This window comes from Bacillus sp. AY18-3 (genome assembly GCF_008042305.1).
GTDB classification, from domain to species: Bacteria; Bacillota; Bacilli; order Bacillales; family Bacillaceae_G; genus Bacillus_A; species Bacillus_A wiedmannii.
This window is the reverse complement of sequence record NZ_QKQR01000018.1, coordinates 57,672-100,524: the sequence shown is the minus strand read 5'-3', so window position 1 is coordinate 100,524 and position 42,853 is coordinate 57,672. Positions and strand designations below refer to the sequence as shown.

The 42,853-nt window shown below is 35.3% G+C and carries 36 protein-coding genes and 1 pseudogene (1 of these 37 running past the window's edge); 12 read left to right on the top strand and 25 right to left on the bottom strand.

Annotated features, from left to right (window positions below; translation table 11 throughout):
* A pseudogene (locus DM800_RS18145) lies at nucleotides 1-158 on the bottom strand (cobalt transporter); the annotation flags it as partial.
* A gap of 389 nt (nucleotides 159-547) precedes the next feature.
* On the opposite strand from DM800_RS18145, the gene DM800_RS18140 reads away from it, so the two are divergent.
* From DM800_RS18140 to DM800_RS18130, 3 genes are all read left to right on the top strand, one after another.
* Complete coding sequence (locus DM800_RS18140) at nucleotides 548-2,077, top strand: cardiolipin synthase (protein ID WP_087983378.1); 1,530 nt, start codon at nucleotides 548-550, stop codon at nucleotides 2,075-2,077.
* A gap of 127 nt (nucleotides 2,078-2,204) precedes the next feature.
* The gene (locus DM800_RS18135) at nucleotides 2,205-3,098 is read left to right on the top strand and encodes an ATP-binding protein (protein ID WP_147787307.1); all 894 of its coding nucleotides are present in this window, start codon (nucleotides 2,205-2,207) and stop codon (nucleotides 3,096-3,098) included.
* Between the two features lie 3 nt (nucleotides 3,099-3,101).
* A complete protein-coding gene (locus DM800_RS18130; RefSeq protein ID WP_147787306.1) occupies nucleotides 3,102-4,985 on the top strand; it encodes a vWA domain-containing protein in 1,884 nt (627 codons plus the stop codon).
* A 38-nt stretch (nucleotides 4,986-5,023) separates the two neighbouring features.
* Here DM800_RS18130 and DM800_RS18125 read toward each other — a convergent pair whose 3' ends face one another.
* From DM800_RS18125 to DM800_RS18110, 4 genes are all read right to left on the bottom strand, one after another.
* The gene (locus DM800_RS18125) at nucleotides 5,024-5,446 is read right to left on the bottom strand and encodes an NUDIX hydrolase (protein ID WP_060487015.1); all 423 of its coding nucleotides are present in this window, start codon (nucleotides 5,444-5,446) and stop codon (nucleotides 5,024-5,026) included.
* Nucleotides 5,433-5,975: an orotate phosphoribosyltransferase gene (gene pyrE / locus DM800_RS18120; RefSeq protein WP_141547135.1), complete on the bottom strand. Its 543-nt coding sequence runs from the start codon at nucleotides 5,973-5,975 to the stop codon at nucleotides 5,433-5,435. The genes DM800_RS18125 and pyrE overlap by 14 nt, the downstream gene beginning before the upstream one ends.
* Before the next feature lie 111 nt (nucleotides 5,976-6,086).
* The gene (locus DM800_RS18115; RefSeq protein WP_147787305.1) at nucleotides 6,087-7,052 is read right to left on the bottom strand and encodes an L-threonine 3-dehydrogenase; all 966 of its coding nucleotides are present in this window, start codon (nucleotides 7,050-7,052) and stop codon (nucleotides 6,087-6,089) included.
* 44 nt (nucleotides 7,053-7,096) lie between these two features.
* Nucleotides 7,097-8,287 (bottom strand): glycine C-acetyltransferase, encoded by a 1,191-nt coding sequence (locus tag DM800_RS18110; protein WP_000095914.1) that lies wholly within the window; start codon nucleotides 8,285-8,287, stop codon nucleotides 7,097-7,099.
* A gap of 213 nt (nucleotides 8,288-8,500) precedes the next feature.
* Between DM800_RS18110 and DM800_RS18105 the strand changes: the two genes are divergently transcribed.
* The gene (locus DM800_RS18105; RefSeq protein ID WP_147787304.1) at nucleotides 8,501-9,232 is read left to right on the top strand and encodes a class I SAM-dependent methyltransferase; all 732 of its coding nucleotides are present in this window, start codon (nucleotides 8,501-8,503) and stop codon (nucleotides 9,230-9,232) included.
* Nucleotides 9,233-9,263: 31 nt separating this feature from the next.
* On the opposite strand, the gene DM800_RS18100 is transcribed toward DM800_RS18105, so the two are convergent.
* The 3 genes from DM800_RS18100 to DM800_RS18090 are packed head-to-tail and all read right to left on the bottom strand — an operon-like array spanning nucleotide 9,264 to nucleotide 12,157.
* Nucleotides 9,264-10,085: an ABC transporter ATP-binding protein gene (locus DM800_RS18100; RefSeq protein WP_088061831.1), complete on the bottom strand. Its 822-nt coding sequence runs from the start codon at nucleotides 10,083-10,085 to the stop codon at nucleotides 9,264-9,266.
* 12 nt (nucleotides 10,086-10,097) lie between these two features.
* Nucleotides 10,098-11,156: a FecCD family ABC transporter permease gene (locus DM800_RS18095; RefSeq protein WP_087983390.1), complete on the bottom strand. Its 1,059-nt coding sequence runs from the start codon at nucleotides 11,154-11,156 to the stop codon at nucleotides 10,098-10,100.
* Nucleotides 11,153-12,157: a FecCD family ABC transporter permease gene (locus DM800_RS18090; RefSeq protein WP_087983392.1), complete on the bottom strand. Its 1,005-nt coding sequence runs from the start codon at nucleotides 12,155-12,157 to the stop codon at nucleotides 11,153-11,155. Before DM800_RS18090 ends, DM800_RS18095 begins: the two co-directional genes overlap by 4 nt.
* A 172-nt stretch (nucleotides 12,158-12,329) precedes the next feature.
* On the opposite strand from DM800_RS18090, the gene DM800_RS18085 reads away from it, so the two are divergent.
* Complete coding sequence (locus DM800_RS18085) at nucleotides 12,330-13,295, top strand: ABC transporter substrate-binding protein (protein WP_087983394.1); 966 nt, start codon at nucleotides 12,330-12,332, stop codon at nucleotides 13,293-13,295.
* Nucleotides 13,296-13,675: 380 nt separating this feature from the next.
* Nucleotides 13,676-15,025, top strand: a complete 1,350-nt coding sequence (locus DM800_RS18080; protein ID WP_147787303.1) for a peptide MFS transporter — start codon at nucleotides 13,676-13,678, stop codon at nucleotides 15,023-15,025.
* A 43-nt stretch (nucleotides 15,026-15,068) separates the two neighbouring features.
* Here the strand turns inward: DM800_RS18080 and DM800_RS18075 are convergent, their stop codons facing one another.
* Entirely contained in the window at nucleotides 15,069-15,248 is a 180-nt protein-coding gene (locus tag DM800_RS18075) for an acid-soluble spore protein H (protein ID WP_000382688.1), read from the bottom strand.
* Nucleotides 15,249-15,439: 191 nt separating this feature from the next.
* Entirely contained in the window at nucleotides 15,440-15,727 is a 288-nt protein-coding gene (locus DM800_RS18070) for an ArsR/SmtB family transcription factor (protein WP_000081429.1), read from the bottom strand.
* An 815-nt stretch (nucleotides 15,728-16,542) separates the two neighbouring features.
* Between DM800_RS18070 and DM800_RS18065 the strand changes: the two genes are divergently transcribed.
* Entirely contained in the window at nucleotides 16,543-18,162 is a 1,620-nt protein-coding gene (locus DM800_RS18065; protein WP_147787302.1) for an L-lactate permease, read from the top strand.
* A 38-nt stretch (nucleotides 18,163-18,200) separates the two neighbouring features.
* Here DM800_RS18065 and aspA read toward each other — a convergent pair whose 3' ends face one another.
* The 3 genes from aspA to gloA2 all read right to left on the bottom strand — a co-directional run bounded on the left by aspA (nucleotide 18,201) and on the right by gloA2 (nucleotide 21,702).
* Nucleotides 18,201-19,634, bottom strand: coding sequence for an aspartate ammonia-lyase (gene aspA / locus DM800_RS18060; protein ID WP_088061819.1), 1,434 nt, complete (start codon nucleotides 19,632-19,634; stop codon nucleotides 18,201-18,203).
* A 275-nt stretch (nucleotides 19,635-19,909) separates the two neighbouring features.
* Complete coding sequence (locus DM800_RS18055) at nucleotides 19,910-21,208, bottom strand: hemolysin family protein (protein ID WP_137011174.1); 1,299 nt, start codon at nucleotides 21,206-21,208, stop codon at nucleotides 19,910-19,912.
* 107 nt (nucleotides 21,209-21,315) lie between these two features.
* The gene (gene gloA2, locus DM800_RS18050) at nucleotides 21,316-21,702 is read right to left on the bottom strand and encodes an SMU1112c/YaeR family gloxylase I-like metalloprotein (RefSeq protein ID WP_147787301.1); all 387 of its coding nucleotides are present in this window, start codon (nucleotides 21,700-21,702) and stop codon (nucleotides 21,316-21,318) included.
* A 91-nt stretch (nucleotides 21,703-21,793) separates the two neighbouring features.
* On the opposite strand from gloA2, the gene DM800_RS18045 reads away from it, so the two are divergent.
* The 3 genes from DM800_RS18045 to DM800_RS18035 all read left to right on the top strand — a co-directional run bounded on the left by DM800_RS18045 (nucleotide 21,794) and on the right by DM800_RS18035 (nucleotide 25,671).
* Nucleotides 21,794-22,972: a NupC/NupG family nucleoside CNT transporter gene (locus DM800_RS18045; RefSeq protein ID WP_088121265.1), complete on the top strand. Its 1,179-nt coding sequence runs from the start codon at nucleotides 21,794-21,796 to the stop codon at nucleotides 22,970-22,972.
* A gap of 185 nt (nucleotides 22,973-23,157) precedes the next feature.
* Complete coding sequence (locus DM800_RS18040) at nucleotides 23,158-24,174, top strand: LCP family protein (RefSeq protein WP_304488576.1); 1,017 nt, start codon at nucleotides 23,158-23,160, stop codon at nucleotides 24,172-24,174.
* A 234-nt stretch (nucleotides 24,175-24,408) separates the two neighbouring features.
* On the top strand, nucleotides 24,409-25,671 hold the full coding sequence (locus DM800_RS18035) for a VanW family protein (RefSeq protein ID WP_088121263.1): 1,263 nt from the start codon (nucleotides 24,409-24,411) through the stop codon (nucleotides 25,669-25,671).
* Between the two features lie 38 nt (nucleotides 25,672-25,709).
* Here the strand turns inward: DM800_RS18035 and DM800_RS18030 are convergent, their stop codons facing one another.
* Nucleotides 25,710-25,982: a hypothetical protein gene (locus DM800_RS18030; protein WP_087983406.1), complete on the bottom strand. Its 273-nt coding sequence runs from the start codon at nucleotides 25,980-25,982 to the stop codon at nucleotides 25,710-25,712.
* Nucleotides 25,983-25,997: 15 nt separating this feature from the next.
* Nucleotides 25,998-26,516 carry an RNase A-like domain-containing lipoprotein gene (locus tag DM800_RS18025; protein WP_064477118.1) on the bottom strand — a complete coding sequence of 173 codons (519 nt, stop codon included), beginning with the start codon at nucleotides 26,514-26,516 and terminating at the stop codon, nucleotides 25,998-26,000.
* Between the two features lie 396 nt (nucleotides 26,517-26,912).
* Between DM800_RS18025 and DM800_RS18020 the strand changes: the two genes are divergently transcribed.
* Nucleotides 26,913-27,461: a TVP38/TMEM64 family protein gene (locus DM800_RS18020; protein WP_046953834.1), complete on the top strand. Its 549-nt coding sequence runs from the start codon at nucleotides 26,913-26,915 to the stop codon at nucleotides 27,459-27,461.
* Nucleotides 27,462-27,524: 63 nt separating this feature from the next.
* Here the strand turns inward: DM800_RS18020 and DM800_RS18015 are convergent, their stop codons facing one another.
* From DM800_RS18015 to DM800_RS18005, 3 genes are all read right to left on the bottom strand, one after another.
* Nucleotides 27,525-29,225 (bottom strand): M4 family metallopeptidase, encoded by a 1,701-nt coding sequence (locus DM800_RS18015; RefSeq protein WP_088061807.1) that lies wholly within the window; start codon nucleotides 29,223-29,225, stop codon nucleotides 27,525-27,527.
* Between the two features lie 171 nt (nucleotides 29,226-29,396).
* Complete coding sequence (locus DM800_RS18010) at nucleotides 29,397-29,525, bottom strand: NprX family peptide pheromone (RefSeq protein WP_087983415.1); 129 nt, start codon at nucleotides 29,523-29,525, stop codon at nucleotides 29,397-29,399.
* Nucleotides 29,522-30,799, bottom strand: coding sequence for a helix-turn-helix domain-containing protein (locus DM800_RS18005; RefSeq protein WP_046957358.1), 1,278 nt, complete (start codon nucleotides 30,797-30,799; stop codon nucleotides 29,522-29,524). The genes DM800_RS18010 and DM800_RS18005 overlap by 4 nt, the downstream gene beginning before the upstream one ends.
* Nucleotides 30,800-30,998: 199 nt before the next feature.
* On the opposite strand from DM800_RS18005, the gene DM800_RS18000 reads away from it, so the two are divergent.
* Nucleotides 30,999-32,462, top strand: a complete 1,464-nt coding sequence (locus tag DM800_RS18000) for a nicotinate phosphoribosyltransferase (RefSeq protein ID WP_147787299.1) — start codon at nucleotides 30,999-31,001, stop codon at nucleotides 32,460-32,462.
* Between the two features lie 202 nt (nucleotides 32,463-32,664).
* On the opposite strand, the gene DM800_RS17995 is transcribed toward DM800_RS18000, so the two are convergent.
* From DM800_RS17995 to fdhF, 7 genes are all read right to left on the bottom strand, one after another.
* Nucleotides 32,665-35,031: a heavy metal translocating P-type ATPase gene (locus DM800_RS17995; protein ID WP_147787298.1), complete on the bottom strand. Its 2,367-nt coding sequence runs from the start codon at nucleotides 35,029-35,031 to the stop codon at nucleotides 32,665-32,667.
* A gap of 23 nt (nucleotides 35,032-35,054) precedes the next feature.
* Nucleotides 35,055-35,432, bottom strand: coding sequence for an ArsR/SmtB family transcription factor (locus DM800_RS17990; RefSeq protein WP_000918377.1), 378 nt, complete (start codon nucleotides 35,430-35,432; stop codon nucleotides 35,055-35,057).
* A 255-nt stretch (nucleotides 35,433-35,687) separates the two neighbouring features.
* Nucleotides 35,688-37,103: an amino acid permease gene (locus tag DM800_RS17985; RefSeq protein WP_048541647.1), complete on the bottom strand. Its 1,416-nt coding sequence runs from the start codon at nucleotides 37,101-37,103 to the stop codon at nucleotides 35,688-35,690.
* 103 nt (nucleotides 37,104-37,206) lie between these two features.
* Nucleotides 37,207-38,340, bottom strand: a complete 1,134-nt coding sequence (ald, locus tag DM800_RS17980; protein WP_147787297.1) for an alanine dehydrogenase — start codon at nucleotides 38,338-38,340, stop codon at nucleotides 37,207-37,209.
* A 369-nt stretch (nucleotides 38,341-38,709) separates the two neighbouring features.
* Nucleotides 38,710-40,581: a glycerophosphoryl diester phosphodiesterase membrane domain-containing protein gene (locus DM800_RS17975; protein ID WP_088061797.1), complete on the bottom strand. Its 1,872-nt coding sequence runs from the start codon at nucleotides 40,579-40,581 to the stop codon at nucleotides 38,710-38,712.
* A 155-nt stretch (nucleotides 40,582-40,736) separates the two neighbouring features.
* Entirely contained in the window at nucleotides 40,737-41,219 is a 483-nt protein-coding gene (locus DM800_RS17970; protein ID WP_048541641.1) for a helical membrane plugin domain-containing protein, read from the bottom strand.
* Nucleotides 41,220-41,231: 12 nt separating this feature from the next.
* A protein-coding gene (gene fdhF, locus DM800_RS17965) for a formate dehydrogenase subunit alpha (RefSeq protein WP_088608955.1) crosses the window boundary here: on the bottom strand, nucleotides 41,232-42,853 show its 3' portion. The gene runs 1,315 nt beyond the window's last position; 1,622 of the gene's 2,937 nt are visible here — the last part of the coding sequence; the start codon falls outside the window, past its right edge; its stop codon occupies nucleotides 41,232-41,234.

Here is a 42,853-nt window from a genome sequence, read left to right as displayed (position 1 = left end):
CCCCATGAGCCGCCCCCCCAGCCCCATCCGCCTCCGTGATGGTGGTGATGATCATAGTGATTGTGCCCTCCATGATGGTGATGTCCGCCGTTATGGTTGTGCCCTCCATGAGGATGATGATTACGATAATACAATCCGTTATTTTCTATATAATTCATGTTTCCCCTCTCCTTTTCCATTTTCTCATCTTAATAGGTATTGTATGGATAGTACGGACCTTGTTAGTAACCTATATAATTAAGAAGAATCCGCGTAATAAAGATAACTATATCCTGGTCTTCATCATGCACCTGCTACAAATCCATGATATGGTTATCCCCTTTCCTATATAAAGGGCAAGGTTTTTGTCCCTCCTACACTGTTTATTAACCAGCAAATAGCTGGATAATAACGTCACAATATAATGTATGTAGGACAAATGCGGAAAGCATGGGGAAAATGTCTATATTTTGTAAAAAAAACAAAACACTTTATAATAAGAATGTCGGATTATACCTTTTTATATAAGAAGTCTATACTTAAGAAAGATTAGAGGAATTTTATAGAAATGAAGAAGCCTATCGTTCAATTACTATCAATATTTGTAATTATATCTATCGTTCTTTTCCTATTAAATACATCATTTATTTCGTTATATACATTTGTCGGCGCTCTCTGGTCCATCACAATCATAGGAATTTCATTCGTTATTTTCATCGAAAATAGGTCTCCTCAAAGCACCTTAGCGTGGTTTTTAGTATTAGCACTTCTTCCCGTTATAGGGGTGCTTTTATACTCTATTTTCGGTCGTAGCCGTTGGAGAAGAAAAAAACATCTCCATCGTTCAGAAGAACAAAGAAAATTATTCCGTGAAATATTAGAAGGAAGACGACTAGAATTAGCACTCACAGTCCCCTTACATGAACGTTCTGTACATTTAACAGAAGTCGTACAAAAATTTGGAGGCGGGCCTGCCGCAGATAGAACGACGACAAAACTTTTAACAAATGGAGATCAAACATTCTCAGAAATTTTACAAGCTATCGAGCAAGCAAAACATCACATACATATTCAATACTATATTTATAAATCTGATGAGATTGGTACGAAAGTTCGAGATGCTTTAATAAAAAAAGCAAAATCTGGTGTTATTGTACGCTTTCTTTATGATGGACTCGGAAGTAACACTTTAAGAAGACGCTTTTTAAAACCTATGAAAGAAGCTGGGATCGAAATTGTAGAATTTGACCCTATTTTTTCAGCTTGGTTACTTGAAACAGTCAATTATCGTAACCACCGTAAAATCGTTATTGTAGATGGAGAAATCGGTTTTACTGGTGGACTCAACGTCGGTGATGAATATCTTGGTCGTTCAAAAAAATTCCCCATTTGGCGTGATAGCCATTTAAAAATAGAAGGGAAAGCGTTATATAAATTACAAGCAATCTTTCTAGAGGATTGGCTCTATGCATCTAGTGGGTTGAATACTTATTCTTGGGATCAATTTATGAATAGACAATACTTCCCAGGTAAAGAAATTTCACATGCAGAAGGTGCTGTGCAAATTGTAGCGAGCGGACCAAGCTCAGATGATAAAAGCATTCGCAATACATTATTAGCTGTTATGGGATCTGCAAAAAAATCGATTTGGATCGCTACACCTTACTTTATTCCAGATCAAGAAACTTTAACATTATTACGTTTAAGTGCAATATCTGGCATAGATGTACGCATTTTATATCCTGGTAAAAGTGATAGTATTATTAGTGATCAAGCATCTCAGTCCTACTTCACTCCGCTTTTAAAAGCTGGTGCTTCCATTTATAGTTATAAAGATGGTTTTATGCATGCAAAAATTGTACTCGTTGATGATAAGATCGCGACAATTGGAACGGCAAATATGGACGTACGCAGCTTTGAATTAAATTATGAACTTATTAGCGTACTATATGAATCAGAAACCGTTCATGATATTAAACATGATTTTGAAGACGACTTTAAGCATTCCACTGAAATTAAATGGAACGCATTCCAAAAAAGAAGTATCAAAAAACGAATATTAGAGTCTTTCATGCGACTCATTTCGCCTTTACTGTAAGCAATCAATGTAACATTGATTGCTTTTTCTTTTCCATTTCCCCTCTCTCCTTTTCTTTGCATACCATATTAAAACAAGTTATCATAAGATGTATTACTTTATGAAAATAATGTTAGGTGGGAAATACATGTTAGAACAATTTCATATACATGCTGATTTAAAACAACAGCTCTCAACCATTCACGAAAAAAATAAACAAGAAGCTAGTGAAAATGCACATTTAATTGGAAAGAAAATATATAAAGCATCTGATAACAGCATTATTGAAGATGCTATTACAGCGCTTCTTCTTGGCAAAAACATTCTATTAAAAGGGCCGACTGGTAGTGGTAAAACAGTACTAGCTGAAACTCTTTCTTCTTTATTCCAAAAACCAATGCATAGCATTAACTGTTCTGTTGACCTAGATGTAGAAGGTATTTTAGGATACAACACACTACAAACGAAAGATGGCGCATCTGAAGTTACATTCGTTAACGGCCCTCTTATGAAAGCAATGAAGAACGGTCATTTCCTATATATTGATGAAATCAATATGGCAAAACCTGAAACGTTACCACTTCTTCACGGTGCATTAGATTACCGTAAAATGATTACAAATCCATTTACACAAGAGGTTGTATATGGCGATGACGAGTATCGTGTAATTGCAGCAATTAATGAAGGTTACGTTGGAACAAGTGAACTAAACGAAGCATTAAAAAACCGTTTCGTTATTATTGAAGTTCCATACATTCAAGGTGACACATTAAAAGAACTATTACTATCTGAATCAAAATTAAATGATGTTGCAACAATTGAAAAGTTCGTTGCATTTGCAAGCGACCTTATGCCTTTAGCTCGTGATGGACGTGTAAGTGAAGAAGCAGCAAGTATTCGTGGCATTATCGACGCATGTGATTTAGGTGTATATATTCCTGTTATGCGTGCAATTGAACGTAGTATTATCGCAAAATTAAACGATGAAACAGAACAAATGACTGTCCGTGAATTAGCAGAAAGTTATTTCTTTGAGGGATAATTCATGAGACAAATTTTTAGTGACAAAAAAATTGATGCGTCGCTGTTTCTACAAATGGAAAACTTAATGTATGCTCTTCTAAAAGAAGACGATGCCTACCTTGAGTATGGCTATAAAGCATACTACGACGAAATTGAAAAAAAGGTTGTCATTAGTCACTTTTGGGATGATCGAAAAGAAGAGGATACAGTAATCGGATTAAAAAGCGAAGTGTTTTTAAAAGCACTTGGTAATAAACATTACTCGGACATGACTTTAATTCGTTCTTATGCGATTGAATTACAAGAATCACCCTTAAAAAAGTTTTTAACACAATTATTTGTTCTATTAGAAGATTTACGTGTTGAGGAAATCGTAAAAAACTTACGCCCTGGCACAAAGCATGTTTTTAAAAGAAGAAAAGAAATGTATCGCAATTACTTTGGTTCACAAAATGAAATCAATCGTGTTCGTAACTATCACGGTGATCGTCTATTTTGTCTCTGCTATCTTTCATTAACGAGCGATAAATATGAAATGTTTAATAATGAATATTTCGAGCAAATTGAAGCAATTTTGCATGAAACATTCCAAGCTCGTAATACAGAAGACATTATGTATATCGTTGAAAAAATTCGCTATCGTTTAGAAGGACTTCTTGAAAATGATATGCTTAATAATTATTTCGGACATGCTCCGCTTTATTTATCTGTGATTGCAGATGAGAAAGACAGTCGCGCTGAAAAATTAGCAAATGATGATACGCAGCTCCTAGATGACGATGATAACAAAAACAAAATGGATGAAAGCTTCTCGACATGGCACCGTGAAAATAAAAACAATGAAAACGAGAACTTTTTACGCTTTGATTTAGAAAGCGGAACAAAAACAAATATGATGGGCGATACTGCTCGTGAATCAGAAGATGGCGACCAAGCACTTGGTTCTGTACAAGGTACTTCTCAAAAGAGTACACAATCCAACTTTGATGGCGCTGATACAGAAGAAGCAAGAGCTTCACACGCTTCTAGCCAAAACGAGGGTGCATACGGTAAGTATAACGTTGGTGCTTCTCATATATTTAAAGAAGCTCGCAAATCAAATCCTGATGAAAAAAAGGATTACCAAGCTATCAAATCAGTCGTTAATAAAGATGTAAAAGAATTAAAGAAAATTATCGAAAAAACGATTGAAAATAAAACGAATGCAAATAGTGATAAATATTACGGAAGACTTCGTAAGAAATTCCTTCGTATTTATACTGAAAAGCAGCCGCGCATGTTTTATAAAAAAGGACAAGAATCACAAGAACTTGACGTTGCATTCCAACTACTAGTGGACTGCTCTGGTTCTATGTATAACAAAATGGAAGAAACGAAAAAGAGTGTGGTCCTATTCCATGAAGCATTGAAATCTTTAAAAATCCCGCACGCCATTAGTGGATTTTGGGAAGATGCTTCTAGTGCTAAGCCTGAGGATAAGCCAAACGTTATCCATGAAGTTGTAACGTATAAAAACTCAACGTTACCAAACGTCGGTCCAGAAATTATGCAGCTTCGCGAAGAAGAAGATAACCGCGACGGATATATTATTCGTATCGTTTCTGAAAAGCTTGCAAAAAGACCAGAAAAACATAAATTCTTACTTGTCTTTACAGACGGTGAGCCTTCTGCGCTAGACTATCAACAAGACGGTATTTTAGATACGCATGAAGCTGTCAAACTTGCTCGTAAAAGTGGTATGGAAGTAATCGGAATCTTCATCGAAGAAGGCGAAGCGAAAGAAGCCACTTATCAATTAATGAAGAACATTTATAACCATCACTTCTTAGTTGCAAATCATGCTGAAGATTTACGTCTGAAGATTAAACCACTATTGAAAAAGTTACTACTGAAGACGATTGAATAGAAAAACAGGAGCGTTGTCGCTCCTGTTTTTTCTTTCAATCACTTTGTTTCTGATTGAAACTTATATGGAATGGCTACTTCTAATAATGCCTCGAATCCGCCATCGTAGAATGGGAATCGTTCATTTGCGATCGTTCGATTCACCCACTCTATTGCAGAAATTTCTTCTTCATCTCCCGCAATCAGTTCACCTTTTACTACATTTGCTCGGAATGTAAAAAGTATCGCATGATTCCCTGATTCTTCAAAGAATTTTTCATTGATCGCAACAAGTCCACCTGCCACGGCAGTTAAACCTGTCTCTTCTTTCACTTCTCTTATTAGTGCTTCCTCTAATATTTCACCTTTTTCAACAGCCCCACCCGGCAGTGACCAAACGTTTTGTTCTATATTATGTACCATTAATATTTTATCTGTTTCTTCATCATGTATTAGTGCATATACAACGTCAACTCTTTGCATGTTGCTTTTCTCCTTCAATTAACTCATCCATTGTAAATAAAGAATGTAGTTGTAAGCCATCTTCTAATAAGTTGTCTTTTCCCTCTTTCGTTCGTTCAATTACACCTAGAACATGATGTACTTTCGCACCTAGTTCTCTTAAATCTTTCGTGCTTAATAATATTTGACCACCTGTCGTAATAACATCCTCAACAACACAAACATTTTTCCCAGCAATATTAACGCCTTCTGCTAACTTACATGTACCGTACTTCTTCGCTTCTTTTCTTACAAATACAACTGGTATACCTGTTTGTAAAGATAATGCTGTTGCTACTGGAATTCCTCCCATTTCTAAACCTGCGAGTACTTCTGTATCAGGGGGAATGAGCTCTTTCAACTGTTTAGCAATTTCTAATAACAGTACTGGATTAGATTCAAATAAGTACTTATCAAAGTATTGATTTGATACTTGTCCTGATCGAAGTTTAAATGTTCCTGTTAAACGTGACGTATTATAAATTCCCTTTGCTAACTCCCATTTCTCCATTGTTTCTCTCCCCTTTATGCACAAATTAACTTATTCTATCACACTTGTAATTATTTGTATATTCCTAAAATACAAATAAAAGGGTCGATTCCTAAGAATCGACCCTTCCTATTAATTCATCACTAACTCAGCTGTGAGCTTTTTTTTAAACTTAGCCAACATGTCAGTTGTCATTTTGTCTAAATCGTATTCTGCTTTAAAGCCCCACTCTTTCATTGCTGCCGTTGCATCAATAGAGTTTGGCCAGCTATCAGCGATTGTTTGACGAGCAGGATCTACAGCGTAATCCATTGTAAACGTCGGGATGTGTTTACGAATTGATGCTGCGATTTGCTCTGGCTCAAAGCTCATTGCTGTAATATTGAACGCGTTTCTATGCACAAGTTTACTTGGATCAGCTTCCATTAATGAAATGATCGCTTGTAAAGCATCTGGCATATACATCATATCCATGTATGTCCCTTCTGCAATGTATGAGGTGTATGTGCCTTTTTTAATCGCCTCATAATAAATTTCAACCGCATAATCAGTTGTTCCGCCTCCTGGAGGAGCTACGTAAGAAATTAAACCAGGGAAACGTACACCGCGCGTATCAACGCCAAACTTTTGATGATAATAATCACATAGTAATTCTCCTGCTACTTTGTTTACCCCATACATCGTAGTAGGACGCTGAATTGTATCTTGTGGCGTATTATCTTTCGGTGTTGATGGACCGAATGCACCGATAGAACTTGGCGTGAAAAACTTACAGTTTAATTCACGAGCTGCTTCTAATGCATTTACAAGTCCACCCATATTTAAATTCCAAGCAAATAACGGATTTTTTTCTGCTGTTGCTGAAAGTAAAGCTGCTAAATGAATAATTGTATCTACTTCATTACGCTTTGCGATATCATGTAGTTTTTGTCCATCTGTTACATCTAACGTTTCAAATGGACCAGACGTTACTACTTCACTATCTGTTTCACGAATATCTGTTGCAATAACATTTGATGCACCGTATACATCACGAAGTTTCATTACTAATTCAGAACCAATTTGCCCTAAAGAACCGGTTACTAGAATTTTTTTCATTTTCCCCACTCCTCATTTGCAAGCTATTCAAAAGATGTCGTTACTTAAATGATGCCCATTTCTTTTCCTACTTTTTCATACTTACGAATTGCTTCATCTAACATTTCTTTCGTATGAGCTGCTGTAGGCATATTACGAACGCGTCCTGTTCCTTTAGCTACAGTTGGGAACACGATAGATTTTGCATATACGCCTTCTTCATTTAGACGTTTACTAAATTCTTGTGTTAATACTTCGTCACCAATAATACAAGGTGTAATTGGCGTTTCACTTTCTCCAATGTTAAAGCCAAGTTCTTTTAACCCTTGTTTTAAATAGCGGCCATTTTCCCAGAGACGATCATGTAACTCTGTGCTTTCCATTAAAATTTCAATTGATCGCATACATGCAGCTGCATCAGCTGGTGTTAATGCTGTGGAGAATAAGAATGGACGTGAGCGAACTTTTAACCAGTCAATTAAGTTTTGTTTCCCTGCTACATATCCACCAATTACCCCAATTGCTTTTGATAATGTACCAATTTGGAAATCAACTTTATCAGATAGACCGAAATGCTTTACAGTTCCTGCACCTTTTCCAAGTACACCTGAACCGTGTGCATCGTCTACATATGTCATTAAATCTAATTCTTCTGCAATCTCAACAATCTCTGGTAATTTTGCAACATCTCCATCCATTGAGAAGACACCGTCTGTAATTACCATTAATTTATTGTAAAGACCTGATTCTTTCGCTGCGATTGCTTTTTGGCGTAAATCTTCCATATCAGAATGTTTATAAACGATGATTTTCGCTCTTGATAAACGACTACCATCAATAATAGAAGCATGGTTTAATTCGTCTGAAAGAATCGCATCATTTTTATCCATAACGGCTGAAATCGCTGCCATATTACAGTTAAATCCTGATTGGTAAGCAATTGCTGCTTCTGTATGTTTAAACTTTGCAATTGTCTCTTCTAATTTAATATGCAAATCTAAAGTACCGTTAATTGTACGAACAGCTCCTGCTCCAACGCCGTACTTATGAATTGCACCAATTGCTGCTTCTTGCAAACGGCTATCTGTTGCTAATCCAAGATAGTTGTTTGAAGATAAGTTAATATATTCTTTTCCGCCAATTGTAATGATCGGTCCATTTGAACTCTCAAGCGGATCAATTACGTTATAAAGCCCCTTTGATTTTAAATCCTCTAAATTTTCTTCTAAAAATTTCGCAAGTGTTTTACTAGACATTGTGAAGCCTCCCATCGTTCATGTAAGCGGATTATTGTCTTAATAGTTCTAATAATCCCTCTACTAGCTTAACACGTTTTTAGAATTTATTATAGAAAAATAGTTTAAAGTAACCGCTTACAATTCTAGATTATATATGATTCATTACAAGAAATCTATCATTTACTTTTCATATTTGGTAGAATAAAAAAAATATTTAAGGGGGCTTCAATCATGGCATTTACTGAATCTGATGTATATAATAACGAAGCATTTTTTGAACAATATATGAAACGAAGATACCGAGAAAATAGCTCAAATGAATCACTTGAAAAACCAGCCTTCTTTCAACTCATTGGTGATGTGAAAGGAAAGAAAATCCTCGATTTAGGCTGCGGTGACGCCAAGTTTGGCGAGGAATTATTAGAGAATGGCTGCCACTCTTACACTGGTATTGAAGACTCCGAACTTATGTATGAAAAAGCTAAAAAACAACTAGAAAATAAAAATGGAACCGTCCATTGTTTAAACCTCAAAGACTACACATACCCTCCTTCTACTTTTGATTTAGTAACGTCTAGACTCGCCTTACATTATATTGAATATCTTCCTATCATTTTTCAAAATGTGTACGAAGCTTTAAAAACAAATGGAACCTTTACTTTTAGTGTTCAACACCCTGTTATTACTTCTTCATTTGAAAGCTTGCAAACGAGCGGAAAAAGAACAAGCTGGCTCGTCGATGATTATTTTAAAATGGGAAAACGCGTTGAACCTTGGATTGATCAAGAAGTTATTAAATATCATCGTACAACGGAAGAATATTTTACATTATTACAACAAGCTGGATTTACGATTACAAATATAAAAGAAGCTACACCAAATCAAACTTATTTTCAGAGCGAAGAAGAATATGAACGACGTTTACGAATTCCCCTCTTCCTACTATTCTCTTGCGAAAAATAAAAAAGACGATGAATCATCATCGACTTTTTTATTATCTCATTGCCTGAGCGACCTCTTTACGTACACGTCTTCCTTTTCCATGCGGAATACAAAGTGGCGTCCCAAATAACGGATCCGTACTAATTTGACATTCCATTCGGAACACATCACGTACTAGCTTCTCATCTACTACTTCTTCTGGCTTACCTTGTGCATATATTTGTTTATCTTGAATGGCTACAATATTGTCTGCATAACGGCATGCTAAATTTAAATCGTGTAATACCATAACAATTGTTCTTTGTTCTGTTTCATTTAATTCAAATAATAAATCTAGCACTTCAATTTGGTGAGTCATATCTAAATATGTAGTAGGCTCATCCAGTAAAATGATATCTGTATCTTGTGCAAGCGTCATTGCAATCCAAGCACGTTGACGTTGTCCACCTGAAAGAGCATGCACATCACGCTCAGCAAATTCTGTCATACCTGTTGCTGCAAGTGCTCTTTGTACCATTTCTTCATCTTTTTCTGACCATTGCTTCAGCCATGTTTGATATGGATAACGTCCTTGCTTTACAAGCTGCAATACTGTAAGTCCTTCTGGCGCTTGCGGTCCTTGCGGTAAAATTGCCATTTGACGAGCGATTTGCTTCGTTTGCATACTTTGAATGGCTTGATTATCTAACAAAATGTCACCCGTTGTTGGCTTTAACAATCTAGCTAGTGAACGTAATAAAGTTGATTTCCCGCAACCGTTAGAACCGATAAAGATTGTAATTTCGCCTTTTGGAATTTCTAAATTCAACTCATCAATAATAATTGTTTCACCATAAGACAACGTCAAACGTTTCGTCTCCAATGCTCTTTGCATATTCATCTCCCTTTATGAATTCCGACTTTTATAAAGTAAATAAATAAAATAAGGTGCACCAATTGCTGATGTAAATACCCCTGCTGGAATTTCAAGTGGTGTGAAAACTGTACGCCCAATTAAATCTGCAGCAAGTACTAAAATTGCACCAACAATAGCCGCAACTGGGAGTAATGCACCGTATAAAGAACCAACTAGTCTTCGTGAAATATGAGGTGCCATTAAACCGACAAACCCAATTCCTCCGGCGAAGGCAACTGCGCCACCAATTAAAGCTGTACTCAGTAATAACATGAATACGCGTGACTTCGTTAAAGGAACACCAAGTCCTACCGCAATATCATCCCCTAGCTCTTGTGCATTTAAATGTCTAGCAGCTATAAATGATATTACCGTTAAAATGAGAACCCACGGCGCAAGCACCATAACGTTTTGCCATGAAGAGCCGTAAACAGTACCTGTAATCCATACATTCGCTTGACTCGCTTGATAAATTGGCGCTAACAACATAAACAAAGTCGTTGCCGCTTTCGTTAATGCCCAAAAACCAACACCAATTAAAACAAGACTAATCGGTGATAATCCGTCATTTCTCCATGCAAATAAATATACAAAAAGCGCTACAATCGTTGCCCCAGCGAAGGCTGCTAACGGCATATAATGAATGCTTACGGTTAGCGCATTATTTTTATCACTGAATATAGCTAAAAATAATACAACTGCAACACTTGCACCACCTGTAATCCCGATGATATCAGGAGAAGCCAGTGGATTTCGAACGAGACCCTGTAAAATACATCCTGCTACAGCAAGTGCGATTCCTACAAGGATGGCAATCAAAATACGCGGCATACGAAACTTGTTTACAACCATATTTGACATCGCATCGCCATTTCCAGTAATCGCTTGCCATACATCATACGGAGGAATTTTCATGTCTCCCATACCTGCACTCGCAAAAAATAATCCTATTAAAACAACTAGTAAACTGAATAAGACGAGACAAGCTCGTTTATACATTAAAAACGAGAGCCCGCCTTTTCCTATACGAAACGGAATATACTTCTTCATTTGCTAAGCCCTCTCTTACGTGCAATATAAATAAAGAATGGTGCCCCGATAAACGCTGTCATAACCCCTACTGGTACTTCTTGTGGCATAATGACATATCTTGCTGCTATATCAGCTAAGATTAATAGTATTGCACCTAACAATCCGCTATACGGTACTCTCCACCTGTGATCTACTCCAACAAGAAATCTGGCAAAATGCGGAGTAACAATACCAATAAATCCAATCGGACCAGCGACTGCAACTGAACCACCAGACAACAGGACAATAATAAATAGTACGAATGATTTCATTAAAATCGTTCTTTGTCCAAGTCCTTTTGCAACGTCTTCCCCCATCATTAATGTATTTACTTTCCCTGCCATCATAAGAGATGCGATCCAGCCTACTAATAAATATGGGAATACAGATTGTAAAATTTCTAACTTTCTTCCTTGCACAGATCCGGCAAGCCAAAACAGTACTTCTTCAAGCGCTTTTTCATTTAACACAAGTAATCCTTGCGTTAATGATGAAAATAACGCACTAATTGCGACCCCTGCTAACGTTAACTTAAGAGGCGTCGTCCCTTCTTTTCCTAAAGAACTAGAAGCAAATACGAGCACAGCTGCAATTGCTGCCCCTAAAAAGGCAATCCACGTGAAAGCTGATAATGATGTCACGGAAAAAATAACAATTGCTACAACTATGAAGAAAGCAGCACCTGAATTTAATCCAATAAAATCTGGAGAAGCAAGTGGATTCTTCGTTAAAGTTTGCATAAGACAACCGGCAATGGCTAAACTAGCACCAACACTAGCTGCAATTAATGCCCTTGGTAAACGCACATTTTGAATAATAATATGTTCATTGGAACCATTAAAATGAAAAAAAGCATCTAACGCTAATTTCCAACTCGTATTTGTATATCCGAAAATAATACTTCCCCAAATACAAATAATGACTGCAATGATTCCAACAAATAATCCAATCCATTTTGCTTGATTTGTTTTTAATAACATGCAGCGTTTCCCCTTCAATGTATAATGATACGTTGTAAGTGTATTTCAACTTAATTCTCATTGTCAACGATAATGAGAACTATTTTCATTGATATGTATTGACAATCAAAAGATAAAAGCTTAATATCATGCTTGCTATTGAAAAAACTTCTCAGTATGTAGGGGGTACATAATGAATTTAACACGAAAGAAATCGTTTACAGTATTTGTATTTTTACTAGCCTTTTCATTACTTTTAAGTGCTTGTGGAAAATCAAATACGACAGAGGAAACAAAAGAAGATACAAAAAAAGAAATGATTACGGTGGAACACGCAATGGGTAAAACAGAAGTTCCTGCTAATCCAAAACGTGTAGTCATTTTAACAAATGAAGGAACTGAAGCTTTACTTGAACTAGGTGTGAAACCAGTTGGGGCTGTAAAATCTTGGACTGGGGATCCATGGTATCCACATATTAAAGATAAAATGAAAGATGTAAAAGTTGTTGGTGATGAAGGACAAGTGAACGTGGAAACAATCGCTTCTTTAAAACCAGACTTAATTATCGGTAACAAAATGCGTCACGAAAAAGTGTACGAGCAACTAACAGCAATTGCACCTACTGTGTTCTCTGAGACGCTACGTGGTGAATGGAAAGATAACTTCAAATTTTATGCAAAAGCATTAAATAAAGAAAAAGAAGGTCAAAAGGTTTTAACTGATTACGAAAAACGTACAAAAGAATTAAAAGGAAAACTAGGCGATAAAGTAAATCAAGAAATCTCTATGGTTCGCTTCATGCCTGGTGATGTTCGTATTTATCATGGCGATACATTCTCTGGTGTTGTTTTAAAAGAACTTGGATTTAAACGTCCTGGTGATCAAAATAAAGATGACTTTGCAGAACGTAACGTATCTAAAGAACGTATTTCAGCAATGGATGGCGATGTATTATTCTACTTCACATTTGATAAAGGAAACGAGAAAAAAGGCTCTGAATTAGAAAAAGAATATATCAATGATCCTCTATTTAAAAATTTAAATGCAGTAAAAAATGGTACAGCATACAAAGTTGACGACGTTATTTGGAATACAGCTGGTGGTGTAATGGCTGCTAACCTACTATTAGATGATATCGAAAAACGCTTTGTTAAATAATATTTCCTTAACCAGCTTCCCTTCTATGGAGCTGGTTATTTTTCAATTCACTTAAATGTCACATTATTTCATTTTGTATTTTTATTCTCAATATGTTATATTGTAAAAGTAAATAGAATATATTTTCTCTATATCAGAATAAATATTTTAATCTAAATTTTCTGATTAATCACTATTTTATTTTCTTTTAGAATTCAATTATTACATTTGAAAACGCTTATTATCTAGTTTTCAGGGAAAAATACAGTAACGGTTGAAGAAGAATAGATTTTTTTAGAAATTTTCTTTCTATTTCCATATAATTCTATTGACTTCTAAATATTTTGTGAATTAAAATAATTACATAAATATCCGTTATACAGGATTAGGGGGAAACAAACATGGATGCAGCTTTAAAATTAGACAAAGCTGGAGAGCAACAATCACCAAAAAAACATCCACCAGGATTATATTTGTTGTTCTTTACAGAGGCATGGGAAAGATTTAGTTATTACGGAATGCGTGGCTTATTAGTTCTTTATTTAACAACGAGCTTAGTAAGCGGCGGTTTAGGATTTGATAAAGCAGTTGCTGTACAAATATACGGTATTTTCACAATGTTAGTATACTTCACTCCGATTATTGGTGGTTGGTTAACTGACCATTTCATTACGAAACGCCATGCCATTACTATTGGTGGTATCATTATGGCAATTGGTAACTTTGTACTATTTTCAATGAACACTAAAACTGGACTATTTTTAGGATTAGGATTATTAGTTATTGGTAACGGATTCTTCAAACCAAATATTTCGACTTTATTAGGTCAATTATATAGCAAAAACGACTCTCGTCGTGATAGTGCCTTCACTATCTTCTACATGGGAATTAACTTAGGGGCTCTTATCGCTCCATTCATTTGCGGTTACTTCGCAGATTATAGATACGGTTTCTTAACAGCTTGTATCGGTATGATCATTGGACAGCTTGCTTTTAATTTCTTAGCACCTCGTTACTTAGGATCTATCGGAACAACTGTTGTCGGTAAAAAGTCTAAAGAAAAAAATGCAAAAGCAATTGAGAAAAAACCTTTAACAACACAAGAGAAAAAACGTACTACTGCAATTTTAATTTTAACTTGTTTCGTTGTATTCTTCTGGGCAGGATTTGAACAAGCTGGTAGTTCTTTAACACTTTACACAGATAAGTTCGTGGATCGTACAATTGGTGGATTTACAATTCCAACACCTTGGTTCCAATCTGTAAACCCACTATTCATTATCTTACTAGCATTACCGGTTTCTGCATTATGGATTAAACTTTCAAAAACGAAAAATGGTGACTTAAAAATCCCAACAAAAATGGCATTTGGTATGATTTTACTAGGGATTGGATATTTAGTTCTAACTTTAGCTGTATTAAAAACTGGTAGCGATGAAGGTAATATTGCAATGAAAGCAAACTTACTATTCATTGTATTCACTTACATGTTCCATACAATCGGTGAATTATTCTTATCACCAATCGGATTATCTATGGTAAGTGCAATCGCTCCTGTTAAATTGGCATCATTATTAATGGGTGTATGGTTAGCTGGTACTGGCTTCGCGAACTTATTAGCAGGACAATTAGCTGCCTTCACTCAATCTTTAGGATATTTAGAAGTATTCGCAAGCATCGGTGTTATCGTAATCGTGCTAGGATTAGTACTTCTTATGTTCTCTAAGAAAATTGCATATATGATGGAATAGGAAATAAAAAGACGCTTCTAAACATTTAGAAGCGTCTTTTCTATTACTTCTCCTCTAAAGCCGTCACGTTCACGTGAACGCTTTCTCCAGGATTAGATACATCATACACTTGAGCAACTCCACTCTGCTCGTCACAGCTCTCAATCCATACTGGTACGCCCTCATATGTAACGTCAATGCTACTTGAAGAAGATAAGATTTGTTTCACACGTTTTACATCCATACTACTACTCCTCCTTTTCCTTACTACACTCCTTTCTATCTTTTCTTTTCCCTTTAGAATATATTCCATATAACAACATGTTAATTGATAACCTTTTCTTCCTTACATGCTAACATTTACTCTCATATCACCTTTCTGACAAATAAAAAAAGACGTATATCCCACACGTCTTTTTCCATAATATTCAAATTTTAAGAAAATAATGTTTTTACAACTTCACTTACTTTATCATTATGAATTTGATAATACACTTCTAGTCCTCGTCTTTCAAAGCGCACTACTTTATTTTGTTTTAATTTCGTTAAATGTTGCGAAACCGTTGATTGTGGAATTTCTAACACTTCCTGTAATTGTGTTACATTACAAGTTCCACGTTGCATTAGTTCCATTACTAGGCGTAAACGTAACGGATGCGCTAACGCTCTTAACATTTGTACATCTTCTTCTGAAATACGACATTCGAATTGATTTTGGCTCATAAAGTTCCCCTCATTTTCGTTTTTATTTTCTTTTTATTTATTTATATATCTGTTCTTATATTTCCTGTTACGACATAACTTTATCAACCTATAATGCTGAAAATTTTTTCCACCTTTATCAGGAAAGAATTCAGGAAAAATTCCTTGCTGATTTTGAATATTATACTATATGATATAATGAAAAAGCAAAAGTAAGGGCTATGAATACTTTGCTTACAAACGTTGTTTTATCAAGCTTTTTGTTATATTTTCACCTCACTGCAACGTACAGTAACGATATTGTAAAATACCGTCTATAATTGATAACCTATCGTAACGTATTCGGGTTATATTTAACCTCTTTGTTATGCTAAAAGGAATTTTCAGTAAAAAAAGATAATGTAATATTAAAAATTGACTTATTGTTGTTTTAATTCGTATTGTACTTGCTCAGACTGTTATTCAAAACTTCCTATTAAATGCATTTGGTTTCTCTTTCTTACTAGATCAACTCAGACCAGCATGTGACACCTATCAAATTTCAACATCCTATATACTTAATGCAAAGACGTCATCTAACATATAAGATTAATGATATACGAACAAATAAAACAATATAGAAATAACTTCAAAAAGCAAACTCAAATCTATTTGAGTTTGCTTTTTGTCTACTTTATGAACAAAGCATTTCTTTTAATACTATTATGGAATAATTATACTTTTTTACGTTGACAATAGTGTTGAAGGAGAATATACTAAGCATGTAAGTTGATTGTGAATTGTTTCACAAATAATGTGAATTTCTTCACATAAAATAGATAGGAGTTGTCATTATTATGAGTACTTGGACACAAATTTATGACCCATTAAACAATATTTGGTTATCTGCACTAATCGCAGCACTTCCAATTTTCTGCTTCATCATTTGTTTAATGGGACTGAAAATGAAAAGTTACATGGCTGGTCTTTACAGTGTAATTGTCGCTATTATTCTTGCTATATTCGTTTATAAAATGCCAGCAACCGTAGCTGTAGCATCTGCCGGATTCGGTGTTTTATCTGGATTTTATCCAATTTGTACTATCGTTATCGCAGCAATTTTCCTTTACAAATTAACTGTTAAAACAGAGCAATTCAACATCATTCGTGATAGTATTTCAAGCATTACAAATGATCAACGTTTACAAGTATTATTAATCGCTTATTCTTTCGGTGCTTTCTTAGAAGGCGCAGCTGGTTTAGGGGTTCCAGTTGCTATTACAGCTGCATTACTTGTGGGTATGGGCTTTAATCCATTAAAAGCAGCAGGTATTTGTTTAGTAGCTAACATCGCTGGTGGTGCTATGGGTGCTATGGGTATCCCAGTTACAGTACCAGCACAATTAACTGAGCTAGACGCATTAACTATCGGTCGTCAAACTGTTCTTATTTTACCATTCATTAGTATTGTTTTACCTTTCTTACTTGTTTCAATGGTTGATGGAATTAAAGGTATTAAAGAAACTTGGCAAGGTATTCTTGTAAGTGGTTTTTCTTTCGCTATAACTCAGTTCCTTGTGACTTACTTCTTAGGTGCAGAACTTACTAATATTTTCGCAGCCGTTGTAAGTATGGTTTCTCTAGCATTATTCTTACGTGTTTGGCAACCAAAATCTTCTTCTACAGAAGAAAAACAAGAAAAACAAGAAGCTCATACATTCAATCAAATTTTATATGCTTGGTCTCCATTCGTATTCTTAACTGCATTCGTAACAATCTTTAATTTAAAACCAATTAAAGCTTTATTTGCTCCGGATGGCGCACTAGCAAACTTAGTATTTAACATTCAGTTCCCTGGTCTTCATAATGCTGTTATGAAAACTACACCAATTACAAAAGCTGATACACCTTTCGCGGCTGTTTTCAAGTTTGATGTATTCTCATCTACAACTACTGCAATCGTATTAGCAATTATTGTTTCACTTATCGTTTACCGCGTAAAAGGTAAAATGGTTAAAGAATTAATAGTAGAAACAATGAAAGAACTAAAAGCTCCAGTATATACAATCTGTAGCGTTATCGCTTTAGCCTACGTAGAGAACTACTCTGGTATGTCATCTACACTTGGACTGGCATTCTCTTCTACTGGTAATGCATTCCCAGTTCTTTCTCCAATCTTAGGATGGATTGGCGTATTCATTACAGGTTCAGTAGTATCAAGTGGTTCATTATTCGCACCGCTTCAAGCAGTAACTGCAGATCAATTAAATATCGTTCCTTCTACTCTTGTTGCATTAAACGTAGTAGGTGGTACAATGGCAAAAATGGTTTCACCACAATCTGTAGCCGTTGCTTGTGCAGCAGTTGGACTAGTTGGTAAAGAGTCTGCCCTATTTAAAACAGCGATGAAATACAGTTTAATCTTCTTAGCTATTATTAGCTTACTTCAATTAAACTCTGTATTTAATATCTTTTAAAAAAACACCGATCCATTTGGATCGGTGTTTTTTTCATATTACATCTTCTTATTCTTTAATAAAGAAGCTCCAGCAATTTCAGGATGCGTCATTTCGAATGGATCTAAAATAATATCCAATTCTTCTTCTGTCAGTACACCATGTTCTAAACATAGCTCCCTAACAGATTTTCCTGTTTCAATTGCTTCACGTGCAATACGAGATGCTGCTTCGTAACCAATATGAGGGTTCACCGCTGTAATAATTCCAACACTTTTCTCTACATATTGCTTCAGCAATTCTTCATTTGCTGTAATTCCTTTAATACAATATTCACGGAATACACGGAATCCGTTATTCATAATACTAATAGATTGAATTAAATTAAATACGAGTACAGGCTCCATTACGTTTAACTCTAATTGTCCTGCTTCTGATGCTAAGCAAATTGTATGATCATTACCAATCACTTGGAAAGCAACTTGATTAATTACTTCTGCCATAACAGGATTTACTTTACCTGGCATAATAGATGAACCTGGTTGGCGAGCTGGTAATTGAATTTCCGCCAATCCAACACGTGGACCAGATGCCATAATACGAAGATCATTTGCAATTTTAGACATATTCATCATACATACTTTTAATGCGGCAGATACTTCTGTGTATGCATCTGTGTTTTGCGTTGCATCAACTAAATGCTCTGCACCAACAAGTGGTAATCCGCTAAATGTTCGCAAGTGTTTAACCACTTGTTCAATGTACGTAGGGTTTGCATTTAATCCCGTACCAACAGCTGTCGCCCCCATGTTCACTTCATATAAATGTTGGCGAGACTGTTTAATTCTTTTTATATCACGCTCAAGCACTCGGCTATACGCTTCAAATTCTTGTCCAAGACGAATCGGAACAGCATCTTGTAAATGTGTACGTCCCATTTTAATGACGTGGTCGAACTCTTTTGCTTTTTCACGGAAAGCAGCATGAAGTTCTTCCATTGTAATAAGAAGTTCTTCTAACATCATAAGAGTTGCAATATGAATTCCCGTTGGAAACGCATCATTCGTTGATTGAGCCATGTTCACATGCGTGTTTGGGCTAATTTTCACATACTCGCCTTTTTCACATCCCATACGTTCTAAAGCTCGATTAGCGATTACTTCATTTGTATTCATATTAATAGAAGTTCCAGCACCGCCTTGGATTGGATCCACGATAAATTGATCATGGAATTTCCCATCAACAATTTCTTGCGCTGCCTCTGCAATTTCATATCCAATGTCTTTAGCTAAGTAACCAGTATCCATATTTGCAAGTGCCGCCGCTTTTTTCACAATTGCCATTGCCGTAATGAGTGACGGATGAATGCGATATCCTGTAATCGGGAAGTTTTCTACAGCACGTAATGTTTGTACCCCATAATAAGCTACACTCGGTACTTCCTTTTCACCTAAAAAATCTTTCTCTATACGTATATCCTTCGTTGCTATCATTTTCATCACCTATACTTTTCATTCTAAATCCTTATCTAAAAAATTCGCCTCTAAAAAAACGAGTATCATTCAGAAGAATTTTTCAGTATCCACCTTCACTATATAGCACCTTTTTTGAAAGCGCAAACATTTATTTTTCTATATATACCTTTTATAAAGTGAAACTTTAATCAGTGGGGGTTTTGTTGATCCCCCACCTAACTTCTTCGCTTTCGCTGAATTTTGAAGTAGGGGTCTTACTGCCCACAAATAGCGGGATAAAAATTTATAGAAAATCATTCTTCTACCTTCTTTATTTCCACTCGTTTAATTTGATGCATATCCTTTTCAAGAACTTTAAAAGAAAAGCCGTGTTTTTCAATAATATCTCCTTCAGCAACGATTTGCTTTTGTACCATAATCCAGCCACCAATTGTATCTACATCAGCAGCGATTAAGTGTAGGCCAAATAAATCATTTACTTCACTAATAAGCACTTTTCCCTCTACGATTTTATAGCCTTCACTTATATGCTCTATAGGCGGGTGTTCATCTTCATCGTATTCATCTCGGATTTCTCCAACAATTTCTTCTAAAATATCTTCTAGTGTAACGATCCCCGCTGTACCACCATATTCATCATATAATACAGCTAATGGAATTCGTTTTCTTTGCATTTGTAATAGCAAATCATGAATAGGAATATTTTCTAACACTTCAATAACTGGTCTTGTATATGGCTTAATCGAGCACCCCTCGTCTCGATTACCATCCATATAACGAATAAATAAATCCTTTACATTAACCATCCCAATAATTTCATCTTTATCTTCACCAAATACGGGATATCTCGTGTACTTTTCTTGTGCGATTATTTTAATATGTGTTTCAAATGGTTCGTCCTCATATAAACCTACAACTTCCGTACGAGGTACCATAATTTCCTTTGCGACTCTATTATCGAATTCAAAAATATTATTTACATATTTAAATTCCCTTTGATTAATCTCTCCGCTCTCATAACTCTCGGATAAGATTAATCGTAATTCTTCCTCCGAATGAGCAACTTCATGTTCAGAAGCCGGATGTAATCCGAATAACCCTGTCACAAGCCTTGCAGAACCATTTAAAGCCCAAATAAACGGATACATTACTCGGTAAAAGTAAATAATTGGCTTCGATAATAATAAGCTAACTTGTTCTGCCCTTTGTATAGCGAGCGTCTTCGGAGCAAGTTCACCAATGACAACATGTAAAAACGTAATAACTGCAAAGGCAATAATAAATGAAACTGTACTTGCAATTGCAGGAGATAGGTGTAGTTTTAAAAACAACGGCTCGAGTATATGTTTTATAGTGGGCTCTCCTAACCACCCAAGCCCTAAAGCAGTAATTGTAATACCTAACTGACATGCTGATAAATACTCATCTAAATTCGAAGTTACTTTTTTAGCTGCCAATGCTCCTCGTCGTTTCTCACTAACGAGTTGATCAATACGACTGCTACGTACCTTAATAATTGCAAACTCAACAGCTACAAAAAATGCTGTTAACGCAATAAGGATAACTACCATCAATAATTTTAAAATATCCACATATGTCCTTTAGCTTTCTTAGCTAAAGTTACACCTCCTTTAAAAAAGAAGTTTCACTTTAGTTTCTTCATTTATTTGAAAGCAACCCTGTATAAAATTCACCAATTTCAAGCCTCATACAATTCTAAAGGCAAGCCATCAGGATCTTGGAAAAAGACAAATTTTTTATCCGTAATTTCATCCATACGTATCGCTTCAGTCTCCACACTGCATTGTTTTAAATAGTTTACAGCTTCTTCTATATTTGTAACAGCAAATGCTAAATGTCTAAGTCCAGCTGCTTCTGGAAAACTGGGGCGCTCAGGTGGACTAGGAAATGAAAATAATTCAATTTGATACTCTTCCCCTACACATAAATCTAACTTATAAGAATCTCGTTCTTTTCTATATACTTCATTTATCACTTTTAAACCTAATATCCGAGTATAAAAATCCTTTGACAGTTCATAATTCGAACAAATAATTGCAACGTGGTGCACTCTACATATATTCATGCTCTCTCTATTCCTTTCTTTACCAAAGATGCATATTCTCCCTTGAAATGAAAAACATATATAGCAGAATATCTCTTTTAGGGGGCTTACTATGAAATTTATTACTTTTTTCGTGGGACTTATCGTTGTTTTCTTCCTTGCTTATATTGCTAGCAACAATAAGAAACATATTAAATTTAAACCAATTTTCATCATGCTTATTATACAGTTGATTTTAACCTATTTATTATTAAATACAGAAATCGGCCTCATACTTATTCGGGTCATTTCCAGTCTGTTTACAAAGCTACTCGAGTATGCTGCTGATGGTATAAACTTTGTATTTGGCGGTCTTGCCAATAAAGGTGAAATGTCATTTTTCCTTACTGTATTATTACCAATTGTCTTCATTTCCGTCTTAATTGGTATACTACAACATTTCAAAATACTACCATTTTTTATTCATTGGATCGGTTACTTCCTTAGCAAAATAAATGGTCTTGGGAAATTAGAATCTTACAACGCTATCGCCTCTGCCATTGTCGGCCAATCAGAAGTTTTTATTACAGTTAAAAAGCAATTAGCTCAAATTCCAAAACACCGTCTTTATACACTTTGCGCTTCTGCCATGTCAACCGTATCTATGTCTATCGTAGGTGCCTATATGACAATGATCGAGCCTAAATATGTAGTAACCGCACTCGTTCTCAATTTATTTAGTGGTTTTATTATCATACTCATCATCAATCCTTACGACGTGAAAGATGACGAAGATATTTTAGAAATTAAAGGCGAAAAGCAAAGCTTTTTTGAAATGCTTGGAGAATACATTCTAGATGGCTTTCGCGTAGCCATCGTTGTCGGCGCTATGCTCATCGGATTCGTCGCATTAATTAGCTGCATTAATGACCTATTCCTCATTATATTCGGCATTACTTTCCAGCAATTAATCGGCTACGTATTTGCGCCTGTTGCATTCCTTATCGGTGTACCAAGTTCTGAAATTGTCACAGCTGGTAGCATTATGGCAACGAAGCTTGTAACGAATGAATTTGTGGCAATGATGGACCTTAGTAAACTTTCTAATAGCCTTTCTCCCCGTACAGTGGGGATCATTTCTGTTTTCCTCGTTTCTTTTGCCAACTTTTCTTCTATCGGCATTATTTCAGGTGCAGTAAAAGGGTTAAACGAAGAACAAGGAAACGTCGTTGCCAGATTTGGCCTTAAATTACTATATGGAGCTACTCTCGTTAGCATTTTATCTGCAATTATCGTAAGCATTATGTTGTAATTAGGTAAAATTTTATCATTTTCTTATCCCTATCTTTTGTATACAATAACGAATAGGTGTCTTATAAATAATCAAGACATCTATTTTTTATACATGTACAATCGCTTTTATTTAGCGTACAATATTTTTTATGTGTTTGAATGCGCTTCTAGATGTATACACTTTGATAGTTTTAAAGGAGAAAAATGATGAAATCCGATATGAACAAAGACACCCGAGCCAAAAAAGGAAACTCAAAGAAAAAACGCCTACTCTGGTTCCTTCTTATTCCATTACTGATTATAGCACTTGGAGCAGGAGGTTACTCCTTCCATATATACAGTAAAGCAAAGTCTGTATTAAGTAATGCCTATTCTGAACTGGGCCGCGGGGATAAATCCAGCAAACGTGAAAAAGCTGTGAAACCTATGACTGACAACATTTCCGTACTTATTATGGGTGTTGATGAAAGTGATATTAGGGACAAGAGTTATGGAAAAGCAACTCGTACGGATGCGCTATTACTTGCAACAATTAATAAAAACGATAAATCTGTTAAACTTGTGAGTATTCCACGTGACTCACGTGTCTACATTAAATCACGTGATAAATACGATAAAATTACACATGCGCACGTATTCGGTGGTGTGGATAGCACAATTGATACAGTGGAGAAATTTTTAGATGTTCCAGTTGATTACTATGTAAAATTCAACTTTAAATCATTTATCAAAATTGTCGATTCTCTTGGTGGTATTACTGTCGATGTTCCGGTTGAGTTTTCAGAACAAAATAGTAAAGACGAAGCAGATGCTATTCATCTGAAAAAAGGACGTCAACATTTAAATGGAGAAGAGGCATTAGCGCTAGCTAGAACTCGTCATATCGACAGTGATTATATGCGCGGTCAACGACAACAGCTTGTTTTAGAAGCTATTGCTGCAAAAGCACTATCTCTTAATTCCATTAATAAAATCGGTGCCCTATTAGACGCTGTCGATAAAGACTTAAAAACAAATTTAACTTTTGATGATATGATGACAATTGCCAAAAATTCAATGGATTCCAATTTGAAAATGGACAAAATGCAAGTAGAAGGTACTGATAAATATATAGGTGGTATTTATTATTACGTTCCAAATGAAAAAAGCGTCAATAATATTTCGACAACACTACAAGAACATCTCGGTGTTACGAATAAAAATGAACATAAAAAATTATAATAAAAAGGCTGCTAGATCTTTCTAGACAGCCTTTTTATTATAATTTTCAACATATTCCTCGTACATATTGTGACAAAAAGATACAATTATTACAACAGTGTAACGTTTTTTATAAAAACATTACACACATAGTGGAAATAATAGTATACTAGTACGTACATAATGTTATTTTCATCATTTTTATACAAAAAATGTAATACATATATTTATACAAAAATTTCTGGGGGGAAATAAATGAAGCTAAGTAAAATACTGATCGGTTCTGCAATTACTGGGGGCATATTACTTTGTGTAGGCGGTGTTGGTGGATATCAATATGTATCCAAACTAAATAATCAATTAGATACTACTGCATTACCAAATACTACATTTGAAGGTATTTCTCTCGATGGAAAAAATAAAAAAGATATTCAAGCAATTATTAATCAAAAGGTAACTGAATTAGATCAAAAATCTCTTACCTACATATTCCAAAATGATAAACAAACGTACACATGGAAAGATTTAGGGATAAATTATAAGGAAAAAGATATTATTGACAAAATCTTTAAAGAACAAGAAGGAAACGCAATGAATCGTTACCAAATGCGGAAGCAGGCCGAAAACGGTGAATTAAAACGTGACTATAAATTAACAGCTCAATTAAATACAACTGCTTATGAAAGCTTTATGAAGGATAAATATAATGAAACATTAAAAAATCCTATTAATGCAGAATTAAGTGTTGAAGGCTCTACAGTAAATATTAGCCAAAGTCAAAATGGAGAAAAAATTGATAAAGGAAAATTAACTGATTTAACGCAGCAGGCCATTACTTCTGGCTCATCGGACGTTACATTACCAGTTACACTCTTAAAACCTGAGCGTTCTACAGAAGATATACAGAAAATGGGGATTAAAGAAGTAATTGCTGAATATTCAACTCCAATGGCTGGTCGGAATGGAAACCAGTCCTATAACGTAAATAAGTCAGCTAATACTTTAAGTGGAGTTATTGTCGCACCTGATGAAACGTTTAGTTTTAATGGCCGTGTTGGCGTAACGGATGCTGCCCATGGTTATAAATCCGCAGCAGTATTTTCACAAGGTAAAGTTATACAAAGTGCAGGCGGAGGCGTTTGCCAAGTTAGTAGCACTTTATATAGCGCAGCTTTAAGAGCAGATTTAGGAATTGTTTCTCGAAGCAATCATTCTATGCCCGTAAATTATTTACCACTTGGGCAAGATGCAGCAGTGGCAGATTATGGTCCGGATTTAAAATTTAAAAACAATACAGGCAATCATATTTATATTCAAGCATTTTCAAATGGCGGTAGTATTACTACTCGCATTTTTGGTACAAATACTGGTAAAAATGTTGAAGTTTCTTCTCAAGTAGTTAGTAGAACTGGTGATAAAATAACAGCGGTTACGTATAAAAAAGTAACACAAAACGGTGAAGTAGTATCAAATGGACAAATTTCAAAAAGCGTATATAAAAGTGCCCCAACACAATGAGACACCATCAAATTGGCAAACAAAAAGGCGTGATCTATTCACGCCTTTTTCTTTTGCAATAGTAGTAAAAAAGCTTCAAGATGGTCTTTCGTTTCTTCTAAAGACCACATGCGATTTCCTTGCTTCGCAGCTAATACACACGCCTCTTCCCAAGCGTTTTTTTTCTTCATATATAATAATTCATTGCGTAATTTCAAAACAATTTCTTCATCTTCTTGCTCTATAAACTCTTCCATCACGCCTACTATCTCATCCTCATGGATACTTAACGTACAATACGATTTGAGAAAATATTGTAATGTCGTATACATATTTACTCCCCCTTCTTATTTATCAGATGGATAAGAAGTAATGATCTTATATCCTAAATCTCCTGACTTATCTCTCGCCAAAACAGTAACAGTTTTTACTAACTTGTCTTTTACATTCATATTTTTCTTTATTACCGTTTTTCCAACTGGGAATGAATGAGTTGTATTTAATACGAGACGAGCCTCTTTAGAATTTTTTAACCAATCTTGAATTTCCTTATCATGCTGCTTCAAACTATCTTTTACAGCTTTCGTCGCTGTTTCCTTATCATAGTATGTACTTGCCGCTGATACTTTATCTGTCTTCAAGCGATTCTTCAAATCCTCTTCTGATTTTCCTACATGTCTTTCAATCGTATGACCATTTTTAGGTGGCCCTTCCATTTCATCTAAAATATTATCACTAATTTTTTCTACTGATGTCGATTGATTCCCTGTTTGTTTCTCTGTTTTTTGTTCTTTTCCTGCACATCCACTTAAGATCAGCATTAATGCCAATAAACTACTCAAGAGAAGACTACTTATTCGTTTCATAATATCACCTCTTCCATGATTATTATCGTAACTTCACTAAAAGTCAATTTCACAACGAAAAAACATATACATTTTTAAAATTCCTCATCAATTTTGCCATATTACCACCCTAGTTTCATCAAACTACTATTTTGGACCCTCTCCGAAATATACCCCTATGTTTTTATAATTATTTCCCAGATTAAATCACCCCTAAAATAGCTAAACATTCCCTTTAAAAAAGAGTTTTTTGGTGATTTTCTAAAAAATAAAATATACCCCCAATTCAATATACCCAATACCTATATAAGGTATATTGATGGTGTTTTATCAACGTTTTCTACATTATGTAAATTTGTGCTTGCCTACACAATGGAAATATGGTGTAATGCAAAAAAAGATAAAGGATTTTAAACAATGGCTGAAACAATTCAAAACTTCTTAACAGACTATTATTCAATCGCAATTCCACTTAGTATCTTAATTAACGTCATCATCAGTCTTTTAGGTTTTATCCCTAGTATTTTTTTGACCGCTATTAACATACAGCTCTTTGGTGTAACAAACGGGACCATTATTTCGATCGCAGGTGAGGCATTAGGGGCTATTATCTCGTTTTATATTTATCGTATAGGCCTTCAGAAATTCACTCACAACAAAGTAAATAAGTATCCAAAGGTAGAACGCCTACTTTATGTAGAAGGTAGAGAGGCCTTTCTACTCGTTCTATCGTTTCGATTCATACCTTTCATCCCATCAAGTATCGTTACTTTATTTGCCGCTCTAGGCAAAATGTCATTACTCTCTTTCAGTATTGCCAGCACAATAGGTAAAATACCGGCTTTGTTAATCGAAGTATATTCTGCCTATCATGTCATGAATGGAACGAATGAAGCGAAGTGGATTGTAACAATAGCGGGTTGTGTTGGATTGTTTTATTTGTGGAAAAAATGGAGAAAAAAATAAAGAAGGAGCATAGGCTCCTTCTTTATTTTTGAAGTATTTTATTAATAATACTCTCTTAAACCCTTAGTTTACACCAACAGCACTAAATGATTGCTTAACTGCTGCTACTTCCGCAGAAGTCGCACCATATAAATCAGCTGCAGCTTGTACTGCACCAGCACGAGCTTGGCTAAATGTAGTAGATTGCGTGAAATATTGTGTATTTGCACGGTAATAAATTGCACCTAACTTATCTTTACCAATACCAGTTACAGTTACACCAGAATGTGTACCACCATTTGCTAATAAATAAGCTTGTTTGTTAATGATACCACTGTTCGTATGAACTCCACCGTTATCACTTGAACCAGTGTAACGCTTAGAATAATGATCTGGATCACCATATTTCGCCGGATCACTCATAGAGCGAAGTGCGTCTCCTGCTTTACCAGGCGTGTAAATATCTTCACCAATCTCCCAATCTGGATTACGGTTATCATAGAACTCTACTAATGTACCAAAGATATCAGAAATTGCTTCATTTAATGCTCCTGATTCATTTTGATAAATTAAATTCGAGCTATTTTCCGTAACCGCATGCGTTAATTCATGACCAATTACATCAATTCCACCAGATAATGAAGTAAACGTTACACCATCACCATCTCCGTATACCATTTGTGATCCGTTCCAGAATGCATTATTATAATTACTTCCGTAATGAACTGTTGATTTTAACGGCGCTCCTGCATCATTAATAGAATTTCTATTAAATGTAGCTTTATAGTAATCATATGTTTTACCTGCATAGTAATGAGCATCTACCGCTGCTGCATCATACGCTGCATTGAAAACATTATCTGCATCTGCCCATAATGTTCCTGGTAATGTTGAACGATTTTTCGCATCATATGTGAAAATCGTTGCCCCGCGTGTATTATCTTGTAAGTAGTAAGATGATCCAGATAACGTTGTATTAAGCGATTTCGTATCTCCTAATACCCCTTTACCAGTTCCTACTTTATTTGTTCCTGTTACAGGCTTTACAACTGCTTTTGCATCTTGCTTAGGAGCCTCTTGTTTAACTGGTGACTTATCATCATTCGTCACATGATCGATTGTATTAAACTTATTTAATACTTTACCGCTTTCTGCTTCAATGAAATAGTAGTAGTTTCCTGGGCTTGGATCTAAGAAGTTTAGATTTACAACGTATGCATATGTTGTTTCTTCACCATTTTGATATACATATAAGTCCGCTTTTGGTTCTACCTCATACTTAGGTGTAACACCTAAATCTTTTTGCGCAATTTCAATTGCTTTTGCGCCCTCGATCTTATTTTTATTCTTCAACTTTTCTTTTTTGTCTAAATCAGGTGCAACTGTTCCAGACAATACTTTTAAAGAACCATCTTTACTTACATGAGCTACTTGCGTAGAACCCCATACAGGTACTCCTTCGTATACTTGTTGCATACGTACTACTGTTGAATCAGTTACAGCATCTTTTTTCACTTGTTTTACTTTGAAAGAATCTTGCGCACTCTTTTCCCCTAACTTATAATCACCTTTTGCTGCGTTTAAGTAATCAAACACAACAGATTCTGCTTTCTTACCAGTCGCTCCAGTTAGATCACCAGAAATAAACTCAGGTGATTGCACCGTTTCATTGTACTTCTTCGTAGAGAGCACATTTTTAGAATCCGCAAATGCAGAGCCTGTCCCTCCAAACGTTGTAACTGCCATTCCTGCCGCTAACACTAACGCTAAACTTTTCTTTTTCATGAATCTTCCCCCTAATAAATTATTTTTTGAAAAAGAGTAGTTTTATCGTAGCACTATGTTTCCACTATTAATATACTAAAAATTCAAATAATTATTTTCTCAAGTTTTGTAGAATTTTGAGGAACAAATATTGAAAAAACCCCTTTCCGATTGGAAAGGGGTTTCTCAATATTATAAATTTACTTCTTGCGATGCATTAGCATCTAATGCATAAGTATCTGGCTTATTCGTATATTGTACTCCACCAACAATTGTAAGCACTACTGCCAATGTTAAAATTCCAGCTACTACTTTTTTCATTTTCCATCCTCCTTATGATTTTCTAACATTTCAATAACTAATTTATAATATTGATTACTTTGTTCAAATTTTAATGATTGAGCAAAATATTCTGCAAGTTCTATATATACTTTCTTTAATTCAATTTTATTTCCTGCTGATTTATAAAAAGGTATCGCTTCTAATTCTAAAAATTCTTTGTATTCTTTCGCTTCTCCAAAATACTTATATTGAAGCATAAGGATCAAATATAATTTTGTATTAAAACGCTCTTCACGTTTAGCAGCAGTAACGCCTTTATTAATCCATTCTTTCGCTTCTTCAAACTGCTCTAATTTAATACACGATAGTGCCATTTCATATACTGTATCTATATAATTTAAATCTACTTGTTTTTGAAGTTGTAAACTCTCTAAATAGTGCTCTTTTGCTTGCTGATATTTTTTCTTTTTGTAATATATATTCCCCATATTACTTAGAGTAATAGACATAAGAACATCTTTATCTGCAAAAGCCTCCGCTTCCCTCAATATATTCTCATACATTGTTAAAGCTTCTTCATATTGCCCTTGTTCTGCATAACTCAATGCAATGAGAATTTGACAATTTATCACATTCCGAAATTTATACTCACTCCTAAATGCCTCTAATGCGATATTCGCAAAATGTAAAGTAAGATGCTGAATTTCCAAATGACTATAAGTAAGTGCAATATTATAATAAATTCCTGTCTCATGATATCCAAGTTCTTTAGCCATGATCTCTGTCTCAAGTAAATCCTCTAATCCTTTTTTCCACTTATATTGTAAACAGCATAATAATCCCTTACTATACGTATATAATAACTTCTGAAAAGGTGAAAATTTCTTATATGCCTTCTTAAGCTTCTCTAATTCTTCTGCGATTGCCGACAATTCTCTTTTCATCAGTAAATAGCGTATATTAAGTAATTTATAATAATTTATGATTTCAAAATCTTGAACACTTTGCATATCCTCTTCCAGTTCTTTACGTATGCGTTCAATCTGTGCCTTATCCAAACGGATTAGTGCATTCAACCATTCATCTAGCTTCCCCTTCACATCTTCTTCTACATCTCTCAAATCCGTCACGGCAATTTCTAACCTTGTGCAGAGCAATTGTAGAATTTCTTCTGATGCCTCGATCTTTCCATTTTCGATTTTACTTAAGTATGAGACAGAACAAATGCCCTGACATAATTCTTCTTGTGTCATTTTTTGCTGTAGCCGTTTATAAAAGACTTGTTTGCCTATTTTTTCTAATGTTTGTTGCATTGTCCTCCTCCATTCTCATTACCCCCATTACTCTAATAATACATAAAATCTTGAGAAATATAAATTGATAAATGTTAATTTTCTAAAAAATATGCATTATTTCATTTTTTTCCCTCTTGACTCTACTTTCATATCCATTCTTTGCTACGAGCGGTGAAAAATTGGTATACTATAACCAAATTATGGAGGTGTTTTCGCGATGGCTTATTATAAAGACGATAGCTATGCCTTACATACAGATTTATATCAAATTAATATGGCTTATACATATTGGAAAGATGGTATTCATAATCGCCGCTCGGTGTTTGATTTATACTTTCGAAAGCTTCCATTCGAGAACGGTTATGCTGTTTTTGCTGGCCTTGAAAAGATTGTAGAGTACATAGAAAACTTCAGCTTTACCGAAAGCGATATCGCTTATTTAGCAGAATTACAATTTGAAGAAGAATTCCTTCAGTATTTACAAAATATGAAATTCACTGGGACCGTTCGAAGTATGCAAGAAGGTGAAGTTGTATTTAATAACGAGCCTTTATTACGTGTTGATGCACCACTCGGCGAAGCACAAATTATTGAAACTGCCCTGTTAAACATTGTGAATTACCAAACATTAATTGCAACAAAAGCTGCTCGTATGAAGCACGCTGCAAATAATGATGAACTTTTAGAATTTGGTACAAGACGTGCCCACGAGTTTGATGCAGCTCTTTGGGGCACACGAGCTGCCTTTATTGGTGGTTTCTCATCTACGAGTAACGTACGAGCTGGGAAACGCTTCGGAATACCTGTAGCAGGCACACACGCTCACTCTTTCGTTCAAGCATATCGCGATGAATATGTCGCGTTTAAGAAATACGCTGAAACTCATAAAAAATGTGTCTTTCTCGTTGATACATACGACACTTTAAAATCAGGTGTTCCAAATGCAATTCGCGTCGCGAAGGAGTTTGGAGATCTTATCGATTTTTACGGCATTCGCCTTGATAGTGGTGATATGGCTTATTTATCTAAAAAGGCAAGAAAACTACTAGATGAAGCTGGGTTTACAAATACAAAAATTATTGCTTCTAGCGATTTAGATGAATACACAATTATGCATTTGAAATCTCAAGGCGCAAAAATTGATGTATGGGGCGTTGGAACAAAATTAATTACGTCCTTTGAACAACCAGCGTTAGGGGCTGTCTATAAACTAGTTGCGATTGAAGATACTGATGGAAAGTTAAATGATACAATTAAAATTTCATCTAACCCTGAAAAAATTACCACTCCAGGACTGAAACGAATTTATCGCATTATCAATCGAGTTAACGATCATGCAGAAGGCGATTATATTGCATTAGATTCTGAAGAGCCAGGAAAAGAAGAACGTTTAAAAATGTTTCATCCTGTTCACACGTATATAAGTAAATTTGTAACAAACTTTGAAGCACGCGAACTGCATAAAGACATTTTCATTAACGGCGAAAGAACATATGAACTACCAGGTATATTAGATATTCAAAAATATAATGAACAGAGTCTCGCACTATTTTGGGAAGAATATATGCGAACTTTAAATCCCGAAGAGTACCCTGTCGATTTAAGTCAAGAATGTTGGGATCATAAAATGAATTACATTCAAACCGTTCGAGAACAAGTTGAAAAAAATATACAAAAATAAAACAGAGAAGCTTTTCCTTCTCTGTTTTTTCAATACGATATGTATCTTTGTGGAAAATATATTAAAATAGTACGACAAATATTTTTTATTTGTAAATTTTAATATTACGTTATTTATTTACAAAATAATATTTGTTATTATTTTATTGAGTCAATTTCAACAAAATAACCTAAAAAAGAGGACGCAGGTTGCGTCCTCTTTTTTATAAATCTTTCACTCGTAGTACACGCATTGCATTTAACACTGCAAGTAGTGTCACACCAACATCTGAGAAGACAGCTTCCCACATTGTTGCAATACCAAAAGCACCAAGTAATAAAACTAGTCCTTTTACCCCTAATGCAAAGATGATATTCTGCCATACAATGCGTCGTGTGCGTTTTGCAATATTTAAGGCTGTTGCAATTTTTGAAGGCTCATCAGTCATAATAACAATGTCTGCCGCCTCAATCGCTGCATCTGATCCTAAACCACCCATCGCAATACCAACATCTGCTCTTGCTAATACCGGTGTGTCATTAATACCATCACCAACAAAAGCAACTTTTTCTTTTCCGTTCTTCGCCGCATCAATTTTTTCAATCTCTTCGACTTTTTGTTGCGGTAATAGTTCTGCGTGAACTTCATCTAAACCTAATTCTTTACCAACAGCTTCACCAACGGATTTTGCATCACCCGTTAACATGACTGTCTTCTTAATACCTAGTTCTTTTAATTTTTGAATTGCTTGTTTTGAATCTTCTTTTACCTCATCAGAGATAACGATATAACCTGCATATTCCCCATCTACAGCAACGTGAACTAATGTACCTACCGTTTCTGGTTGCTTAAATGTAATGTTTTCTTTTTTCATTAATTTAGCATTACCTGCAAAAATTTCTTTTCCTTGTACTTTTACGACTGTACCGTGACCAGAAATTTCGCTATACTCATCGATTATTTTTTCATCAATTGATTTTCCGTATGCTTTTCGAATAGATTGTGCAATTGGATGATTAGAATACACTTCAGCAAATGTTGCATACTCTAATAATTCTTCATTTGTAATACCTTCGCTTGGTTCCATTTTTGTAACTTTGAAGACACCTTTTGTTAATGTTCCTGTTTTATCAAAAACAATATATTTCACATCATTTAAAGCTTCTAAATAGTTACTTCCTTTTATTAACACACCACTTTTAGATGCACCACCAATTCCTCCAAAGAATCCAAGAGGAATAGATACAACTAACGCACATGGACAAGAGATTACTAAGAACACTAAAGCTCTATAAATCCATTCTGAGAATGTAGCTCCTTCTAAAATAAGTGGTGGAATAAACGCCATGATCGCTGCTGTAATAACTACAACCGGAGTGTAGTAACGCGCGAACTTCGTAATAAAGTTTTCTGTTGGCGCTTTTTTACTGCTTGCATTTTGAACTAAATCTAAAATTTTTGATACAGTTGATTCACCAAATTCTTTTGTAACTTCAATTGTTAATACGCCATTTTGGTTCACAAAACCACTTAATACATCATTTCCAACTTCGACTTCACGTGGTACAGATTCACCAGTCAATGCTGAAGTATCTACCATTGATGTTCCCTCAACTACTTTTCCGTCTAATGGTACTTTCTCACCAGGCTTCACGATAATATAATCGCCGATTTGTACATCTTCTGGTGATACTTGTTTCGTTTCATTTCCAACCTTCACATTCGCATAATCAGGACGGATATCCATTAATGAAGTAATTGACTTTCGGGAGCGATTGACCGCAATACTTTGGAATAGTTCCCCTACTTGATAGAATAGCATTACCGCAACAGCTTCTGAATATTGTTGAATCGCAAAAGCTCCTAGTGTTGCAATTGCCATTAAGAAGTTCTCATCGAACACTTGGCCGCGAGTTATGTTTCTTACCGCTCTCCAAACGATATCTCCGCCTATTAATAAATACGCAAGGACGAATAACGGAATTGTTATCATTTGTGGTAAGCCAGCTAATGCAGCAATTGCTGTCAAAATTCCGCCGACCACTAATCGTCCTACCATCTTTTTCACATTTGCTTCACCATGGTCGTGACTATGTCCGTGGTCATGACCACCTTTTTCTTCACGAACAACTTTTACATCTGGTTCTAACTTTTGAACGACATTTGTTATATTTGCTATAGTCGCTTCTAATTCTCTTTTATTCGCTACTTCGACTCTTAATTTCTTTGATACGAAATCAACAGTTGCTGCTGAAACAGTGGGCATTTCTTTCACTTTATTTTCAATCTTCATCGCACAGTTTGCGCAATCTAAACCTTCTAATATAAATACTTCTTTCGCTAATTTTGTGTTGTTTTCTTCTTGTACTTTAATGTGCGGTTCTAATTTTGTAACGAGTTGTTTTGCTTCTGTAACAACTTCGCTTTCTGTATTTTGTGCTGTTTCTAAAACCATTGTTTTTGTCGCGAAATTTACAGAACAAGAATTTACTCCTTCTATATTCCCAACGCCTTTTTCAATTTTCATTGCACAGTTCGCACAATCTAAACCTTCTAACACCAGTTTCTTTTTCACTAATGCTTCAGCCATCGTTCTCCCTCCTCGCGTTCTTTTTATTCTTCCTCGTTTACGTGTTCAAACGCTTGCTCGAAGATATGAATTACGTGCTGGTCAGCTAACGAATAATAAACGACCTTTCCTTCTTTACGATTCTTTACAAGTTTCGCTTGCTTTAACACACGAAGCTGATGTGAAATAGATGATTGTGTCATTCCTAATAAATACGCTAAATCACACACACACATTTCTGCTTCAAATAACGCATGTAATATTCTCGTACGTGTACGATCACCTAATACTTTAAATAGTTCTGCTACTTTACTTAAACTTTCATCAGTTGGAATTGTTTGTTTTACTTGATCAACAACTTCTTCATGAATTATCGTTTGAGAACATGTCTCTTGTGGTGTTTCTACTTTATTTCCAGCCATTATAGCTCACCTCTTCATTTGAACATATGAACAATCATTCATATATCTTATACTCTTATTATATGAGCGTCCATTCATATGTGTCAATGAAATCTCATACATTTTTCCGAACATTTTGTTCATATTTTAATAAGGCTTACACATATTTTCCACATCCATTACATTCTCATACAAAAAAGGATGTAAATTTTGCACAAAAGAAAAAAGCCTTGCGCGCTCCCTAGACGCACAAGGCTTACTATACTTATATCCCTTTTAATTAGCTTGTTCTAAATTATCCTGCGAACTTCCATCGTCTTTTAAATGACTATGTTTTTTCGAATAAACAAAGTATACAACTACTCCGATTGCTAACCAAACACCGAAGTATATCCATGTTTTTAATGGTAAATTTACCATTAAGAATAGACAACATGCAACTGAAATAATCGGTAAGATCGGTACAAGTGGTACCATAAATCCACGTTGTAATTTCGGATGCGTTTTACGAAGAATGATAACAGTTACACCAACCATGGCGAATGTTAATAACGCTCCAATATTCGCTAAATTCGACAATTCTTTTAAATCGATAAATCCAGCAATTAAAGCACTACCAATTCCTGTTAACCAAACTGAAAATGTTGGAGCTTCAGTCTTCTTGTTAATTTTCGCGAAAGATTTTGGCAATAAACCGTCACGGCTCATTGCGAAGAATACACGAGTTGTTGCATAAATGTAAGCGAAAATTACAGCCATAATTCCGATTACAGCTCCAATAGCAATTACACCAGCCACTTTATCTTGTCCTACAACTTCTAACACATATGCCATAGCTTCAGGTACATCTAATTCCTTATAAGAAACCATACCTGTCATAACGAGACAAACTACAACATAAATGATTGTACAAATAACTAACGAAGCAATAATACCAATCGGTAGATCACGTTGCGGATTTTTTACTTCTTCAGCAGAAGTTGCTAATGCATCAAATCCTAAGAAAGCAAAGAATACTGCTGCTCCTCCGGCGAAAACTCCACTTATGCCGTACGGTGCAAATGGTATCCAGTTTTCTGGTTTCACGTAGAATACACCAACTGCAATGAATAAAACAACAATACCAATTTTAATTAATACCATTATGTTATTCACACGCTTACTTTCTTTCGTACCTCGTGATAATAACCAAGTTATCACCAACGTAACGATAATTGCGGGTAAGTTCACCATACCACCTTGCGATGGAATCGTTAACAAGGCTTTAGGAATTTCAAGTCCTAATCCACTAACTAAGTTATTGAAATAACCCGTCCATCCGCCAGCTACTGCGGCAGTTGTTACGACATATACGGATAACAATGTCCATCCCATTAAATGGGCAACAAACTCACCAATTGTTGCATATGAATATGTGTACACACTACCTGAAACAGGAAGTGTAGATGCAACTTCTGCATAACATAATGCTGCAAATCCACAAACAATTGCTGCTATCATGAATGAAAAAATAACTGCTGGACCAGCATCTCTTGCTGCTACTAATCCTGTTAATACTAGAACTCCTGTACCGATTATCGCACCAATCCCTAGCATTGTTAGGTCGAATGCCCCTAGCGTTTTCGTTAAAGTTTTACTTTTACTTTCCCCTAACAATTGCGTAACGGATTTCTTTTTAAATAGGTTGGCCACGATGTATGCCCCCTTTTGCCAAGAAGAGCTAAGAGATCTTCACTCTTAGCTCTTATCATGTTGGTTTATATATTGTTCGATTTTGTTTTGTATAATGCTTCTATTAGCAAGATACTGTTTCTGCTTCTAATAATTCTTTAGCACCTTTGTACTCTACACCGTGAGCTTCTGCAACTGCTTCGAATGTTACATAGCCGTCTAATGTGTTAATACCTTTTAGTAATGCAGCGTTGCCTAGGCAAGCTTCTTTATAGCCTTTGTTAGCAATTTGTACTGCATATGGTACTGTTACGTTTGTTAATGCAAGAGTTGATGTACGTGGAACCGCACCTGGCATGTTTGCAACTGCATAATGAACAACGCCGTGTTTTTCGTAAGTTGGGTTATCATGAGTTGTAATACGGTCAGTTGTTTCGAAAATACCACCTTGGTCAATCGCGATATCTACAACAACAGAACCTGGTTCCATTGATTGAATCATTTCTTCTGTTACAAGTTTTGGCGCTTTTGCACCTGGGATTAATACTGCACCGATTACAAGATCAGACTCTTTTACAGCTTCTGCAATATTGTAAGGATTAGACATTAAAGTTTTTACTTGGTTTCCGAAAATGTCATCTAATTGACGAAGACGTTCTGCACTTAAGTCGATGATTGTTACATCCGCACCTAGTCCAACTGCAATTTTAGCAGCATTTGTACCAGCTTGTCCACCACCGATGATTGTTACTTTACCACGTTTAACCCCTGGAACACCTGCAAGTAAGATACCTTTACCGCCTTTGTTTTTCTCAAGGAATTGTGCACCAATTTGTGCAGCCATACGACCAGCTACTTCACTCATAGGTGCAAGTAATGGTAGAGAACGGTTTTCTAATTGTACTGTTTCGTATGCAATCGCAACAACTTTCTTCTCAATTAACGCTTTTGTTAATTCTGGTTCTGGAGCTAAGTGTAAGTATGTGAATAAGATTAAACCTTCGCTGAAGTGTTTATATTCGCTTTCAACTGGTTCCTTAACTTTCATAACCATTTCCATGTTCCAAGCTTCTTCAGCCGTATCAACAATTTTTGCTCCCGCTTCAACATACTGAGCATCTGTGAAACCAGATCCTAGACCTGCACCCTTTTGAATGAATACTTCGTGATTGTTACGAATTAAATGTACAACACCTGCTGGTGTCATTGCCACACGGTTTTCGTTGTTTTTAATTTCTGCTGGTACCCCAATACGCATAATGAAATGCCCCCTTATAATTAACAGAAAAAAGAAAGTCTTTTTTCTTTTTGTAATAATTAATAACTTATGTCCTTATTCTAGCATAACTTAAAAGTTATGAAAACGCTAACATATCATTTTTTAAAAGTTTATATTTTTAGAATAGTGTAAATATATAAAACATTGATTCTATTAGCATCTTCATGCCATTTCATTATCTATCACTCTATTTTTATTATACGCCCTAAAAATAAGAAGTAATCATTTATTATTCGACAATAATGTAACAATGTAAGAAACCCGAGTGATTCCGTATACATATACAGTTAATAATTTGTACAATACTTTAGAGATATATTCTTTTCCTAAAAAAACAGCTGCAGGCATTTAGCCAGCAGCTGGGTAACTTATAAATAACTTGGAAAATAAATCATCTGTTGTTTCGCTAATTTTATCAAACAGATCACTTTCTTCCGCTTCTTGCTCTTTTAACATCTTAATTGTTTCGCGTGCATCTTCAGGATAATCGGTGATGATACCATCTACGTTTAATTTATAATATCCCTTTAAACTTTCCATATCATTTACCGTCCATACGTAAATCGGCTTGTTTAACTTTCTTGCTTCTTTTACTAATTTCTTATTTAACATGTATTCTTCTGCTACATAAAAATCAGCCTTCACATTCTTTAAGTTGGCTCTACTTGCATACAGTATATATCCTACTTTTATATTTGGATTTGCACGTTTAAACTCTTTAATAAGCGGATAGTGTAGCGTTTGAATGACACATTGTTTCTCAAATTCATTATCTTTAATCACTTTTAATACTTTGTTTACGAAATCTTTTTCGCCACCATGAAGCTTCACTTCAATATTAAGTTTGATTTTGTTCTTTGACAGCTTAATGATCTCATCAAGTGTACTGATTTGTCCTGACAATCCGTCTTGACTAAGAGTAAGCTGCCTTAACTCATCCATCGTTAAATCTGACACATGAACATTAGCATTAGCAAGACGCTTTAGCTTCAAATCATGTATAACTGCTAGTTCACCGTCTTTCGTTTGCAGTACATCAATTTCAGCGTAGTCTGCTTTCGCATCAATAGCCCCCTGCACAGCTTCTTTCGTATTCTCTACACCTTTTGAAATATAACCACGATGCGCCATAATAATTGGTTCTTTATATGTGTTTGTAATAAAGGTCACAATGAAAGCAACAACCATTCCAGCAGTAATAATTCCTACAATATATACGCCAATAAATTTCCAACGATGTTTTTGGAAGAAACATTTATCTGCTTTCGTTTTCGAATAATCTAATCCTTCTTCTAATAAAACATCTTCGACCGCAACCTTTTGTAAATACAATCTTGTTAACGCCATAATATAAAACGGCGTCATAATAAAGCTAAATAGGTACAATGTACTTGTTAAGAAGACTGAAATAGTTGACTCTGCTAGTAGTGCAAATGTCCCTTCTGGGTTCGTAAATTCATACACTCCCCACAGACAAAGTAAATAAATTCCTACACATAAAAGAAAGACGATTCCTACAGATATGAAAAAACCTACTAAAAAGAACAATACTTTAAAGAAGCTTTCTTTTACTAAGTTCGCACTTTTTCGTGCTGCCGTACGGAACGGCTTCTTCTCTAAAACGATAATAGGTAAAACAAAAATCCAACGAAGATTTAAATAGGCAACTACAGCAAAGAAAGTATAATATCCAACTTGCCCCATTGTTGTCTTAAATAGTTCACCTGTAATAAAATTAGGAATTTGAATTTCAGGAATCAATGCAGATTTATATCCCATACTTAATAGTGGTAATAGTACAACTGCATACAAAACAAATCCGGGTAAGCAATATGTAAACAGGGAAGGTAAATACGTTACTGTTTTATACAAAATTGGACGTAGTCTCACCTTTTGCCTTTTATGAGCGAAGTACGAAATGATAATAAGTACTGCAAACTCTGTAAATATAAGAAACAATGCCAATATAGATAAAATTAAAATCGCCAAAATCCCGTATGGTGTTTTCAAAAATGCTAATAACTCATCATTTGTTGCGTTTGCATACCCACCAAAGTACAACAACTTATTGAAAATAATACCGAAAAGTGGGATAAACACAATCGCTGCTAACAATTTATAAGCAAGTTGGAATGTTAACACATTCCAAAAAGCAAATCTAACAGTTTGAAAGGAATGTCTCATTACTCCTGGTATAGATAGTCTTTTACGGTGTTGCATATATTCCTCCATATTCTAAAACGATATTTGAGATGGATTCCATATTTCCATTTCTAATCCATCTTTTTAATAATAATATATTCCGCTTAACATGAACACTCTTATACATACAATGAAAAAAGTGATGGCTACGTCCCATCACTTTTTCATTTACCCTATTTTTTCTCTAATCCTTGCCCAAATGCTTTCAAGAAGCTAAAACCGAATGTAATGGCTCTATTGATATCTGGATCTTTTAACACTTTAAAGAAATCCATCACTTTTGTTTTTTTACCACTATTTAATTCATCTGTTGCAAATTGCAATCCAGTAACTAAACTCGATGTGATTTGCTTCGTTACTTCTGGGTCAACTGCAGATAGCGCTTCCCCCGCCCCCATCATATTGTTGAGTGCATTTTTAACGGGTTCACGATTTAATTGCTCCACAGCGATTTTTGAAACATCTTCCTTCGCAGCAAGTAAACTAATCGCTGCATCTAATATCCCAGCCTTCTGCAACTGTGCTAAAAGCTGCATCGTTTCTTCTACTGCTTCACGATTATTAGATAGCTCATGTAGAAGTTCATCTGCTAATTGCTGTTTCTGTTCTTCCTCTGTTACAACTTTCTTTTTAATTAACGTAATTTCTTTCGCCACTATCTCCGCCCCCTAGTCCACAAGTGATACGTATTGTTTTCTTTGCCACTTTTGCTCGATTTCAACACCATTTTGCGGATTACGCTTTTTATCTCGCGGGTTTGAAGATGGTAACGGACGATTTCCTTTTTCACGTAACACACGCATTTTCACCATCGTTTGTTTATATGCTGGTGTACACGTATAAAGGTCTGTTGCCGTCCCAGTTAAAATATTGATTGCCTCTTCATTTACTGTTGCATGCATTGGTAAATATAGCTCTTTCCCCGTTACACGATCAGTAATAAGCGCTTGTACTTTAATTTTCCCAAATGGTGATGCTAATTCTACAAGACCACCATCTTTTACATTGCGCTCTATAGCGAGTTCAGGTGAAATTTCAACGAATACTTCAGATACTTTAGATAAAATACCAGCCGACTTATTCGTCATATTCCCTTCATGGAAATGTTCTAGCATACGACCATTATTTAAAAGTAAATCATACTCATCTGGCGCTACAACCGGTGGTACCCATTCATCTAATGATAAACGAGCAAGTTTATCTGGGAAGTTAAATCCATCTACATATAATAGCGGTGTATCGCTACCATCATGACTACCCCAACATAAACTATTCCATCCTTCTAGACGGTCATACGTCGCTTGAGAGTATAACGGTGCAAGTGATGCGATTTCGTCCATAATTTCACTTGGACTTTCGTAATTCCAATCCCCGCCCAGTGCACGAGCAACTTTTTGCAAAATCCACCAGTCTGGTTTGGAATCACCAAGCGGTTTCAATACTTCATATAATCTTTGAATACGGCGCTCTGTATTCGTAAACGTTCCTTCTTTTTCTAAGCTTGGTGCTGCCGGTAAAATAACATCAGCAAAACGAGCTGTTTTTGATAAGAACATATCTTGAACAACGAGGAAGTCTAAATTTGATAAAATATGTTGCACATGGTTCGCATTTGAATCGACTAAAGCCATTTCTTCACCCATGACATACATACCGCGTAGTTTTCCTTCTTCCGCTGCAAGTAACATTGCAATATTATTTAATCCTGGTGCTTTCGGAATAGTTGTACCGTATGCTTTTTCAAATTTCGCACGAAGCGTATCATCTGATACTGCTTGATAACCAGGAAGCCAGTTTGGTAATGTTGCCATATCACAAGCACCTTGTACGTTATTATGCCCTCTTAATGGGTATGCACCTGCACCAGGACGACGATAGTTACCCGTAACAAGTAGTAAATTTGAAATTGCTGCTGATGTCGTACTTCCTCCTGTATTTTGAGTTACACCCATTCCCCAAAGTATACAAGTACCATCTGCTTCATATACCATACGGGCCATTTCTTTTAACTGAGCTTTAGAAATCCCCGTAATTTCTTCTGTGTAATCAAGCGTATACTTTTCTAACATTTTGCTATATTCATCAAAGTTCTTCACATTTTCAGCTAAAAACTTTTTATCGTGCCAATCTTGATCAATAATATATTTCGTAATACCTGCAAGCCATACGTAATCCGTTCCTTGGCGCGGATGAATAAATAGATCCGCACGCTCTGCCATTTCATGTTTACGAAGGTCTGCTACAATCAGTTTTTGCTCGTGTAATTTATGAGCACGTTTTACTCTCGTAG

What these genes read in the sequence shown, in the direction of transcription:
- DM800_RS18140 (WP_087983378.1), top strand. Translation starts at nt 548, where the DNA reads ATGAAGAAGCCTATCGTTCAATTACTATCAATATTTGTAATTATATCT.
- DM800_RS18135 (WP_147787307.1), top strand. Translation starts at nt 2,205, where the DNA reads ATGTTAGAACAATTTCATATACATGCTGATTTAAAACAACAGCTCTCA.
- DM800_RS18130 (WP_147787306.1), top strand. Translation starts at nt 3,102, where the DNA reads ATGAGACAAATTTTTAGTGACAAAAAAATTGATGCGTCGCTGTTTCTA.
- DM800_RS18125 (WP_060487015.1), bottom strand. Translation starts at nt 5,446, where the DNA reads ATGCAAAGAGTTGACGTTGTATATGCACTAATACATGATGAAGAAACA.
- pyrE (WP_141547135.1), bottom strand. Translation starts at nt 5,975, where the DNA reads ATGGAGAAATGGGAGTTAGCAAAGGGAATTTATAATACGTCACGTTTA.
- DM800_RS18115 (WP_147787305.1), bottom strand. Translation starts at nt 7,052, where the DNA reads ATGAAAAAAATTCTAGTAACCGGTTCTTTAGGGCAAATTGGTTCTGAA.
- DM800_RS18110 (WP_000095914.1), bottom strand. Translation starts at nt 8,287, where the DNA reads ATGTCTAGTAAAACACTTGCGAAATTTTTAGAAGAAAATTTAGAGGAT.
- DM800_RS18105 (WP_147787304.1), top strand. Translation starts at nt 8,501, where the DNA reads ATGGCATTTACTGAATCTGATGTATATAATAACGAAGCATTTTTTGAA.
- DM800_RS18100 (WP_088061831.1), bottom strand. Translation starts at nt 10,085, where the DNA reads ATGCAAAGAGCATTGGAGACGAAACGTTTGACGTTGTCTTATGGTGAA.
- DM800_RS18095 (WP_087983390.1), bottom strand. Translation starts at nt 11,156, where the DNA reads ATGAAGAAGTATATTCCGTTTCGTATAGGAAAAGGCGGGCTCTCGTTT.
- DM800_RS18090 (WP_087983392.1), bottom strand. Translation starts at nt 12,157, where the DNA reads ATGTTATTAAAAACAAATCAAGCAAAATGGATTGGATTATTTGTTGGA.
- DM800_RS18085 (WP_087983394.1), top strand. Translation starts at nt 12,330, where the DNA reads ATGAATTTAACACGAAAGAAATCGTTTACAGTATTTGTATTTTTACTA.
- DM800_RS18080 (WP_147787303.1), top strand. Translation starts at nt 13,676, where the DNA reads ATGGATGCAGCTTTAAAATTAGACAAAGCTGGAGAGCAACAATCACCA.
- DM800_RS18075 (WP_000382688.1), bottom strand. Translation starts at nt 15,248, where the DNA reads ATGGATGTAAAACGTGTGAAACAAATCTTATCTTCTTCAAGTAGCATT.
- DM800_RS18070 (WP_000081429.1), bottom strand. Translation starts at nt 15,727, where the DNA reads ATGAGCCAAAATCAATTCGAATGTCGTATTTCAGAAGAAGATGTACAA.
- DM800_RS18065 (WP_147787302.1), top strand. Translation starts at nt 16,543, where the DNA reads ATGAGTACTTGGACACAAATTTATGACCCATTAAACAATATTTGGTTA.
- aspA (WP_088061819.1), bottom strand. Translation starts at nt 19,634, where the DNA reads ATGATAGCAACGAAGGATATACGTATAGAGAAAGATTTTTTAGGTGAA.
- gloA2 (WP_147787301.1), bottom strand. Translation starts at nt 21,702, where the DNA reads ATGAATATATGTAGAGTGCACCACGTTGCAATTATTTGTTCGAATTAT.
- DM800_RS18045 (WP_088121265.1), top strand. Translation starts at nt 21,794, where the DNA reads ATGAAATTTATTACTTTTTTCGTGGGACTTATCGTTGTTTTCTTCCTT.
- DM800_RS18040 (WP_304488576.1), top strand. Translation starts at nt 23,158, where the DNA reads ATGATGAAATCCGATATGAACAAAGACACCCGAGCCAAAAAAGGAAAC.
- DM800_RS18035 (WP_088121263.1), top strand. Translation starts at nt 24,409, where the DNA reads ATGAAGCTAAGTAAAATACTGATCGGTTCTGCAATTACTGGGGGCATA.
- DM800_RS18030 (WP_087983406.1), bottom strand. Translation starts at nt 25,982, where the DNA reads ATGTATACGACATTACAATATTTTCTCAAATCGTATTGTACGTTAAGT.
- DM800_RS18025 (WP_064477118.1), bottom strand. Translation starts at nt 26,516, where the DNA reads ATGAAACGAATAAGTAGTCTTCTCTTGAGTAGTTTATTGGCATTAATG.
- DM800_RS18020 (WP_046953834.1), top strand. Translation starts at nt 26,913, where the DNA reads ATGGCTGAAACAATTCAAAACTTCTTAACAGACTATTATTCAATCGCA.
- DM800_RS18015 (WP_088061807.1), bottom strand. Translation starts at nt 29,225, where the DNA reads ATGAAAAAGAAAAGTTTAGCGTTAGTGTTAGCGGCAGGAATGGCAGTT.
- DM800_RS18010 (WP_087983415.1), bottom strand. Translation starts at nt 29,525, where the DNA reads ATGAAAAAAGTAGTAGCTGGAATTTTAACATTGGCAGTAGTGCTTACA.
- DM800_RS18005 (WP_046957358.1), bottom strand. Translation starts at nt 30,799, where the DNA reads ATGCAACAAACATTAGAAAAAATAGGCAAACAAGTCTTTTATAAACGG.
- DM800_RS18000 (WP_147787299.1), top strand. Translation starts at nt 30,999, where the DNA reads ATGGCTTATTATAAAGACGATAGCTATGCCTTACATACAGATTTATAT.
- DM800_RS17995 (WP_147787298.1), bottom strand. Translation starts at nt 35,031, where the DNA reads ATGGCTGAAGCATTAGTGAAAAAGAAACTGGTGTTAGAAGGTTTAGAT.
- DM800_RS17990 (WP_000918377.1), bottom strand. Translation starts at nt 35,432, where the DNA reads ATGGCTGGAAATAAAGTAGAAACACCACAAGAGACATGTTCTCAAACG.
- ald (WP_147787297.1), bottom strand. Translation starts at nt 38,340, where the DNA reads ATGCGTATTGGGGTACCAGCAGAAATTAAAAACAACGAAAACCGTGTG.
- DM800_RS17975 (WP_088061797.1), bottom strand. Translation starts at nt 40,581, where the DNA reads ATGCAACACCGTAAAAGACTATCTATACCAGGAGTAATGAGACATTCC.